The organism is Amycolatopsis sp. NPDC039088 (genome assembly GCF_055598845.1).
The window spans coordinates 37,683-89,550 of the sequence record NZ_JBVKAE010000037.1 but is presented as its reverse complement, the minus strand read 5'-3'; the positions used below and the strand labels follow the sequence as shown (position 1 = coordinate 89,550).

Annotated in this window: 57 protein-coding genes; 30 read left to right on the top strand and 27 right to left on the bottom strand. The window is 69.6% G+C overall.

Annotated elements, in window-relative coordinates; genetic code table 11:
• Window positions 1-20 precede the first annotated feature (20 nt).
• The gene (locus ACZ7KI_RS35205) at window positions 21-1,277 is read right to left on the bottom strand and encodes an HNH endonuclease signature motif containing protein (protein WP_470277336.1); all 1,257 of its coding nucleotides are present in this window, start codon (window positions 1,275-1,277) and stop codon (window positions 21-23) included.
• A 555-nt stretch (window positions 1,278-1,832) separates the two neighbouring features.
• On the opposite strand from ACZ7KI_RS35205, the gene ACZ7KI_RS35200 reads away from it, so the two are divergent.
• The 8 genes from ACZ7KI_RS35200 to ACZ7KI_RS35165 all read left to right on the top strand — a co-directional run bounded on the left by ACZ7KI_RS35200 (window position 1,833) and on the right by ACZ7KI_RS35165 (window position 9,546).
• Window positions 1,833-3,848 (top strand): neutral/alkaline ceramidase, encoded by a 2,016-nt coding sequence (locus ACZ7KI_RS35200; protein WP_470277335.1) that lies wholly within the window; start codon window positions 1,833-1,835, stop codon window positions 3,846-3,848.
• 17 nt (window positions 3,849-3,865) lie between these two features.
• Window positions 3,866-4,825, top strand: a complete 960-nt coding sequence (locus ACZ7KI_RS35195) for a sphingomyelin phosphodiesterase (RefSeq protein WP_470277334.1) — start codon at window positions 3,866-3,868, stop codon at window positions 4,823-4,825.
• 34 nt (window positions 4,826-4,859) lie between these two features.
• Window positions 4,860-6,164: an MFS transporter gene (locus tag ACZ7KI_RS35190; RefSeq protein ID WP_470277333.1), complete on the top strand. Its 1,305-nt coding sequence runs from the start codon at window positions 4,860-4,862 to the stop codon at window positions 6,162-6,164.
• Window positions 6,161-7,561, top strand: coding sequence for a pyridoxal phosphate-dependent decarboxylase family protein (locus ACZ7KI_RS35185; protein WP_470277332.1), 1,401 nt, complete (start codon window positions 6,161-6,163; stop codon window positions 7,559-7,561). Before ACZ7KI_RS35190 ends, ACZ7KI_RS35185 begins: the two co-directional genes overlap by 4 nt.
• A 75-nt stretch (window positions 7,562-7,636) precedes the next feature.
• Window positions 7,637-8,068, top strand: coding sequence for an SRPBCC domain-containing protein (locus tag ACZ7KI_RS35180; protein ID WP_470277331.1), 432 nt, complete (start codon window positions 7,637-7,639; stop codon window positions 8,066-8,068).
• Window positions 8,058-8,393 (top strand): ArsR/SmtB family transcription factor, encoded by a 336-nt coding sequence (locus ACZ7KI_RS35175; protein WP_470277330.1) that lies wholly within the window; start codon window positions 8,058-8,060, stop codon window positions 8,391-8,393. The genes ACZ7KI_RS35180 and ACZ7KI_RS35175 overlap by 11 nt, the downstream gene beginning before the upstream one ends.
• On the top strand, window positions 8,390-8,851 hold the full coding sequence (locus tag ACZ7KI_RS35170; RefSeq protein WP_470277329.1) for an SRPBCC family protein: 462 nt from the start codon (window positions 8,390-8,392) through the stop codon (window positions 8,849-8,851). Before ACZ7KI_RS35175 ends, ACZ7KI_RS35170 begins: the two co-directional genes overlap by 4 nt.
• The gene (locus ACZ7KI_RS35165; protein WP_470277328.1) at window positions 8,848-9,546 is read left to right on the top strand and encodes a DUF899 domain-containing protein; all 699 of its coding nucleotides are present in this window, start codon (window positions 8,848-8,850) and stop codon (window positions 9,544-9,546) included. The genes ACZ7KI_RS35170 and ACZ7KI_RS35165 overlap by 4 nt, the downstream gene beginning before the upstream one ends.
• A 4-nt stretch (window positions 9,547-9,550) precedes the next feature.
• Here the strand turns inward: ACZ7KI_RS35165 and ACZ7KI_RS35160 are convergent, their stop codons facing one another.
• The 14 genes from ACZ7KI_RS35160 to ACZ7KI_RS35095 all read right to left on the bottom strand — a co-directional run bounded on the left by ACZ7KI_RS35160 (window position 9,551) and on the right by ACZ7KI_RS35095 (window position 26,302).
• A complete protein-coding gene (locus ACZ7KI_RS35160) occupies window positions 9,551-10,024 on the bottom strand; it encodes an SRPBCC family protein (RefSeq protein ID WP_470277327.1) in 474 nt (157 codons plus the stop codon).
• Window positions 10,024-11,601: an aldehyde dehydrogenase family protein gene (locus tag ACZ7KI_RS35155; RefSeq protein WP_470277326.1), complete on the bottom strand. Its 1,578-nt coding sequence runs from the start codon at window positions 11,599-11,601 to the stop codon at window positions 10,024-10,026. Before ACZ7KI_RS35155 ends, ACZ7KI_RS35160 begins: the two co-directional genes overlap by 1 nt.
• Entirely contained in the window at window positions 11,598-12,980 is a 1,383-nt protein-coding gene (locus tag ACZ7KI_RS35150; RefSeq protein WP_470277325.1) for an FAD/NAD(P)-binding protein, read from the bottom strand. Before ACZ7KI_RS35150 ends, ACZ7KI_RS35155 begins: the two co-directional genes overlap by 4 nt.
• Window positions 12,977-14,263, bottom strand: coding sequence for a sulfate adenylyltransferase subunit 1 (locus ACZ7KI_RS35145; protein WP_470277324.1), 1,287 nt, complete (start codon window positions 14,261-14,263; stop codon window positions 12,977-12,979). Before ACZ7KI_RS35145 ends, ACZ7KI_RS35150 begins: the two co-directional genes overlap by 4 nt.
• Window positions 14,263-15,177, bottom strand: a complete 915-nt coding sequence (gene cysD / locus ACZ7KI_RS35140; RefSeq protein ID WP_470277323.1) for a sulfate adenylyltransferase subunit CysD — start codon at window positions 15,175-15,177, stop codon at window positions 14,263-14,265. The genes ACZ7KI_RS35145 and cysD overlap by 1 nt, the downstream gene beginning before the upstream one ends.
• Window positions 15,174-15,722, bottom strand: coding sequence for an adenylyl-sulfate kinase (gene cysC / locus ACZ7KI_RS35135; RefSeq protein WP_470277322.1), 549 nt, complete (start codon window positions 15,720-15,722; stop codon window positions 15,174-15,176). Before cysC ends, cysD begins: the two co-directional genes overlap by 4 nt.
• Before the next feature lie 28 nt (window positions 15,723-15,750).
• A complete protein-coding gene (locus tag ACZ7KI_RS35130; protein ID WP_470277321.1) occupies window positions 15,751-16,896 on the bottom strand; it encodes an acyl-CoA dehydrogenase family protein in 1,146 nt (381 codons plus the stop codon).
• A 15-nt stretch (window positions 16,897-16,911) separates the two neighbouring features.
• Window positions 16,912-18,561: an AMP-binding protein gene (locus ACZ7KI_RS35125; RefSeq protein ID WP_470277320.1), complete on the bottom strand. Its 1,650-nt coding sequence runs from the start codon at window positions 18,559-18,561 to the stop codon at window positions 16,912-16,914.
• A gap of 15 nt (window positions 18,562-18,576) precedes the next feature.
• Window positions 18,577-19,335, bottom strand: coding sequence for an SDR family oxidoreductase (locus ACZ7KI_RS35120; RefSeq protein ID WP_410582726.1), 759 nt, complete (start codon window positions 19,333-19,335; stop codon window positions 18,577-18,579).
• Complete coding sequence (locus ACZ7KI_RS35115) at window positions 19,335-20,252, bottom strand: hypothetical protein (protein ID WP_470277319.1); 918 nt, start codon at window positions 20,250-20,252, stop codon at window positions 19,335-19,337. Before ACZ7KI_RS35115 ends, ACZ7KI_RS35120 begins: the two co-directional genes overlap by 1 nt.
• Window positions 20,249-21,157, bottom strand: a complete 909-nt coding sequence (locus ACZ7KI_RS35110; protein WP_470277318.1) for a family 3 encapsulin nanocompartment shell protein — start codon at window positions 21,155-21,157, stop codon at window positions 20,249-20,251. Before ACZ7KI_RS35110 ends, ACZ7KI_RS35115 begins: the two co-directional genes overlap by 4 nt.
• 42 nt (window positions 21,158-21,199) lie before the next feature.
• Window positions 21,200-21,988, bottom strand: a complete 789-nt coding sequence (locus ACZ7KI_RS35105; RefSeq protein WP_470277317.1) for a 2-amino-3,7-dideoxy-D-threo-hept-6-ulosonate synthase — start codon at window positions 21,986-21,988, stop codon at window positions 21,200-21,202.
• A gap of 17 nt (window positions 21,989-22,005) precedes the next feature.
• Window positions 22,006-23,259: an aspartate kinase gene (locus tag ACZ7KI_RS35100; protein WP_470277316.1), complete on the bottom strand. Its 1,254-nt coding sequence runs from the start codon at window positions 23,257-23,259 to the stop codon at window positions 22,006-22,008.
• Window positions 23,260-23,509: 250 nt separating this feature from the next.
• Window positions 23,510-26,302 (bottom strand): LuxR C-terminal-related transcriptional regulator, encoded by a 2,793-nt coding sequence (locus ACZ7KI_RS35095; protein WP_470277315.1) that lies wholly within the window; start codon window positions 26,300-26,302, stop codon window positions 23,510-23,512.
• A gap of 402 nt (window positions 26,303-26,704) precedes the next feature.
• Between ACZ7KI_RS35095 and ACZ7KI_RS35090 the strand changes: the two genes are divergently transcribed.
• The 4 genes from ACZ7KI_RS35090 (at window position 26,705) to ACZ7KI_RS35075 (ending at window position 31,076) form a co-directional block, all read left to right on the top strand.
• Entirely contained in the window at window positions 26,705-28,495 is a 1,791-nt protein-coding gene (locus ACZ7KI_RS35090; protein WP_470277314.1) for an MFS transporter, read from the top strand.
• 3 nt (window positions 28,496-28,498) lie between these two features.
• Window positions 28,499-29,242, top strand: a complete 744-nt coding sequence (locus ACZ7KI_RS35085; protein ID WP_470277313.1) for a 3'(2'),5'-bisphosphate nucleotidase CysQ — start codon at window positions 28,499-28,501, stop codon at window positions 29,240-29,242.
• Between the two features lie 15 nt (window positions 29,243-29,257).
• The gene (locus ACZ7KI_RS35080) at window positions 29,258-30,679 is read left to right on the top strand and encodes an AMP-binding protein (protein WP_470277312.1); all 1,422 of its coding nucleotides are present in this window, start codon (window positions 29,258-29,260) and stop codon (window positions 30,677-30,679) included.
• Window positions 30,680-30,779: 100 nt separating this feature from the next.
• Entirely contained in the window at window positions 30,780-31,076 is a 297-nt protein-coding gene (locus ACZ7KI_RS35075; protein ID WP_470277311.1) for a hypothetical protein, read from the top strand.
• Window positions 31,077-31,143: 67 nt separating this feature from the next.
• Here ACZ7KI_RS35075 and ACZ7KI_RS35070 read toward each other — a convergent pair whose 3' ends face one another.
• Genes ACZ7KI_RS35070 through mrf form a run of 4 tightly spaced genes read right to left on the bottom strand, consistent with a single transcriptional unit; the run spans window position 31,144 to window position 33,924 of the window.
• The gene (locus ACZ7KI_RS35070) at window positions 31,144-32,247 is read right to left on the bottom strand and encodes a GTP-binding protein (protein ID WP_470277310.1); all 1,104 of its coding nucleotides are present in this window, start codon (window positions 32,245-32,247) and stop codon (window positions 31,144-31,146) included.
• The gene (rpmF, locus tag ACZ7KI_RS35065) at window positions 32,244-32,417 is read right to left on the bottom strand and encodes a 50S ribosomal protein L32 (protein WP_470277309.1); all 174 of its coding nucleotides are present in this window, start codon (window positions 32,415-32,417) and stop codon (window positions 32,244-32,246) included. The genes ACZ7KI_RS35070 and rpmF overlap by 4 nt, the downstream gene beginning before the upstream one ends.
• The gene (locus ACZ7KI_RS35060) at window positions 32,417-32,674 is read right to left on the bottom strand and encodes a type B 50S ribosomal protein L31 (RefSeq protein ID WP_020635049.1); all 258 of its coding nucleotides are present in this window, start codon (window positions 32,672-32,674) and stop codon (window positions 32,417-32,419) included. The genes rpmF and ACZ7KI_RS35060 overlap by 1 nt, the downstream gene beginning before the upstream one ends.
• Entirely contained in the window at window positions 32,671-33,924 is a 1,254-nt protein-coding gene (gene mrf, locus ACZ7KI_RS35055; RefSeq protein ID WP_470277308.1) for a ribosome hibernation factor-recruiting GTPase MRF, read from the bottom strand. The genes ACZ7KI_RS35060 and mrf overlap by 4 nt, the downstream gene beginning before the upstream one ends.
• Window positions 33,925-34,008: 84 nt before the next feature.
• Between mrf and rpmB the strand changes: the two genes are divergently transcribed.
• The 6 genes from rpmB (at window position 34,009) to cobA (ending at window position 36,707) form a co-directional block, all read left to right on the top strand.
• Entirely contained in the window at window positions 34,009-34,245 is a 237-nt protein-coding gene (gene rpmB, locus ACZ7KI_RS35050; RefSeq protein WP_005149951.1) for a 50S ribosomal protein L28, read from the top strand.
• Window positions 34,245-34,412 carry a 50S ribosomal protein L33 gene (gene rpmG / locus ACZ7KI_RS35045; RefSeq protein WP_005149953.1) on the top strand — a complete coding sequence of 56 codons (168 nt, stop codon included), beginning with the start codon at window positions 34,245-34,247 and terminating at the stop codon, window positions 34,410-34,412. Before rpmB ends, rpmG begins: the two co-directional genes overlap by 1 nt.
• Window positions 34,412-34,717, top strand: coding sequence for a 30S ribosomal protein S14 (rpsN, locus tag ACZ7KI_RS35040; RefSeq protein WP_470277307.1), 306 nt, complete (start codon window positions 34,412-34,414; stop codon window positions 34,715-34,717). Before rpmG ends, rpsN begins: the two co-directional genes overlap by 1 nt.
• Before the next feature lie 5 nt (window positions 34,718-34,722).
• A complete protein-coding gene (rpsR, locus tag ACZ7KI_RS35035; RefSeq protein WP_465501758.1) occupies window positions 34,723-34,962 on the top strand; it encodes a 30S ribosomal protein S18 in 240 nt (79 codons plus the stop codon).
• 65 nt (window positions 34,963-35,027) lie between these two features.
• Entirely contained in the window at window positions 35,028-35,435 is a 408-nt protein-coding gene (locus ACZ7KI_RS35030; protein ID WP_470277306.1) for an ankyrin repeat domain-containing protein, read from the top strand.
• A 54-nt stretch (window positions 35,436-35,489) separates the two neighbouring features.
• Complete coding sequence (cobA, locus tag ACZ7KI_RS35025) at window positions 35,490-36,707, top strand: uroporphyrinogen-III C-methyltransferase (RefSeq protein ID WP_470277305.1); 1,218 nt, start codon at window positions 35,490-35,492, stop codon at window positions 36,705-36,707.
• Here the strand turns inward: cobA and ACZ7KI_RS35020 are convergent.
• Entirely contained in the window at window positions 36,695-37,255 is a 561-nt protein-coding gene (locus ACZ7KI_RS35020; protein ID WP_470277304.1) for a GNAT family N-acetyltransferase, read from the bottom strand. The two genes, cobA and ACZ7KI_RS35020, sit on opposite strands and share 13 nt — an antisense overlap.
• Complete coding sequence (locus ACZ7KI_RS35015) at window positions 37,245-38,132, bottom strand: alpha/beta fold hydrolase (RefSeq protein ID WP_470277340.1); 888 nt, start codon at window positions 38,130-38,132, stop codon at window positions 37,245-37,247. Before ACZ7KI_RS35015 ends, ACZ7KI_RS35020 begins: the two co-directional genes overlap by 11 nt.
• Window positions 38,133-38,261: 129 nt before the next feature.
• Between ACZ7KI_RS35015 and ACZ7KI_RS35010 the strand changes: the two genes are divergently transcribed.
• From ACZ7KI_RS35010 to ACZ7KI_RS35000, 3 genes are all read left to right on the top strand, one after another.
• The gene (locus ACZ7KI_RS35010) at window positions 38,262-39,104 is read left to right on the top strand and encodes a crotonase/enoyl-CoA hydratase family protein (protein ID WP_470277303.1); all 843 of its coding nucleotides are present in this window, start codon (window positions 38,262-38,264) and stop codon (window positions 39,102-39,104) included.
• Between the two features lie 39 nt (window positions 39,105-39,143).
• Window positions 39,144-40,847 carry an AMP-binding protein gene (locus ACZ7KI_RS35005; RefSeq protein WP_470277302.1) on the top strand — a complete coding sequence of 568 codons (1,704 nt, stop codon included), beginning with the start codon at window positions 39,144-39,146 and terminating at the stop codon, window positions 40,845-40,847.
• 176 nt (window positions 40,848-41,023) lie between these two features.
• The gene (locus ACZ7KI_RS35000) at window positions 41,024-41,782 is read left to right on the top strand and encodes a D-Ala-D-Ala carboxypeptidase family metallohydrolase (protein WP_470277301.1); all 759 of its coding nucleotides are present in this window, start codon (window positions 41,024-41,026) and stop codon (window positions 41,780-41,782) included.
• A gap of 4 nt (window positions 41,783-41,786) precedes the next feature.
• Here the strand turns inward: ACZ7KI_RS35000 and ACZ7KI_RS34995 are convergent, their stop codons facing one another.
• From ACZ7KI_RS34995 to ACZ7KI_RS34980, 4 genes are read right to left on the bottom strand one after another with little or no spacing between them, the layout of a single operon-like run.
• Window positions 41,787-42,419, bottom strand: coding sequence for an NUDIX hydrolase (locus ACZ7KI_RS34995; protein WP_470277300.1), 633 nt, complete (start codon window positions 42,417-42,419; stop codon window positions 41,787-41,789).
• Window positions 42,416-43,609 (bottom strand): adenylosuccinate synthetase, encoded by a 1,194-nt coding sequence (locus tag ACZ7KI_RS34990; protein WP_470277299.1) that lies wholly within the window; start codon window positions 43,607-43,609, stop codon window positions 42,416-42,418. Before ACZ7KI_RS34990 ends, ACZ7KI_RS34995 begins: the two co-directional genes overlap by 4 nt.
• Window positions 43,606-44,580, bottom strand: a complete 975-nt coding sequence (locus ACZ7KI_RS34985; protein ID WP_470277298.1) for a hypothetical protein — start codon at window positions 44,578-44,580, stop codon at window positions 43,606-43,608. Before ACZ7KI_RS34985 ends, ACZ7KI_RS34990 begins: the two co-directional genes overlap by 4 nt.
• 2 nt (window positions 44,581-44,582) lie before the next feature.
• On the bottom strand, window positions 44,583-45,569 hold the full coding sequence (locus ACZ7KI_RS34980; RefSeq protein WP_470277297.1) for an adenylate cyclase: 987 nt from the start codon (window positions 45,567-45,569) through the stop codon (window positions 44,583-44,585).
• 173 nt (window positions 45,570-45,742) lie between these two features.
• Here ACZ7KI_RS34980 and ACZ7KI_RS34975 point away from each other — a divergent pair, with 173 nt between their 5' ends.
• Together ACZ7KI_RS34975 and ACZ7KI_RS34970 are read left to right on the top strand one after the other, a co-directional pair.
• Window positions 45,743-46,642: a hypothetical protein gene (locus tag ACZ7KI_RS34975; RefSeq protein ID WP_470277296.1), complete on the top strand. Its 900-nt coding sequence runs from the start codon at window positions 45,743-45,745 to the stop codon at window positions 46,640-46,642.
• A gap of 195 nt (window positions 46,643-46,837) precedes the next feature.
• Window positions 46,838-47,098 (top strand): hypothetical protein, encoded by a 261-nt coding sequence (locus ACZ7KI_RS34970; protein ID WP_470277295.1) that lies wholly within the window; start codon window positions 46,838-46,840, stop codon window positions 47,096-47,098.
• Window positions 47,099-47,111: 13 nt separating this feature from the next.
• On the opposite strand, the gene ACZ7KI_RS34965 is transcribed toward ACZ7KI_RS34970, so the two are convergent.
• Entirely contained in the window at window positions 47,112-47,495 is a 384-nt protein-coding gene (locus ACZ7KI_RS34965; RefSeq protein ID WP_470277294.1) for a hypothetical protein, read from the bottom strand.
• Between the two features lie 23 nt (window positions 47,496-47,518).
• Complete coding sequence (locus tag ACZ7KI_RS34960; protein WP_470277293.1) at window positions 47,519-47,884, bottom strand: hypothetical protein; 366 nt, start codon at window positions 47,882-47,884, stop codon at window positions 47,519-47,521.
• A 34-nt stretch (window positions 47,885-47,918) separates the two neighbouring features.
• Here ACZ7KI_RS34960 and ACZ7KI_RS34955 point away from each other — a divergent pair, with 34 nt between their 5' ends.
• From ACZ7KI_RS34955 to ACZ7KI_RS34925, 7 genes are all read left to right on the top strand, one after another.
• The gene (locus ACZ7KI_RS34955) at window positions 47,919-48,101 is read left to right on the top strand and encodes a hypothetical protein (RefSeq protein WP_470277292.1); all 183 of its coding nucleotides are present in this window, start codon (window positions 47,919-47,921) and stop codon (window positions 48,099-48,101) included.
• Window positions 48,102-48,341: 240 nt separating this feature from the next.
• Entirely contained in the window at window positions 48,342-48,575 is a 234-nt protein-coding gene (locus ACZ7KI_RS34950) for a hypothetical protein (RefSeq protein WP_465501773.1), read from the top strand.
• A 37-nt stretch (window positions 48,576-48,612) separates the two neighbouring features.
• Entirely contained in the window at window positions 48,613-49,215 is a 603-nt protein-coding gene (locus tag ACZ7KI_RS34945; RefSeq protein ID WP_470277291.1) for a cardiolipin synthase ClsA, read from the top strand.
• Window positions 49,216-49,304: 89 nt separating this feature from the next.
• Window positions 49,305-49,688: a glycine cleavage system protein GcvH gene (gene gcvH / locus ACZ7KI_RS34940; RefSeq protein ID WP_061989543.1), complete on the top strand. Its 384-nt coding sequence runs from the start codon at window positions 49,305-49,307 to the stop codon at window positions 49,686-49,688.
• A gap of 125 nt (window positions 49,689-49,813) precedes the next feature.
• Window positions 49,814-50,281 (top strand): glycogen accumulation regulator GarA, encoded by a 468-nt coding sequence (gene garA / locus ACZ7KI_RS34935; protein ID WP_037305121.1) that lies wholly within the window; start codon window positions 49,814-49,816, stop codon window positions 50,279-50,281.
• Window positions 50,278-51,039 (top strand): transcriptional regulator FtsR, encoded by a 762-nt coding sequence (gene ftsR, locus ACZ7KI_RS34930; protein ID WP_465501775.1) that lies wholly within the window; start codon window positions 50,278-50,280, stop codon window positions 51,037-51,039. Before garA ends, ftsR begins: the two co-directional genes overlap by 4 nt.
• Before the next feature lie 219 nt (window positions 51,040-51,258).
• Window positions 51,259-51,732, top strand: coding sequence for a bifunctional nuclease family protein (locus tag ACZ7KI_RS34925; protein ID WP_005150031.1), 474 nt, complete (start codon window positions 51,259-51,261; stop codon window positions 51,730-51,732).
• The last annotated feature ends 136 nt before the right edge of the window (window positions 51,733-51,868 follow it).

The following is a 51,868-nucleotide window of genomic DNA, read 5'->3' as shown; positions in this document are numbered from 1 at the left end:
CTTGCGTTCGGTGCGTCGGTCTATGTCCTGAGGTGCATGGTGTTGCGCCTTGGAGTTCCGGTGGGGTCGAGATAAGCAGGCGGGGTGAACTCGGGTAGTCCGTCTTGGGCGATTTGGACTTTCCATTCGCTGTGGTGGATCAGCCGGTGATGCCTGGTGCAGAGCAGCACGAGATTGTCGATCTTCGTTTCGCCGTGGTGGCGCCAGAAGACGATGTGGTGTGCGGTGCAGCGGGGTACGGGCATGTCACAGCCTGGGAAGGCGCAGCCTCCGTCGCGGATGGTGAGTGCGTACTTCTGGGCGAGGGAGACGGTGCGTTTGGATCGGCCGATGTCCAGCGGTTCACCCGCGGTGCCCAGAACTCCGGGCCGGACGCGGGCGTCGCAGGCGAGGATGCGGGCGTCGGTGGCGCTGATCGGCCCGACGAGATCCAGATGCGCTTCGCCGATGTCCCGCATGAGGTCGTCGTAGGACATCGTGACCAGGATGTGGGTGGCCTCGCCCGCCTGGCCGGGCAGATTCCGGCTGGTGGTCTTCAACCGCACGTAGTCGGTGAAGGCGTCGCCATAGCGTTCGTCGTGAGTACGGGAGTCCCGGACCCCGTCGATAGCCTTGTGCGGTTTCGCCATCGGATCGAGGTCGGACTTCAACCGCGCATACGTTTCCAGGTCGAGCCTGGCCTTCAGCCCGAGGGTGCCGTCACGGTGCTTCACGAACCGTAACTCCGGCCGGGTGTCTTTCGGGTCCTCACTCCGCGGCTCTTTCCCGTCGGGGTCGAGCTTGTCCAAGAGCCGTCGCCCGGCTCGGGCGATCTGCCGTGGCCCGGCGCGGCGGGCCAGATCGACGAGGATCTTCTCCCCGCCCCGCACGTCCTCCTCCGAAACCGTGGACGGGATCCGGGCCAGGGTGCGGATGATCGCGTCGATCTGGCCGCCGCCGATCGCACCCTCCGCCGCAGCCTTAGCGGTCAACGGCGCCAACGGCGGCTCAGGATCTCCGCCGATAGCAGGACCCGGATGCAGGGCCAGAACCCGGTCCGCGCGGACTCCGGCTTCCTTGTCCGTGACCTGAAAGTCTTCGAAGATCATCGCAGCCAGTGTCGAATGACCGGAGCATCCACGGACACCGCGGGAATTGATTTCCGCCAGGATCGCGTACTGCTCCGCCTCCAACTGCCGCTTCAGAACCTCGATTTCCTGCTTCCGGGCATGCAGCGTCGCCGTATCGACACGCCACCACTCGGAGCGCACCGCCTGAGGACTGTTTTCGCTGGCCACAACCCCAACGATACCGAAGATCGAACAGGTGTGCTAGCCCGATTTGCGTAGCGGTCACGTCTGGCTCATTTCACCCGATAGGGAACAACGGACCGTCAAACAACTGCGCTGAGCAACATACTTAAAGGACGCGTAGGCGCCTTCGCTGCGAAGCTTTCCGAAGGGTGCGCTGAGACGGTCGTGAGTGGTAATGACGGTTCTAGCCGTCTGTGCTGTTTCAGGACCTCACGGACAGATGCGTTTCAGGAATTGTCGGACGGTTTGGTGTCGTCGATCAGGGTGGCTGAAAGATGTGGTGTGCGCTTGGTGGCCGGGTCGCATACCGATAGAAGGTGTCCCGGGAAACCCCGTGCTCGCGGCTGAACCTCGCCACGTTGATCTTCCCGCCCGCAGCGACCCGGGCAACCGTGGCGACGAGCTCGGGATCCATCGAAAACCCTGCTCTGCTCCGCTCGCGAGACCGGACCTTTCGTGGGTTGCGACGGTGAGGTCCATCACGTAGCGTCCCGCCCACAAACGTGAAGTCAGTTCATGTTCGTGGCCGGGAGGTGCTACATGGCGGTGAGCCGGAGGCGGGTTCTTGCGGGCGCGGCGGCGTTGCCGGTCGCGGCGGGCGTGCTCGGCGCGCGGCAAGCGCAAGCGGCGCCGGCACCGGGTTTCCGCGTCGGCGTCGGCATCTCCGACGTCACCGGCCCGGCCGCCGAGAACGGCATGATGGGCTACTCGATGCCGCAGCAGCAGACCGCCGGCATCCACCTCCGGACCCGGGCGCGCGCCTTCGTGGTCGACGACGGCGCCAAGCGGATCGTGTTCGTGACCGCCGATCTCGGCGCGCTGTTCCAGTCCGTACACCAGGGCGTGCTGCGCAAGCTCCAGTCCGCGTACGGCGACCTCTACACCGAGCAGAACGTGCTGCTCAACGCCACGCACACCCACTCCGCCTGTGGCGGCGATTCCCATTACGCCGCTTACGATCTGGCGATCCTCGGCTTCCAGCAGGAGGTCTACGACGCCGTCGTCGACGGGATCTTCGAGGCGATCGGCCGGGCACACGCGAACCTCGCGCCCGGGTCGATCCGGCTCGGCCGCGCCGAGCTGACCAAGGCGAGCGTCAACCGCTCCCGTAAGGCCTTCGACCTGAACCCGAAGGCGGACAAGGACCACTTCCCGCAGGCGATCGACCCGGCCGTCACGGTGCTGCGGTTCAGCCAGGGCGGCGTCGACGTCGGCGCGATCAGCTGGTTCGCCACGCACGGTACCTCGATGAGCAACGGCAACCACCTGATCAGCGGCGACAACAAGGGTTACGCCGCCTACGAATGGGAGCACGACCACGCCGGGGTGCGGTACCTCGACGGGAATCCCCGGTTCGTCGCCGCGTTCCCGCAGACCAACACCGGCGACATGAGTCCGAACCTGAACCTCGAACCCGGCACGCCGGAGACGGAGTTCGAGAACACCCGCACCATCGGCGGTCTCCAGTTCCGCGCGGCGAAGAGTGCCTTCGACGCGGCCGCCGAAGCCGTGACCGGTGGCGTCGACCACCGGATGTGCTACGTGGACATGTCCGACGTCGCGGTCGACGCGAAGTACACCCCGAACGGGCGGCCGCAGCACACCTGCACGGCCGCGATCGGGGTGTCGATGCTCGCGGGCAGCCGTGAGGACGGCCCCGGGCTGCCGCTTCCGGAAGGGGTGAAGAACCCGTTCATCGACTGGCTCGGCGGCATCGACGCGCCGATCCCGCAGGCACTCGCCGACGCGCAGGCGCCGAAGGTGGTCGCCGTCCCGTTCGGTGCGATGAAGCCGTATCCGTGGGCGCCCGAGGTCCTGCCGCTGCAGCTCGTCCGGATCGGGCAGCTGCACCTCGTGGCCGTGCCCGCCGAGCTGACCATCGTGTCCGGGCTGCGCCTGCGCCGGACCGTCGCCGCGGAACTCGGTGTCCCGTTGGAGAACGTGCTCGTCCAGGGTTACGCCAACGCCTACAGCCAGTACGTCACCACGCCGGAGGAGTACGACTCGCAGCAGTACGAGGGCGCGTCGACCCTGTTCGGCCGGTACACACTTCCGGCGTACCAGCAGGAGTTCGCCAAGCTCGCGGCCGCGATGAAGGCCGGAACGACGGTGCCGCACGGGCCGACGCCCCGGGACCTGCGCGGGAAGCTGATCAACTTCCAGCCCGGGGTCGTCTTCGACAGCGCGCCCGCGTTCAAGAACTTCGGGGACGTCCTGGTCGACGCGAAGAGCACCTACGCGCGCGGCGAGCAGGTCGCCGTCGAGTTCGTCACCGGGCATCCGAAGAACGACCTGCGCCGCGGCGGCACGTTCCTGGAGATCCAGCGGCTGGTCGACGGCAAGTGGATCCGGCACGCCGACGACGGCGACTGGGACACGAAGTATCACTGGGCGCGGACGTTCGTCGCCGAATCGAAAGCCGTCGTCCACTGGAAGATCCCCCCGAACACCCCGATCGGCAAGTACCGGGTGGTCCACTTCGGCAACTGGAAGAACGGCTGGAACGGGGCGATCTCCGCGTTCAGCGGGACTTCGCGGACATTCGTCGTCTCCTGACACCGAAAGGGTCTTCTGTGCGGAAACTCGCCGTACTCGCCATTGCCGCCGCCCTGTTCGCCGGAACCGCCGCCCCCGCTCAAGCCGCGGTTTCGGTGAAGGTCATGGCGTTCAACATCTGGCAGCTCCCGTGGATCGCCAGCCCGGACACCTCGGACAAACAGGTGAGGGCCCGTGCCGCCGAGGCCGTCATCCGCGCGAACGACGCCGACGTCGTCGTCCTCGACGAGGCGTTCAGCGCCCAGGCGGAGGAGATGCGGACCCGGCTGAAGGACGTTTGGCCGTATCAGACCCCGCTCGTCGGCCAGTACTGCACAACGTCGCCGGGCTGGACCACGGTGAACGGGAATTGCTCGAATTCCCCCATCGTGGTGAACGGTGGGGTGACCGTGCTGAGCAAGGCGCCGGTGACCGAGAAGCACCAGCTGGTCTTCGGCAATTCCTACTCCGGCACGGCGGATTACCTGTCCAACAAGGGCGCCGCGCTCGCCCGGCTGGTCGTGAACGGGAAGCCGCTCTGGATCGCGGGCACCCATATGCAGGCCGACGAGGGACCGGCGACGCTGCCCAAGGCGCACGAGGTCCGGATGGCGCAGCTCGGCGAGATCCGGGAGCTGGTCACGAAATACGCACCCGCGACCGAGCCGGTCGTCATCGCGGGCGACCTGAACATCGAGTACTGGGCTGGACAAACCCGCAAGGACTCACTCGGCCGGACCCAGATCCAGCAGGGTGAGGCCTTCCTCGACGGTGTCCTCCGTACGACGGGCGAAGGCGCGTACACGTTTGACGCGGCGACGAATCCGAACGCCGCGAAGTCCGTTCCGGTGACCTACCGCGACTCGCTCGACTACGTCGGAGCCGTGCGCGCGGGCGGCCGTCCACTCGCCGCTGTCGGCCCGGTACAGCTCGTGCATTACGACGGTGGCACGATTCCCTCCGACCACTACTCGGTGGTGGCCAAGATCCAATACTGAGGCCTTCATCGGGAGAATCGCCTCGAGGAGGATCATGGCATCGCTGCCAGCACGGACGAGGTATCGCTACTCGCTCGGCTCGTTCGTCACCGGCGCCTTCGGCACGGTTCCCGGCCTGCTCCTCCTGAAGTACCTCACCGACACGATGGGCGTCGCGGCGGGCGTGGCCGGCCTGATCGTGTTCGTTCCCAAAGCGTGGGACGTGCTCTTCAACCCGATCGCGGGAAGGCTGTCGGACGCGGACATGGTCCGCACCGGCAGCCGCCGCCGGTTCCTGCTCTACGGCGGCATAGGCGTCGCGATTCTTTTCGCGGCACTGTTCGCGCACCCGGGCTTCGGTGGTCCGGTGCCCGACGCGATCTACGTCATCGTCGTGTTCCTGTTGTGCGCCACCGCGTACGCGTTCTTCCAGGTGCCGTTCAACGCGCTGCCCGCCGAGCTGACCGACTCGGCCGAGGAACGCACGAAGCTGACCAGTGTCCGGATCGGCTTCCTCGCGGTCGCCATCCTGGTCTCCGGCGGTGGCGCGCCGGCGGTGACCGACCTCGTCGGTGGTATCGCCGGTTACCGTGTCATGGGCCTGTTCATCGCCGTGATCATCCTGGTCGCGACGCTCGGCGTGTACTTCGGCCTGAAGGACGCGCCCGTCGGCGCGCTGCGGCCGAACACGGTGAGCCCGCGCGAACTGCTCCGGACGCTGGCGCGGTGGCGGCCGTTCCGCTGGCTGCTCGGGGTCTACTTCATCCAGGCGCTCGGTATCGGCACGGTGCTGGCCGCGATCCCGTTCTTCGCCGAGCGGATCCTCGGCAGCTCCGGCTACTCGACGGTCCTGTTCGTCGGTTTCGTCGGACCGGCGCTGCTGACCATGCCGCTGTGGCCGAAACTCGGGGCGAGCCTGGGGAAGCTGGCCGGTTTCCGGATCGCCACCGCCGCTTTCGGCGTCGGGCTGCTGGGCCTGCTCGGCGCCCAGGCGCTCCCGTTCGCGGTCACGATGGTGTTCGTCGCCTTCTGCGGTGTCGGGTACGCGGGGATCTCGGTGTTCCCGCTGGCGATCCTGCCGGATCTGATCAGCGACGAGGAAGAGCGGACCGGCGAGACCAGGGCGGGGATCGCGGCGGGGGTCTGGACGGCGTCGGAGACGCTCGGGCTGGCGCTCGGCCCCGGCCTGTGGGGACTCGTGCTGCAGTTCGGCGGTTACCAGTCCAGTCTCGACGCCAAGGCCGCGCAACCGGACAGCGCGCTCACGGCGATCCTGCTCGGCGCGTCGATCCTGCCGGCCGTGCTGATCGTGCTGGGCATCCCGTTGCTGCGGAAGTCGGTGCTGGAGCGCCGGTCGTGACCGCCGAAGACATCCTCCGGGAGCTGCGGGAACTGCGCGCGGGAGACCTGCCGACGCACGGCGGCCGGACGCTCGCCTACGTCTACGACAGCGGTCTGTCCGAAGTGGACGAACTCGGTGCCGCGGCGCACGCGCTGGCGTCGTCGGCCAACGGTCTCGACCCGACCGCGTTCCCCAGCCTGCTGCGGATGGAGAACGACCTCGTCGGCACCGCCGCGCGGCTGCTGGGCGGTACGGCGGCGACGGTCGGCTCGGTGACCTCGGGTGGCACGGAATCGTGCATGCTCGCGGTACTGGCCGCGCGAGATGCCCGTCCGGAAGTGACGTCGCCGAGCATCGTGCTGCCGACGACGGCGCACGCCGCGTTCCACAAGGCGGCGCATTTCTTCGGTGTCCGCGCGGTTTCGGTGCCGGTCGACCCGGTGACCTTCCGTGCCGTCCCTGAAGCGATGGCCGCCGCCGTCGACGACACGACGGTGCTCGTCGTGGCGAGCGCTCCGTCGTACGCCCACGGCGTCCTCGACCCCATCCCGGAGATCGCGGCGCTGCTCGACGGCGTCCGGTTCCATGTGGACGCCTGCATCGGTGGCTGGGTGCTGCCGTACCTGGATCTCGGTCCGTTCGGCTTCGACGTTCCCGGTGTCACCAGTGTCTCGGTGGACCTGCACAAGTACGCCTACTGCCCCAAAGGTGTGTCGGTTCTCTTGCACGCCAACGCCGAACTACGTCGGCCGCAGTTCTTCGCGAGCGCAGACTGGCCCGGTTACACGATGCTCAACACCACGCTGCAGAGCACGCGCTCCGGTGGCCCGCTCGCCGCGGCGTGGGCGGTCGTCCGTCATATCGGCGACGACGGCTACGGGAAACTGGCAACGGCCGCGCGCGAAGCGGCCGTGGAGATCCGTGCCGGAATCGAGGCGCTGGACGGGCTGCGCGTCCTGGGCGATCCGGTGTCGACGCTGCTCGCGTTCTCCGTCGAGGAAGACGCCGGATTCGACCTGTTCACGGTCGCGGACGAGATGCGTGAGCGCGGCTGGTACGTCCAGCCGCAGTTCGCGCACGACTCGTCGCCCGCGAACCTGCACCTGACCGTGACAGCGGCGAACCGGGCCGGTGAACGGGAGTTTCTCGAAAGTCTCGCCGCTTCGGTCGAGGCCGCCCGCGAGTCCGGTCTGGTGGTCGTCGACCCGCAGGTGGCCGGGTTCGTCGCCGCGCTGGATCCCGCGACGCTGACTTCGGAGCAGTTCGCCGGGCTCCTGGCGGCCGCGGGCCTCGGCGAGGGTGCCGGGTTGCCTACGCGGATGGCGGAGATCAACGCGCTGCTGGCCGCCGCGCCCGGCCCGTTGCGGGAGCGGCTGCTGCTGGAGTTCCTCGGCGGGCTGTACACCGCTTCCTGAATCGGCCTTGACGCAATCAAACGGTTGCTATACAAAGTTATAGCAACCGTTTGATTGCTACTTGAGGAGGCCGTCGTGGGATTCCCCGACCGCATCGAACGCACCGTCGAGATCGCCCATCCGCCCGCGAAGGTCTGGGCCGCGCTGACCACGGCCGAGGGGCTGGGCACCTGGTTCGGGAACCAGGCGACCATCGACCTGCGCCCCGGCGGCGACGCCGAGATGAAATGGGACAACGGGCACAAGGCGAACATGCGCGTGGAGCGCATCGAGGAGCCGGAGATCTTCGGTTTCACCTGGCAGATCTACGGCCTGCCCGACGACGATCCCCGCCGCACCTACGTCGAGTTCACCCTCGAGCCGGTCGGCGCGGGTACCCGGCTCACGGTCGTCGAGAGCGGCTTTTCCCAGCTTCCGGACGAAACCCACCGCACCGCGTTCGAAGGGAACACGAAGGGGTGGGCGGCCGAGTTGGGCGAACTGATCGAATACCTCGATGCCGCCTGACATCGAAGCGATCGCCGAACAGGTCTTCGTCGCACTCGCCGACCCGAGCAGACGGAGCATCCTCGCCACCCTCGCCTCGGGCGGCCCGGCCACGGCGACCGACCTGGCCGAGCGCCTGCCCATCACGCGACAGGCCATCGCCAAGCATCTCGCGCTGCTCACCGACGCCGGTCTGGTGACCCCGGAGCAGGGGGAACGTCGCCGCGTGCGGTACCGGCTGCGCTCGGCCCCGATGCAGGTCGCCCAGCAGTTCCTGGCGGCGCTGGCCCGTGACTGGGACGGCCCGCTCGCAGCCTTGAAAGACCATCTGGAGGATTCATCATGAGCTTCACCACGAGTTTCACCGTCGACCAGACGTCGCAGCAGGTCTTCGACGCCTTCAACGACGTCCGCGGCTGGTGGTCGGAAGAGATCGACGGCGGCACGGTGCACGTCGGCGACGAGTTCGAGTACCACTACGAAGAGCTCCACCGCTGCCGGATGCGGATCACGGAGTCCGAGCCCGGACGCAAGGTCTCGTGGCTGGTCCTCGAAAACCACTTCGACTTCACGCAGGACAAAACCGAATGGGTCGGCACCACGGTCACGTTCGAGATCAGCGAGAAGGACGGTAAGACCGAAGCGCGCTTCACCCATCACGGGCTGGTCCCGGAATACGAATGCTTCGAGGTGTGTCACAAGGCGTGGACGTTCTACGTCGGCACCAGCCTCCGCGCGCTGATCACCACCGGCGAGGGGCAGCCGAACCGGCAGAGCGAGCTGCCCGCGGAGCTGGCGCGATGAAGACGGTCACCCCGGCGGAATGGGAAGAAGCGCGCCTTCGCTTGCTGGTGAAGGAAAAGGAGCTGACCCGGGCCCGCGACGCGCTCGCCGCCGAGCGACGGCGGATGCCGTGGCTCGCGGTCGAGAAGCCGTACGAATTCGAGGGGCCGTCGGGGAAGGCGAGCCTGCTCGACCTGTTCGAGGGACGACGTCAGCTGATCGTCTACCGGGCGTTCTTCGATCCCGGCGTGGAAGGCTTTCCCGACCACGCCTGCAAAGGCTGCTCGCTGGTGGCCGACCAGGTCGCGCACGTCGCCCACCTGAACGCCCGCGACACCACACTGGCCTTCGCCTCGCGCGGATCGCAAGCGGACATCGCGCGGATGAAGGCGCGGATGGGCTGGACGATGCCGTGGTACACGATGACCAGTGACTTCGACGTCGATTTCGGCGTCGACGAATGGCACGGCACCAACGCGTTCATCCGCGAGGGTGACCAGGTGTTCCGGACGTACTTCGTCAACAACCGCGGCGACGAGGCGATGGGCAGCACGTGGAGCTACCTCGACATCACCGCGCTGGGACGCCAGGAGGAGTGGGAGGACTCGCCGGAAGGCTATCCGCAGACCCCGCCGTACGCGTGGTGGAACTGGCACGACGCTTACGAAGGTGCCGCGCCTCCCGGTGGTGACGCCTGCTGCTCGCCCCGCGATTAGAGGACTAATCGCGAGCCCCTGAGGCCGTCAAGGCCGGATCGTGGAGCGCGCGTCCGCCGTCGAGGATCTCCACTGGTCCGGCGAGTCCGGTCACCACCTCGACGGCGGCCCGCAGGAGGACGCGGCCGGCCATCGGGTCGATCGCCCCCGCCAGGTGGGGGACGCTGGTCCGGAACGTCACCCGGTAGGTCACGGTGCTGCCGCCCGGCGCGTCGCCGAACTCCCACGAACCGCCGAACGAGACGAAGTCGCCGTCGGTCTGCTCGAACCGGAGCCGGAGCGGTCCGGCCTCGGTCGCCTGGGTCCACCGGGCGACGCCGTCGCGGAAGGCGAGGGTGTACCGGTGGACGCCGGGCCCGGCCGCTTCGACGGCGATGATGTCGCCCGCGGCCTCAGGGAACCGTTCCTGCTCGCGCACGAGCGCGAAGACCTCCGCCGCGGGACGGCCGGTGGACAGGGTGAGCGCGTATTCGGTCATCACGAGCCTCCGGTGACGATGTTGACGCCTTGCAGATGCGTCGTCCGCAGCATCAGGTAGTTGGCCTCGCCGAACGCGCCGCCGGTCAGGCCGGTGCCACCGTGGGTGGGCAGGAACGGCCGGAACGCCGAATGCGAGTCGTTGACATTGACGACGCCGCAGTTCGTGACCTCGGCGGCGATCTTCCGCACGACCCGCTCGTCCCGAGCCCAGAAGGAATTCCGCAGACCGTAGGCGTTCTCGCCGACGAACCGGAGCACGTCGTCCAGCATCGTCTCGTCGTCGACGGCTTCCGGGACCACCACCGGCACCAGCGGCGAAAAGGTCTCCTCGCGCACGGCCCGGGTCTCCCGTGCGGACCGGAGCCCGTTCACGCGGAGCACCGCCGGTTCGACGAACAGCCCGGTGTCGGACGGCGTGCCGTCGACTTCGAGCCGCCGTCCGCCGTGCAGAAGCTGCGCGCCCTTGTCGAGGGCGTCGGCGATGTCGGCGAAATGGGTTTCGGCCATCAGCACCGGGGTGAGCACGGTTTCCGGGTCGTCGGGGTAGCCGGGTTTGGTCTTCGCGGCGGCCTCGGTGAGGCGTTCGAGCAGTTCGTCCGCGATGGCGGGATGGGCGACGACCTGGTTGGGGATGTTGCAGATCTGCCCGGACTGGCGGAAGTTCTCGGTGATGGCCGCGACCGCGCCGTCGAGATCGGCGTCGCGCCAGACCACACAGCAGTCGTTGCCCGCCAGCTCGAGGATCGGCTTCTTGCCCGCCGTGACGGCGGCGCGTTCGAACTCGAGCCCCTTCGCGCTGCCACCGACATAGACGATGTCGTCGACACACGGGCTGGTCAGCCACAGGTCGGTCATCGGCGGTCCACAAAGGACGTTGAGCACGCCGGGCGGCGCGCCCGCCTCTTCGAGGACGGGAACGACCACTTCGCGCAAGGTGTGCGTGGTCGCCAGCGGAACCCCGCGCGGGGCGCGCACCACGACCGCGTTGCCCGCGAGCAGCGCCGTGACCCCGAAAAGCGCGTTGGGGGTCGACGCGTTCTGCGGCGGGTTCACGCAGACGACCCCGTCCGGTGCCCGGCGGACGGTCGCCAGCCGGTTCTCCGTCTGCCGGGTGGACTCCATCTGCCCGGCACACCAGTCCAGCGTCTCCGGACTGAAGTCGGCGCGCCAGTATTCGTCGAGCGTCGGGCCGGCCAGTGCCCGCGGTTGTCCCTCGGCGACGAGCAGGTCCACGAGGTCGTCTCGCCGCTCACGCAGCCGTTCGCCGATCCGGACGCCCAGCGCGACCCGGTCCCGCAGGGGGACACGGGCCCATTCCGGCGCCGCCCGTGCCGCCGCTTCCACGGCCTGCCGCGCCATCGCCTCGTCGGCCACCGCGCAGCCACCCGCGACCTCCGGACCCGCCGAACGCGGATCCACGAGGCCCGCGTCGAGGTCGCGTTTGAGCGCCAGCGCGCCGAAAGTGTCCTCCAGTACCGCCCGGGCGGTGACGGTGTGCACGTAACGGCCCTCGGGATGGTCGACGTCCTTGCCGTCGATGTAGGCCGGATACATCAGGAGCTCGTCTGCGGTCATCGCCGCGTCACCTCTTCCTCGCGGGCCCCGGCCGTGGCCGCGGCGATGGCCGCCGCCTGGCTCCGGATCTCGGGTACCGCGGTGCTTTCGAACTCTTCGCCCCGGCGGAGCGCGCCGAGGGTGTAGATACGCCGTTCGTCGCCGTGCCGTCCGAGTACGCGGCCGTCCCGGCCGGTGGCCATGCCGAGTCCGATCGGATCGGGCTTGGCCGTGCCTTCGGTGAACAGGCGCCGCAGCAAGGGATCGGGGTCGTCGCGGACCTCCTGCCGGAACCCGGTGGCGTTGACCAGCCATCCGACCGGGAGCTGACGGCTGCCGGACGGGGTGGCCAGGCCGACGTCGAAGCCCGTCGCGGTCGGCCGCACCCGCTCGACCCGGCCGCGGTGCAGCCGGAGCCGTCCGGATCGCAGCAGTTCGCGGATCCGGTGGTGGGTCGCCGGGGCGGCACGATGCCGGTGCACGTCCCAGAACCGGTTGACGCGGTCCAGGAAGCGGCGCCGTTCACCGGGGTCCAGCTGCCGCCACAGCCGCGCGGTGTGCGGCCGCATCCGGTCGACGAACTCGCGCCAGTGCTCCGGTTCCCGCGCCAGGCACCGGCGCGCGTAGCCGAGCAGATCCCGCAGGGAGTCCAGTTGTCCCGGTGGTTCCGGCACGGACGCGGCTTCCGACGCGCGGCCGGATCGGTGCGGCCTCGGCAGCAGCCCGTGCCTAGACACGGCGTGCACCACCGTCTCCGGATGCGCGCGGGTCACCGAAACGGCGATGTCCATCATGGACAGACCGGTGCCGAGGACCAGCACCGGCGAACCGTCCGTCGCCGCCTGTGGTCCCGCGCCCCACCAAGGATCGGCCACGTAGCGATCCGACCCGCCGGGCAGCAGGCCCGCCAGCGGATCGCCGTGCCCGGCGCCGGGAGCCAGCACGACGGTGTCCGCCCGGACCGGGCGGGGCCCGTCCAGTTCGACGGTCACCCCGCCCTCGTCCGTCGTCAGGCCGACGGCGGTCGCGGTGACCCGCTCGACCGTCGCCACCCCGGCCGCCCGCCGTTCTTCGGCCACCAGCGTCTCGGTCAGGTAGCGGCCGTAGTCGCCACGAGGCAGGAACGTGCCGTCTCCGGCGTCCCAGCCCCGCGCCCGGCTCCAGCGGACGAAATGCCCGGGGTCGTCGTCGAGCGCGCTCATCTTCCCCGCCGGGGTGTTGAGCAGGTGCTCGGGATCGGTGGTCCGGTAGGCCACGCCGGGGCCGAACTCGCCGCCGCGGTCGACGAGCACGAGCCGCAGCCGTCGCCGGTGTTCGACGGCCGTGCGGAGCAGGTGCGTGGCGGCCAGCGCGCCGCTGGCGCCGACCCCGATCACGGCGACCTGCGCGGGCTCAGTCATCCGCGTTCCGCCCCTCCGGTGGTCACCGCGGCCAGGGTGTCGCCGAGCATCCCGGCGGCCAGGGTGTCGCCGTCCTTCGGGTCGATCAGCAGGAAGGAACCGGTGGCCGCGCAGTCGACGTACTCGTCCGAGGGAAGCGAATCGGCCACCCGCAACCGGACCTGGCCCATGTCGTTGAGCGTCAGCTCGCCTGGACCGTCCACAAGGGACAACTCCTGCTCGTCGAACCGGGAGACCAGATCGGGCACGACGCAGGACGTGGTCCGCGTGCCGTGCTTGAGCAGCGCACGCGCGCCCGGTCGCAACGGGGTTCCGGCCAGCCAGCAGAGCGTCGCGTCGAGCTCCTGGCGCACCTCGGGACGGCGGGCCGCCGCCGCGATGAGGTCGCCCCTGGAGATGTCGAGTTCGTCGGCCAGCACCAGGGTCACCGGACTCCCCGCGGCCGCCTCGTCGACCTGCCCGTCCGCGGTGTCGACGGTGGTCACGGTGGTGGTCGTCCCTTCGGGCAGGACGACCACCTCGTCACCGGGCCGGACCACGCCCGCCGCGACCTGACCCGCGTAACCGCGGTAGCCCTGGTCGCCGTCGCGCAGCACGTACTGCACGGGCATCCGGAAGCCGACGTCGCAGCCGCGCTGGTCGGGCGTGATCTCTTCGAGGTGCGCCAGCAGCGTGGGCCCGTCGTACCACGGCGTCCGGTCCGACGCGGTCACGACGTTGTCCCCGGCGAGCGCGGAGATGGGGATCGTGGTGACCTGTTCTTCGGTGTAGCCCAGGGAAAGCGCGTGTGCGACGAACTCGGCCCGGATCGACTCGTGGACACTCTCGTCGAAGTCGACGAGGTCCAGTTTGTTGACCGCGAGCGTGATTCCCGGAACGCCGAGCATGGCCATCACCGCCAGATGCCGCCGGGTCTGCGGCAAAACACCCATCCGCGCGTCGGTGAGCAGCACCGCGTGGTCCGCGGTCGACGCGCCGGTGACCGTGTTCCGCAGGTACTGCACGTGCCCCGGGGTGTCGGCGAGCACGAAGGTCCGCCCGGCGGTGGCGAAATAGCGGTAGGCGACGTCGATGGTGATGCCCTGCTCGCGTTCCGCGCGCAGACCGTCGACCAGCAGGGACAGATCGGGGTCGGTCAGGCCGCGTTCCTCGCTGCTGCGCAGCACCGCGTCCAGTTGGTCGCTGAGCACGGACTTGGTGTCGTAGAGCAGCCTGCCGACGAGGGTCGACTTCCCGTCGTCCACGCTGCCCGCGGTCACCAGTCGCAAGAGGTCGGTCGTCATCAGAAGTAGCCCTCCCGTTTGCGGTCTTCCATGGCCGCCTCGGAGATGCGGTCGTCCGCACGGCTGGCGCCGCGTTCGGTGAGCCTGCTGGCCTTGATCTCGTCGATGATCCCGGCGACCGTGTCGGCCTCCGATTCGACCGCTCCGGTGCAGGAGCCGTCACCGACGGTCCGGTAGCGCACCAGCCGTTCGACCAGTTCCTCGTCGTCGGCGGGGCCGCCCCACGGTCCGGGCGTGAGCCACATGCCGTCGCGCCGGTGCACCTGGCGGCGGTGGGCGAAGTACAGCTCGGGCAACTCGATGTCACGGTGCTCGATGTAGCGCCAGACGTCCAGTTCGGTCCAGTTGGAGATGGGGAAGACCCGGACGTGCTCACCGGCCTTGTGCCTGCCGTTGTAGAGGTTCCACAGCTCGACCCGCTGACGCTTGGGATCCCAGCGGCCGAAGGAATCGCGGATGCTGAAGACCCGTTCCTTCGCGCGGGACTTCTCCTCGTCGCGGCGCCCGCCGCCGATCACCGCGTCGAAACGCTGATCGGCGATGGTGTCCAGGAGCGGCACGGTCTGCAGCGGATTGCGCAGCCCGTCCGGGCGTTCCTGGACGGCGTCGCGGTCGATCCAGTCCTGGACGGCCGCCACGTGCAGGCGCAGACCGAACCGTTCGACCAGTTCGTCGCGAAAGGACAGTACCTCCGGGAAATTGTGCCCGGTGTCGACGTGGACGAGGGTGAACGGCGGGGTGATCGGCGCGAAGGCGCGGATCGCGAGGTGGACCAGCACCGTGGAGTCCTTGCCGCCGGAGAACAGCAGGGCGGGCCGGTCGAATTCGCCCGCGACCTCGCGCAGGACGTGGATGGCCTCGGCCTCCAGCGCGGAGATCCCGGCCGTGACCCGGTCAGTGGCGGGCGCGCTCATCGGACGATCGCCTCCTGTCGCTCTCGTTCGCAGCGGTCCAAGGCCCGCTCGATCATCTGAAGGCCCTCTTCGACGTCGCAGTCGGACGTGTCGACCCGGACCTCCGGGCTCGCCGGTGCCTCGTAGATGTCGCTGAAGCCGGTGAGCCCGGCGACTTCGCCGCGTTCCGCCTTGGCGTACAAGCCCTTCACGTCGCGCTGGACGCAGATGTCGATGGGGGCGTGCACATGGACCTCGACGAAGTTCAGGCCCTGTTCCTCGTGTTCCGCCCGGACCTCGGCGCGGGCGGTGCGGAACGGCGCGATCACCGAGACCACGACGAGCACGTCGTGCGCCGCGAGCATCGAGGCGATCTTGCCGATCCGGCGGATGTTCTCGATCCGGTCCTCCCGGTCGAAACCGAGTTCGGGGAACAGCTCACGCCGGATGACGTCGCCGTCGAGATGTTCGACCTCGCGGTGCCCGCGATGGCGCTCCGCGAGCTTCTTGCCCAGTGTCGACTTGCCGGAACTGGGTAGTCCGGTCAACCACAGCGTGGTGGTCATGGGACTCCTTCCTTCTGGTGTGCGGTCGTCAGGGCGCGTACTCGCGGCCCAGCAACTGCCGGGCGACCACGAGTTTGGTGGCGTTTTCGGTGCCGTCGGCGATTTCCTGCCCGACGGCGTCGCGCAGACGGCGTCCGGCCGGGTTGCGCTCGTCCCAGCCGCGGTGGCCGAAGGTGAGCAACGCCTGATGGGCGGCTTCGACACCGACCCTGGGCGCCCACCACTTGGCCATATTGGCTTCGGTGCGGTGGTCCAACCCGGCGTCCTTGCGCCACAAGGCCTCGTAGGCGAGCAGCCGGGCGGCGTGGACGCGGGTGGCGTGCTCCACCAACGGGAACGCCACGCCCTGGTGCTTGCCGATGGGAACGCCGAACGTGGTGCGTTCGCGAGCGAAGGCCAGCGCGTCGGTCAGCGCGGCGTCCGCCGACGCGACGGCGAGGATCGCGATGAGCGCCCGGGAATGGTCGAAACCGCGCATGACACCGACGAATCCTTCGCCGATCTCGCCGACGACGTCGTCCCGGCTCGCGGGGTAGCGGTCGAATTCGATCGTCGCCCGTCCGCCGGCGCGGGCACCGAGGTCGGTCAGGGCCTCCCGCCGGACCCGGGGGTGGTCGAGCCCGACGTAGAAGGCGGTGACCCCGCGGGCCCCGTCGTCGCTCGTCCTGGCGAAGACCAGGCCGTGTGTCGCGTGCGCGCCCAGCATGATCGACGTCTTCGTGCCGGTGAGCGTCCAGCCGTCGCCGTCGGGTTCGGCCCGCAGCCCGATCGCCGCGGCGTCCGTGCCGTGCTCGGGTTCGGTGAGCACCAGCGCGACGACCGACTCGCCGGACGCGACCGGGGGCAGCCACTTCGCCTTCTGCCCGGCGGTGCCGTTGCGGTCGATGATGCCGCCGATCAAGGCCGCGTTGAGCACCGGATAGCAAGCCGTCGCTTCGGCCTTGGCCAGTTCCTCCACGGCGACGCCTGCTTCGACGGCGCCGAGTCCGCGTCCGCCGTACTCCTCCGGGACGCAGAGCCCGGTCAGTCCCGCGCGGCCGAGTTCGCCGAAGAAACCCGGCGGGAAGGTCCGTTCGCGGTCGTTGCGGGCGGCGCCGGGGGCGATGTGCTGTGCGGCGAAGGTCCGCACCTTCTCGGCCAGCGCTTGTTGTCCGTCGGTGAATGCGAAATCCATGTCGTCCTCTCCGGTTCAGCCGGCCAGTCGCTCGCGCAGCTTGAACTTCTGGACCTTTCCGCTGGGTGTCTTCGGCAGGGCCTCGGCCTCTTCGAGACGCTCGGGCCAGTACTGCTTGGCCATGCCGAGGCCGTCGAGGTGATCGCGCAGTTCGGGCAGCCGCGGCATGCCGTCCGACGGCACGATCACCGCGCACGCCCGTTCGCCCAGCCGGTCGTCGGGGTAGCCGACGACGGCGACGTCCTTGATGGACGGATGCCGCAGCAGTGCCGCTTCCACCTCGACCACCGGAACCTTCTCACCACCGCGGGAGATGACGTCCTTCTCCCGCCCGGCGATGCGGATCCCGCCGTGGCCGTCGTCGCGGGCGAGGTCACCGGTGTCGAACCAGCCGTCGGCGGTGAGGTTCTCGGCGTAGACCTCGGGACGGCGGAAGTAACCGAGGCACTGGGTCGCGCCGCGTACCTGCAGGTGCCCGGTCTCGCCGGGGGCGACCTCGGAACCTTCGTCGTCGACGATGCGGATCTCCATCCCCGGTACGGGGGAGCCGTCGCTTTCGGCGGCACGCAAAGGCGGGTCTTCCGGCCGGGTGATGGTGGGCGCGCCGTTCTCGGTCATGCCCCACAACGCGTACAGCCGGCAGCCCAGTACGTCGCGAGCCTGCTCCACGAGCACCGGCGGGATCGGCGCGCTGCCGGTGGCGAAGGTCCGCAGCGCGGACAGATCGCGCCGCCGGGCCTGCTGCCGGTCGATCAGGTCGACGAGGAACGGGGGAGCGCCCATGAAGAAGGTGACCTTCTCCTCCTCCAGCGTCCGAAGCATCTCTTCGGCGTCCCAGTTGTCGATCTGCACCCCGGTCGCGCCCAGCAGCAGTGGCATGGTGAAGTTCCACGTCCACCCCGCGTTGTGCGTGGTGGGGGAGCCCATCGCGGTGACCTCGCCGCCGCCGAGGCCCAAGGCGTCGATCTGCATCCGGTTGGTGGCGTGCACCGTGTTGTGGCTGTGCAGCACGCCTTTCGGCTCGCCGGTGGTGCCGGAGGTGAACATCAGGTAGGCGATGTCGTCCGGCCCGGCGCCGCGGCCGGTGATGTCGCCGGTGATCGCGCCTTCGGTACCGGGTTCGCCCAGCAGCGCGGTGTCGAAGTCCAGCGCGCCTTCGAGCCCGGCGGAATCCGCGGGTTCGCCGGTGGCGCCGACGAGGACGCGGTGCTTGAGGGTCGGCGTGGTCTCGGCGACCTCCGCGCTCAGCTTCGCGTGCGAGAAGTTCCGGTGCCGCACCGGTCCGATGTAGACCGGGCTCTCGGTCAGGCCGGTCATGAACGACAGTTCGCGACGGCGCATGATCGGCAGGACCGGACCCGCGACGGCGCCGATCCTGGCGCACGCCAAGGTGGTCGCGACCAGTTGCCAGGAGTTCGGCAACTGCAGGGTGACGACGTCACCGTGTTCGACGCCCAGCCCCGCGAGGCCGGCCGCGATCCGCTCGACCCGGCGTTCGAGTTCGGCGTAGGTCAGGGTTTCCGTCGCGCTGCCGTCGGTGTGCCGGATGACGATCGCGCGGCGATCGGGATGCTCGCGGGCCGCGCGGCGCAGGTCGTCGACGAGGGTCTCCTCGGCGCGCCACCAGCCTTGGGCGAGGTAGTGCTTCGCGAGTGCTTCGGACATGATTCCTTCCTCCGGTCAGACGACCGCGCGGGTGTTGCCGCCGTCGGCGAGCAGGAGCGTGCCGGTGACGAACGACGCCTGCCTGCTGGCCAGGAACGCCGCCAGCGCACCGAAATCACCGGGATCGCCGACCTTGCGCACCGGCACCTCGGCGGCCGCGGCGCTCGGATCGGCACCGGACGGGCCGCGCAATGCCGGGGTGTCGTGATAGCCGGGGGCCAGTACGTTCACCGTGACCCCGCTGTCGCCGAACGCGTGCACCAGATTCCGTGCGTAGCCCAGCAGACCGAGCCGGGCGATCCCGGACAGCGCGTTGTGCGGCATCGGCTGCCGGACCGATTCCGAGGTGATCATCAGCACCCGGCCCCAGCCACCGCGTTTGAGATGCGGGGTGGCCGCGTTGACCAGCGTGACGTGCGGGATGAACGCCGTGTCGAACGCCTGCCGGAAGTCTTCCACGCCGAAGCCTTCGACCGGGCCCTGATTCACGCCGCCGGTGTGGCCGACCACGATGTCGATGCCGCCGAATTCGATCGCGGCGTCGGCGACCCAGCGCTCGACCGCGGCGACGTCGGCCATGTCCGCGACCTGGCTGTGCACCCGGCCACCGCCGATCGCCTCGAGCTTTCCGTGCGCGTCGGCGAGCCTGTCGGCGTCGCGGGCGCAGATCGAGACGTTCGCGCCTTCGGCGGCGAGCGCCTCGGCGACGCCGAAGCCCAGCCCGCTGCTCGCGCAGGCGACCAGCGCGGACTTGCCGTCCAGTCCGAGTTCCATCAGTGCTCCTCTCCGGCGCGGACGCCGTAGCCGTAGCGGAGCAGTTGCGGCCCCGCGGCGACCGTGGTCAGCGCCTTCGGTTTCCAGTCCAGTTCGGTCCGCCACCGGCGGTCGGCCCGGATGGGCACCCGGCCGTGGCGGAACCGGTCGGGATTGCCGGTGACGGTGTGGTTGACGCCCAGTTCGACGGTGCCGTCCGGGGCCACCGGGTTCATCCCGGCGATCCCGGCGAACAGCATCACGTCGCCGATGACGTCACGGGGGCTCTCGGCGAAGTCCTCGTGGCGGATCCGGAGGTACCGTTCCCGTCCGGCGACCGCGAGCAGGTCGGACGCCGCGTTGACCGCGGTCCAGTAGCCGGTGCTGCGCGCGGCGCTCATCCTGGTGACGTAGTCCTTGTCCTTGCGGTAGGAGAACGCCGTCGCGCGGGCGTCCCGGACGACGTGCAGCACCCGGACGTCGAGGTCGTGCCTGCCCAGCAGCGCCGCGGCCTCCGCCGGGTACTTCGAACCGTCGACGACGACGTCGGCGTCCGCCGCTTCCGCCGTGGCGCGGTAGAGGCCGGCGGTCAGCCCGGTCAGCCAGGCCACGTCCGGCGGGATCGGCCGGACGCCGAGCGATTCGGCCAGCCGCGCCGGCGTGTGCCGGGCCCGGAAACGGGCCGACTGGACGGCGTCGGCGGCGGCCGCGGCGTGCCGGTCGGCGACGACGCCGGTCGTCAGCACCTGTGACCACAGTGGACAGTCGGTGACCGGGGCGCCGCAGCCGCAACTGGAATTCGTCCCGGTGCCGAGCACCCCGTTGCGCCACAGGTAGTACAGCTCACCGGCGTGCACTGTGCGGTGTGCCTCGCCGAGGACGTTGCCGATCATGGTGCTGCCGCAGCGCAGCATCCCGGTGATGTAGAGCACCTTCATGTCCCGGCGCCTTCCTGGGAAAGCAGGACCAGATGCTGCGGGAGATGCACGGCGAGCCCCATCCGGCTGCTGGCCTCGATCAGGTCGCCGCCGTCGGCCGCCGCGCCGCGCCGCAGGGTCAGGGTGGACACCTCGGGATCGAGGAAGGTGGTGGCGGCCCGGAAATCACCGAGCAGCACCTGGTTCCTCGCGATCATCCTGGTCCGAGAGATGCGGATCCCGGCTTCGGCGAGTTTGCCGAGCAGCCCCGATTCCACGGCCTGCCAGTACACCGCGTTGTGCGCCACGATGCCGTCGCACGATCCGCCGGTCTCCTCGACCATCGCGGCCGCGTGGGTGAGCATGTCCACCGGTTCCCGCTCGGTCCGGAGCGTCCGCGAACCGGGGAGGCCGACCAGTCCGGAGACCAGACCGTCGTCACTGCCGTGCAACAGCACCTGGTTTTCGGTGGTGCCGAAGCGAACCAGCAGCCGGTAGTCGATGAAGGAGGCGAGCAGCCGCGGATGATCCAGCAGCCCCGGCGGAACCGGCAGCCCGACCCCGATGTCGGTCAGTTCCGCCTCACCGAGTTTCGGTTCGAACTGCGCTTCCGGCGAGGTCGCGAACGTCGTGCCCGAGACCTCCCGCCGGTTCTGCTCCGGCCGCGGTTCGTGGATGTAGTGCGCGTTGCCGTCGCGAATCGTCGCCATCTTCATCAGCTGCCGCACGGTGTAGCGGGGCCGGTCGGCGAAGAGCGGGAACGCCGTCGGCAGGTAGGCGCGGAAGGTGACGGTGACGTCGTCGCTACCGGAGCCGAGCGTGGCCGCCTGCGCGAATTCCGAACCCGGCGTGCTTTCCGTCATCGCGGGATCGGCGAGCAGCTGCCGCTTCTGCTTCGTCGGGGACGTGGTCTGTGCTGTGGTCATCACTGCCTTTCTCGGCCGTCAGGCCGGGCTTTGGATAGGGGGTCAGGCCGCGACGGCGACCCGGCCGTGCACGACGTCGCCGAGCTGGCGGGCGAGCCTGCCGGGATGCGGGTCCTCGAAGATGTTGCGGCCGATGGCGACACCGGACGCGCCCGCGCGCATGGCGGACGCCACCCGGCGCAGGAGCAGCTTCTTCTCCGGTACCGGCGGGCCGCCCGCGACGACGACCGGGATCGGGCACGCCCGCACCACGTCCGCCATCGCCTGCGCGGAACCCGGATGGCTGACCTTGACCAGATCCGCGCCGAGGTCGGCGGCCAGCGTGGCCGAATGGGTGACCAGTTCGGGATCGCTGGCGTCGCTGATCCGCGGTCCGCGGGCGTACATCATGGCCAGCAAGGGGATGCCCCAGCGGTCGGTGTGCTCGGCGACGCGGGCGAGGTCGGCGACCTGGGACGCTTCCTCCTTGGAGCCCATGTTCACGTGGACGCTCACCGCGTCCGCGCCCAGCCGCAGCGCGGCTTCGACGCTGGTGACCAGGTACTTCGCGTCCGGGTCGGGGGCGTGCGCCGTACTGGCGCTCAGATGCACGATCAGCGAGGTGCTGGCGAAGCGCGCCGGGTCGAGATGCCGGGCGGTTCCCTTGTGCAGCACGATCGCGTCGACGTCGGCGTCGGTGAGTTCACCGACCAGCTTGTCGAGCGAGTCGTCGGGGGTGACCGGCCCGTTGGCCACGGAATGGTCCAGCGGGACGATCATCAGCCGTCCGTCGCGGTTGTCGTCCATCCGGTCCAGGCGCAGCCGCGCGCCGAAGGATTGGGGCTGACTCACCGGAACTCCTTTCTTGCTCAAGCCGGGATGACCGGCGTGGTGGTGTCCGCTTCGTCGAGGCCGAAGCACTCGTAGAGCACGGTCACCGCTTCGTGGACGCGGTCGCGGGGGACCAGGAACGTGGTGCGGGCCTGTGCGCAGGACACGCATTCCGCCGCGATGTCGGCGGCGGCCAGCGCGGACAGTCCCAGCGCGGTGAGCCCCGGCCTGCTGAGCAACCCGGTGCCCACGGCCGAAACCCGGCCCAGCTCCCGCCGGACCACCACCGAACAGTCGAGCGCTTCCCGTACGGCTTCCACCGCCGCGTCCCGCAGGACGTCGGACACGCAGAACTCCATCCGCAGCGGGGCGTCCGGTGGTGAGGACCAGACGACCGAATCGACCGGGATCTCCACCCGCGACAACGCGTCGAGGATCTGGGCGCTACCGCGCACCCGGTCGCATTCCGCGTCGATCGCCACGACCGAGACCCGTTCGTCGTGGGTCACGGCGATGACGCCTGCCCGTCCTTCCAGGACTTCCGCGTCGAGCATCGATGCTCCTTTTCCGATGATGGTGCTGCCTTGGCCACGGCCGGTCGCGTCGCGGACGACGATGTCGATCCCGTGTGCGGCGGCGAGTTCCACCGAGCGCGGATGCAGCACCCGCGCCCCGGAGAACGCCATCTCCGTCATGACCGGCGCGGGCAGGCTGCGCAGCAGTCCCGCTTCCGGCACCACCCGGGGATCGGCCCGGCGCACGCCTTCGACGTCGGTGTAGATCTCGCAGACCGGCGCCCGGAGCGCGACGGCGAGGGCCACGGCGGAGGTGTCGGAACCACCGCGGCCGAGGGTGACGACCGCACCGGCGGGATCCAGGGCCTGGAAACCCGCCACGATCACCACCTGTCCGCGGGCGAGCCGTTCGTGGAGGCGGTCCGCCTCGATCGAGGCGATCACTCCCGCGCCCGGCCTGCCGACCGCCCGGAGACCGGCGTCCGGCCCGGACAGCGACACCGCGGGAATCCGCAGGTCTCCCAAGGCGATGGCGAGCAGTGCCGCCGACGCCAGCTCGCCGGTGGCCAGCAGCTTGTCCAGTTCCCGTGGATCCGGGGTGTTGCTGGCTTCGACGGCCGAGCGGACCAGATCGTCGGTCGTGTCGCCCCGTGCGGACACGACGACGACCAAGGGCATGCCTTCGCGGTGGGTCCGCGCGATCCGGTGGGCGACGGAGGCGACCTTGGCCGCGTCGGCCAGAGACGAGCCTCCGTACTTCTGGATCCTGATGTCCATTTCGCTCCGTCCCCAGGAATCCTTTTCTCCGGTCGGGAATTGGGTGCCCACCGCGGTGGGCACTCCCACTCGCGTAAATCCGTGAACCTCGGGAGCGAGGCCGCCGGGCGCGGACCCCGGCAAACGGAGTCCCAGTCACTGAAACAGGGGAGTGCGGATGGCGTAGCCCCCGGTTTCCACAGAAAAAGGCCGCTTCTCCTGCGTTATCGGCAAGAGAAGCGGCCTTAGGCTGACGATCTCGTCGGTGGGGTCAGTCCGGCGCGAGCCGCCCCTGTTCGTAGGCGATCACCCGGAGCGCGAGTTCCACGCGATTCGTCACCTGGAGTTTGGTGAAGGTGTTCCGGACGTGGGTGTCGACCGTGTGCCGGGAGAGGGTCAGCTCCGCGGCCACGGCCTTGTTGGTCAAGCCCTGCGCGACCAGCCGGGCGACGCGCGTTTCCGTCTCGGTCAGGTTGGACCACCGGGCCGGGGACACCGGCGGGATCATCTCGGTAGTGACGGCGACCGGGGTTTCGGCCGCGGCCTGCTCGCGGTGGCCGTCGCTCCACGACCGGTGGATGCGCGTGGCCTCGTCGGTCAGGCCTCTCGCCCGCTCGTGATCACCGAGTCCCCTCGCCAGTTCCCCGGCGTCCCGCAGCGCGAGGACCCGCGCCGGGCGCCTGCCGCTGATCCGGTGCAGCTCGGCCGCGGAGGTCAGCGCACCGAGGTCACCCTCGTTGAGGCCCGCGGCGTGCGCCGCGGCGGCCGCGGTGGAGGTCACCCCGGGATTGCGGGCGGCCAGGTCCCGCGCGGTACGGACGATCTCGTCCGCGCGCGGACGGTCGCCGCGGCGAAGGGCCAGTTTCACCAGGACCGGCGCGATCAGCGGGCCACCGGTCGCGGTGAAGGCGACCGGATCGGTCGCCGCGTGCAGCCCGTTCGCGACCTCGGCGGCCTCGTCCTCCCGCCCGGCCGCCCAGAGCCAGAGCGCTCGCCGCCAGGTCAGATGGGCCACCTGCGCCCTCGCGCCGCCCTCGGCGAGCGTTTCCGCCTCACGCAGGTTCGCGTCGGCCTCTTCCAGCCGGCCGAGGCTGACGCGGACCTCGCCGAGAAGGCACAGCAGCCTGCTGAGCAGCGCGCCCGCGGGCTGCTCACGAGCCGCGCGGACACCGGCTTCGGCGTCGGTCTCGGCTTCGGAGAACGCGCCCCGCGCGGCCCACATCCTCGCCCAGTGGTGATGCCAGGTCGGGGTGGACCACGAGGTGCCGAGGTGCCGGGCCTCGCGGCGCGCCAGGGTCAGGGTCGACGCCACTTCGTCGAAGCGGTCGAGCGCCATCAGCGGACGGCACAGCCACAACCTCGGATGCCGTTGCTGGGCGCGCGGGCCGATCCGGTCCGCCGCGCTGACGGCGGCGCGGGTCAGCGTCAGCGACCGGTCGAACTCGCCGCGCCTCAACGCCGTCAGGCCTTTCGCCGCCGAGCCGAGCATGATCGCCTCGCCGAGGCCGAGCGCGCTGCCCGCGGCGAGACTGTCGTCGGCCGCGCGCTCGGCCAGCGCGATGTCGTCGTCCGAGCGCGCGAGGCTGTAGGCCTGCACCGCGCGCAGTTCGGTGCGGTGTACCGGGGTGAGATCAGGCCTGGCCAGCGCGAGCCGGGTGTACTCCGCCACCGCGTTGTCGCCGCCCCAATCGTGCGCGGGTTCGGCCAGTTCGGCGAGGGTGCGCACCATGGTGGTCGCGGTGTCCGCGTCGGCGGCGCGGTGCACCGCCCGCTCGGCGAGTTCCCAGGCCAGCCTGCCGTCGCCGGTGACACTGAGCAGCCGCACCGCCTCGACGGTCAGGGATTCCGCCATCGGGTGGGCGTCGCCGAGCAGATGCAGGAGGCGCAGCACCAGACGGGCGGCGACCTTCGGTTTCCGCTCCGCGTTCCGGCGGACCTCCTCCCACAGCAGGTCGATCGACTCGCCGAGGCTGCCGCGTCCGCTGCGCACGAGGTGGTCCAGCACCTCGTCGGGTTCCCTGCCCTCCGCGCGGACCACCGTGGCGGCCTCCCGGTGCAGCGCCATCCGGACCGGTTCGTCGAGTCCGGCGTACAGCGCCTTCCGGACGAGTTCACTGCGGAAGCGCAGCCCCGCCGGTTCCGGGGAGAGCACGCCCGCTTCGATCGCCTCGGTCACCGGGCCGACGAGTTCGGTCGGGGGCCGTCCGGTGAGCCCGGCGACCTCGTGCACGGTGAACGTCCTGCCCAGTACGGCACCGGTCTCCAGCAAGGTCACGACCGGCTCGGACAGATCGGAAAGCCGGGCTCGCATCTTCTGCGCGACCCCGTCGGGCATCGGCAGCAGTTCGGCGTCGGGCAGGAGTTTCGCCTGCCTGTCACGCACTTCGACCTGACCCGCGCTCAGCAGCCAGCGAACCAGTTCCTCGGTGAGCATCGGGTCACCGCCGCCGCCCGCGGCGACCTCCAGTACGTCCTCGTCCGGGACGGCACCCAAAATGGCTTCACAGAGCCGTTTCAGTTCGGCGGCGGTGAGTCTGCCGATCGTGACACGCCGGGCGCCCTCGGCCGCGAGCGCGTCGACGACGCCGCGAACCGAGGTCGAGGCCAGCGACGGCCGCGAAACCAGCAGCCACAGCACGGGGGAGGAGGCGAGCGCGGGCACCAGAACCCGCAGCGACAACGCGGTGAGTTCGTCCGCGTGGTGGAAATCGTCGAGACAGAGCACCAAAGGACGTTCCGCCGAGAGCCGGATCAGCCGCTCCCGCAACCGGTCCAGCGAGGCCAGCCGGTTGCCGTCGAGATTCCCGAGATCCGCGGTCGCCTGCCGGGTCCACTCGCTGCCGCTCAACGTCGCGACCAGCGTCGACAGCGAGGCGGCGCGATCGGCGCGGGTGGCCCGGCCGTGCGCGACGGTGATCCCGCGGCACCGGGACGCGTTGATCGCGTACTCGGTGATCGCGCCCTTGCCCATGACCCCCGAACGTTCGGCGATCACCACCGCGCCGCGGCCGGATCCCACCGTGGCCAGCGCGTCGTCGACACAGGCGACGGCCTCGGTGCTCATGAATTGCGAAGTACAACGCTCAGCCGATCGGCACCCTTGATCGGGCACGGTCAACTCCCTCCAGCGTCCGGCGACAAGACGACCGCTCCGGCCCCCATGCCTTTCCTCGAACAGTTCGCCTGATCGTCAGCTCCCCAGTGAACCGCGCTCCGTTCGCCGGTGCGAATACCCGGCGGCCGTAATCGGACTACTACGCTATTCGAGTGAAAAGGATTATTCGCCCCAATGGTACGACGAAAGCGCACTCATCCGCCGTGCACAGGAGAGATGCGGTCTTAACGGGCGAGAGTGAGCCGCTCCGAGACGGGGACGCGTCGCCGATCCGGTGAATGAGCTTCGGCTCGTCGGGTACTAGTGGATCAACTGCCAGCACGATCCGATCCGAATCCGCTGGAGGATGGAGTGAAGAAAATCTGGATCTGGGCCCTGTTCGCCGGCGCGTTCGCGGTGTCCTGCACCGAATTCGTCGTCGTCGGACTGCTTCCCCAGATCGCGACCGATCTCGAGGTGTCCGAGGCGGTGGCGGGGCAATTGGTCACGCTGAACGCCGTGGCCTTCGCGGTGGGAGCACCCGTACTGGCCGCCGCTTTCCATCGGGTGGACCGGAGAAAAGTTCTCTTCGGCAGTCTGGTCGTCTTCGCGCTCGGTCACGCCACCGCCGGACTGGCGCCCAACTATCCCGTTCTGCTCGGGTCACGGCTGCTCTCCGGCGGAATGATGGGTCTTTATCTGGCGACCGCGATCGGAACGGCCGCCCGGTTGACCGAACCGGCGAAACGCGCGTCGACGATGGCGCTGATCGTCGCCGGCGTCAGTACCGCGACCGCGCTCGGTGTCCCGGTCAGCACCCTGATGGGGCAGCACCTCGGCTGGCGCGCCCCGATGCTGGTCATCGGCGGGATGGCCTTGGCCGCACTGGCCTTCATCGCCGCCGTCGTCCCGAAGACCGGCGCCGACGACGGCCCGCCGCTCGGCGAGCGTGTCCGCGCGCTGGGTGCCAAGCCGGTGGTCGTCGGGCTGAGCGCGATCGTGCTGTTCTGGGGCGCTTCCTTCACCGTCTACACGTATTTGGTGCCACTGCTCGAACAGCGCTCCGGGGTGCACGGCACGCTGGTGATCGTCGTGCTGTTCATCGCGGGACTGTGCGCCGTGCTGGGCAACATCATCGGCGGCAAGGGCGCCGACAAGAACTCCCGGCTCACGTTGCTGCTGACCGCGGGGATCACGGCGGGCTCGCTGCTGCTGGTGCTGCCGCTGTCCACCGGCCCGGTGCAGGCGATCATCCTGGTCACCGTCTGGCAGCTGGCCGCCTGGTCGTTCGTGCCCACCGTCCAGGCCGCGTTGTTCCAGGCCGCGGGCAAGGGCGGTGAACTGGCCGTTTCGTTCGCGGTCTCGGCGTTCAACGTCGGTATCGTCGCGGGCGCCGGCTTCGGCGGGATCGCGCTGGCCCGCGCCGGGCTGCCCGGAGTCGCGATCCTCGGCGCGGCCTTGGGTGTGGTGGCGCTGATCCTGGTGATCTTGCTCGTCCGCTTCGTCGGCAAGGCCGAATCCGGATCCGAGCCGGTCCGGCACGAATTCGACGCCGTGCTGTTCGATCTCGACGGCACCCTCATCGATTCGACCGCCGCGGTCCGCCGTGCGTGGCGGCGGTGGGCGGAAGAAGTCGGTGTGGACCCGGAGCGGCTCGCCGGGACGGCAGGCAAACCCGCGAAGGACATCGTCGCCGCTTTGCTGCCACCGGACCGGTTCGACGAGGGCCTGGACCGCTACGCGCACATCGCCACGCACGACCTCGAAGGCGTGGTCATCCTGCCCGGCGCCCGGGAAGCGACCGAGGCGACCGGGGAACGCAAGGCCATCGTGACCTCCTGCACCCGCGACGTCACCGATGCCCGCACCGCGGCCGCGGGGCTGCCCTCGACCGACGTCCTGGTCACCGCCGACGACGTCGAACGGGGCAAACCGGAACCGGCGCCGTACCTCCTCGGTGCCGAACTTCTGGGCGTGGACCCGCAACGCTGCCTCGCCGTCGAAGACACGGCGTCCGGCCTCGCTTCGGGAACCGCCGCGGGCTGCGTGACCCTCGGTATCGGTGACGCCGACCGGCTCGACGCCGACATCGTCGTCCCCGACCTGTCCCACGTCCGCTTCGAGGTGGTGGGGGACAAGGTCGCCCTCACCGTGGGGAGCTGACCTGTGGACGACCACGCGCTGGCCAGGCGGCTCGCCACGGCCGCGGGCGAGCTCCTGCTCGGACTTCGCGACGACCACCCGGACCTGACCGGTGCGGAGCTGGGCAAGGAGGGCGACCGGCAAGCGAACACCTTGCTGCTCAAGGCTCTCGCCGAACACCGGCCGGACGACGCCGTCCGTTCCGAGGAAAGCGAGGACCGGGTCGCGACACCGGGACGGGGCCGGTTGTGGATCATCGATCCGCTGGACGGCACTCGTGAGTACCGCGACCGTGACCGGAAGGATTGGGCCGTGCACGTGGCTTTGGCCGAAGACGGATGCCTCGTCGCCGGTGCGGTCGCGGTCCCGGCGGCCGGTCGTACGTTCGCCACCGACCGGCCGGAACCGCTCGCCCCGGCCGGTTCGCCTCCTCGCCCGCGAGTGGCCGTCAGCCGCGGTCACCGCCCGCCGCTCGTCGATGCCTTGGCGGACAAGATGGCCATCGACGTGATCCCCATGGGCTCGGCGGGAGTGAAGGCGGTCGCCGTCCTCACCGGCGCCGCGGACGCGTATCTCCACGCGGGTGGTCAGTTCGAATGGGACAGTGCCGCACCGGTCGCGGTCCTCGACGCCGCGGGCGCGCACACCTCGCGGATCGACGGAAGCTCGCTGAGATACGGCAATGCCACGCCGGAGTTGCCGGATCTGCTGATCTGCCGTCCGGAGCTCAAGGAGGTACTGCTCGCCGGGGTGGCGGCTGTTTCGTGAGCTAGGGTCCGGCTGGTGGAGAGTCTGTTTCTGACCCGGGTGCTGGACGTGCTGCGTTCCGGTGGCGACGAGGCGCTGTTCGTCCAGGACGGGCGCGTGACCAGCTATGGGCAGGCGCTCGATCTGGTACGCCGGTTGTCCGCGGGACTGCCCGAGGGCGGGGTGGTCGCCATCGACGCCGGCAACCGGCCGGAAACCGTTCTCCTGCAGATCGCCGCGCAGCTGCGGGGCGCGACCGTGCTGCTCGTCGCCGCTTCGGCGAGCTTGCCGGATCGCCTCGCCGCGGTCGAGGCGGCCGGCGTCACGACCCTGGTGACCGAGGAGCCGTCGGGCTGGCCCTCGGGCGACGCGAGGGTGATCAGGCTCGACGAACTGGTGGACCGCGACGGTACCGATCCGGCTCGGCTGCCGGGCTCGGTCACCGTCATCTTTCCCACCGGAGGTACCACCGGTACGCCGAAACTCATCCGGCACAGCGGGATCTACGACGGGATGGCCCATATCTTCGCGCCGGATCCGGCGAGGCCGGGACGCACCCTGCTGATCGCGCCGATGACGCATATGACCGGGAACGCCACCGTCCTGGGTGCGATCCTGCGGCGGGAAAGCGTGGTGCTGCTGCGAGGATTCGACGCGGGCGCCGTACTGGACGCGATCGCGGAACACCGGATCACCACGTTGTCCCTCACTCCCGCGCGGCTGGCCGCGGTGCTCGACCATCCGGCCATGACCTCGACCGACGTCAGCGGTGTGCGGCAGCTTTCGCTGGGCGCCGCACCGCTTTCGCCAGGGCGGCTGGCCCAGGCGCTCGACGCGTTCGGACCCGTGGTCGGGCAGGGCTACGGGCTCACCGAAGCACCCATGATCGCGAGCATTTCGGCGGCGGAGCTCGACGGACGGCCGGAGCGGCTCGAGTCCGTCGGCCGGATCGTGCCGGGGATGGAGGCCAGGCTCGACGACGGCGAGGTACTGGTGCGCGGACTGTCCATGATGGACGGTTACCACGGTTCGGCGCCGATCGGCGACGGCTGGCTGCGGACCGGCGATCTCGGGCGGTTCGACGACGAGGGGTACCTCTACCTGCTGGACCGGGCCAACGACGTCATCATCACCGGCGAGCACGGCACGAAGGTGTACTCGACCGTGGTGGAGAACGCGCTCGCACGGAATCCGCTGATTCGTTCCGTCGCCGTGTTCGGTGTCCCGGACGAAGGCGGTGAGGGTGAGCGGGTCCACGCCGTGGTCGTGCCGGTCACTTCAGGAGCACTGACAGCTGGCGAAGTCCGGGCGCACGCCAGGGAGTTCTTCGGCCGCGAACATTTCGTACCGTCCGATGTGGACTTCGCCGACGCGCTGCCGCTGACCGCGATCGGGAAGGTCGACAAGCGGGTGCTGCGGGCGCCGTTCTGGACCGGGCACGGGCGCCACATCGCCTGAGCACGGTGCGGCCACTCGGTCGGGTGAGAGCGCTGCTGGGTGGCGAATCCGGTGCTACGGTCCGCCTGATCAGGCAAGATCGCTCAGAAAGGACCCGGTGATGACCGCCGCGCACACCGAACACGCCGGCCATACGCACGCCCACGGTGAAGGGTGCGGCCACGTCGCCGTACCCCACGGCGAGCACGTCGACTACGTGCACGACGGGCATCTGCACCGGCCCCACGACGGGCACTACGACGAGTGCGAGACCGGCGACCACGTCCCGCATCAGGGGCACGACCACGCCCACGGCGAGGGGTGCGGCCATGTCGCGGTGCCGCACGGCGACCACGTCGACTACCTGCACGACGGCCACCGCCACGCCGTGCACGGGGACCACTACGACGACCACTGACACACGCGCGTGTCATAAGGGGTCCCCATAGGACGTTTTTCGTCCTATGGGGACCTCCCATGACACTTCAGTGGACGTGCACCGCTTCCCACTCCGGAAACGGATCCACCCACGCCAAGGCGTCCACACTGGACAAACAGCCCTCGAGTGCGTCCAGCAGAGCGACCTTCTCCAGCCCCACCCCGATGAACACGAGTTCCTGCCGCGGCGCGTCCTCGACACCCTGCGGCTCGAACCGGGCGACCGATCCGGCCTGCGACCACAGCCCGGTCACCCCCGGCCGCGACGCCAGCGAGAAGAACCCCTTCGACCGCAGGACCGTCCCGTACTCGCCGGAATCGAGCCGCTCGACGAAGTCCCACAATCGTTCCGGGTCGAACGCCCGCCCGGCGCGGAAGACCACGCTGGAGATCCCGTACTCCTCGGTCTCCGGGACGTGGTCGCCGTTGAGCTCGGCCACCCAGCCGGGTGCTTCCTGCGCCCGCTCGACGTCGTAACGCCCGGTACCGAGCAGCCGGTCGAGCGGGACCCGGCCGTGGGTCGAGACGACGACCTCGGCGGCCGGGTTGAGCCGCCGCAGCACCGCCGTCAGCCGTTCGACGGACGCCGCCGGGACGAGATCCGCCTTGTTCAGCAGGAGGACGTCGGCGAATTCGATCTGGTCCATCAGCAGGTCGCTGACCGTCCGCTCGTCGCCCTCGTACTGGTCCAGTTCGCGTTCGGTCAGCGCGTCGCCCGAAGCCAGTTCCCGTTCGAAGTTCACCGCGTCGACCACGGTCACCATCGTGTCGAGGCGCGCGGAGTCCAGCAGGGTGGCGCCGTCCTCACGGGCGAACGAGAACGTCGCCGCCACGGGCATCGGCTCCGAGATCCCGCTCGATTCGATGAGCAGGTAGTCGAACCGGCCGTCCGCGCAGAGCCGCGAGACCTCTTCCAGCAGGTCGTCGCGCAGGGTGCAGCAGATGCATCCGTTGGTCATTTCGACGAGCCGTTCCTCGGTGCGGGAAAGGCTGTTGCCGTCCCGCACCAGCGCGGCGTCGATGTTGACCTCGCTCATGTCGTTCACGATCACCGCGACCCGCAGCCCTTTGCGGTTGGCGAGGACGTGGTTGAGCACGGTCGTCTTTCCCGCGCCGAGGAACCCGGACAGCACCGTGACCGGCGTCGTCACTCTCCACCCTCATGGCCGTGTTCATTAAAGAAGTGTTTCATGAGCTTGCGGGGCACCAGTTTCGTCTCGCCGTTCACCTTGATCGGCACCAGGTCCGGTACGGCGGCCTTCCACTGTGAGCGCCGGGACCGGGTGTTGCTGCGCGACATCTTCCGCTTCGGGACCGCCATTACTTCGAACCTCCACGGCGGCCGTAGCGGCGGTGGAACTTCTCGACCTGTCCCGCGCTGTCCATGATCCGCTGGTTACCGGTCCAGAACGGGTGCGACCACGAGCTGATCTCGACGTTCACCACCGGATAGGTGTTGCCGTCACTCCACTCGATGGTCTGCTCGGAGGTGGCGGTGGAGCGCGTCAGGAAGGCGTCCCCGGTGGAGAGGTCCTTGAACACCACCGGGTGGTAGTCGGGGTGGATACCTGGTTTCACTGCGTTTCGTCCTTTCGGTTCGACACGTTCACGTCGTGCTTCTCGGGGTCGATTTCCGTGTCTTCACACGGTTCTTCATGCCACTCGCCGAACGGGTCCGGGTAGCGGAGCCATTCCTGCTCCCCGGCGGCCAGTTCCTCATCGGTCAGCAGGGCCCCGTGCAAGGCTGCTTCGACCTCGTCGGGGGTGGCCTGATCGGTGACGACGACGAGTTCCTGCGCGCGGTCGCCGAACAGCGGGTCCCAGCGCAGGGAGGCGAGCGTGCGGCGTTCGGGGGAGACGTCGGCCCAGTCCGGCCCGTCGGCGGCGGCGAGCCACGGCCCGGCGTGCCCGATACCGAGCCCGCCGCCCGCGGACTCGATCCACAGCGCCATATCCGGCTGGCTCGCCACCCAGAGCCGTCCCCGGCTCCGGACGACGCCGTCGAGCAGGACGTCGATCGCGTCGTGGAGCCGCTCCGGGTGGAACGGGCGCTGGGCGGTGAAGGTGAGCAGCCCGATCCCGCAGTCGGTGTGGACCGGCGGCTCGCCGTTCAGCAGCGCTCCGTGCATGTCGGTGACCTCGCCGCGCCGGGCTCCGGCGGGGACGGCGTCGAGCAAGGTCTTCCCGTCCACCGCGGACAGTTCGATCCGGGGGATCGACGGCGCGACCCGGTCGAGTACGGCCGAGGCCTTCGCCGCGGACCAGGCGTCGGTCGCCGCCCCGGCGAGGACGAGCAGGTCGGCGAACTCGACCTGAGCGAGCGCGACCTGGGCGACGGTGCGTTCGTCCTCGGGGCTGGCCTGCAGATTCCGTTCGGCCAGGGTGTCGTCGCCGGTGCAGTCGGCCAGCCACGCGGCGCAGTCGACGACGGCGAGCACGGCCTTCAGGTCGACGTCCTCGATCACCGGCCGGTCGCCGACGAGGACGTTCCGCAGCGCCCAGCTGACCGGTTCGGGCTCCATGGCCTCGTCGAGCCGGACCACGATGCGCCGCACCTGCGGCATGTCCGCGAGCTTGCGCAGCAGCGGCAATAGATCTTCGCGCAGCGTGCACGACACGCAGCCGTGCGCCAGTTCGAGGATCGTCTCCTGAGCGCGATCAGCCAGCCAGATCCGCCGCTTGACCACGCCGGAGTGAATCTGCCTCAGGTCGTGATGCACGACGGCGGTGCCGGGCTCGGCAAGGCGCAGCCGCTCGGCGAGGTCGGCGTTGGGTCCCGGTGCGAGGCCACTGATCAGGACGAGGGGCACGCGGGGGTTGTCGGTCACTGAAGCTCCGGGGCGTCGAGGGCGTTCGGGTTCGGCTGTGTAGAGTAAATGAAAACGACAACCGATATCAACTCGGGAGGGTGTATGTCCGCCGTGTGCCAGGTCACCGGCCGCAAACCGGGCTACGGGAAGCAGGTGTCGCATTCGCATCGCCGCACGTCCCGGCGCTGGGAACCGAATCTGCAGGCCAAGCGGTACTTCGTGCCGAGCGAAGGGCGCTGGGTCCGGCTGCGGGTCTCGGTGAAGGGCATGAAGACCATCGACAAGCGGGGGATCGAGGCCGTGGTGGCCGAACTCCGCGCGAAAGGGGTGAAGCTCTGATGGCCAAGAGCACCGACATCCGGCCGATCATCAAGCTCCGCTCGACCGCGGGCACCGGCTACACCTACGTCACGAAGAAGAACCGCCGGAACGACCCGGACCGCATGGTGCTGCGCAAATACGACCCGGTCGCGCGCAAGCACGTCGAGTTCAAGGAGGAGCGCTGATGGCCAAGAAGTCGAAGATCGCCAAGAACGAACAGCGCAAGGTGATCGCCGCCCGCTACGTCGAACGGCGGCGTGAGCTGAAGGCCACCATCGCCTCGCCGTCCGCTTCGCCGGAGGAGAAGGCCGCCGCGGTGTCCGCGCTGCAGGCGATGCCGCGCGACGCCAGCGCGACCCGGATCCGCAATCGCGACACCGCCGACGGCCGCCCGCGCGGCTACCTGCGGAAATTCGGGCTTTCCCGGGTCCGGATGCGGCAGATGGCGCACAGCGGCGAACTGCCCGGCGTCACGAAGTCGAGCTGGTGAAGGCGATGGCACGACCGACCCGGGACCGCCCCCTCAAGCGCAAGACGAACCTGCTGCACGCCAACAAGATCACCGAGGTCGACTGGAAGGACGTCGACCTGCTGCGGAAGTTCATCTCCGACCGGGGCAAGATCCGTGCCCGCCGGGTCACCGGATTGACACCCCGGCAGCAGAAACAGGTCGCGACGGCGATCAAGAACGCCCGTGAGATGGCGTTGCTTCCCTACCCCAACGCGGGCCGCTGAGGCCTGAGGTCCGGGCGGTGTTCACGCGCCGTCCGGACCGCGGCCCCTGTGGGAGAATCGGCGCCATGACGGAGAACCCCGGGCAGGCCGAGGAATTCGATCCCGAACTGCTGGCGCTGTGGGCGAAGGTGTTCGGCTTCGCCCGATCGGGGGCGACAGCGGATCTCGCCGCGTACGTCGACGCGGGCGTTTCGGCGAATCTGACCAACGACCGGGGTGACACGCTGGTCATGCTCGCCGCCTACCACGGTCACGCGGAGACCGTCGCGGCGCTGATCGAGCGCGGCGCCGATCCGAACCGGGAGAACGACCGCGGCCAGAGCCCGCTCGCCGGCGCGGTCTTCAAGAACGAACCCGAGGTCGTGAAAGCGCTCCTCGCGGGTGGTGCGGACCCGGCGGCGGGGGAGCCGTCCGCGATCGACGCGGCCAGGATGTTCGGCAACACCGAGCTGCTCGAGCTGCTCCAGGGCTGAGGCGGTTCTCACTCGGATCGCGGTCCGGGCCACTGAATCCTTACACTGCCCCGCATGGATGACCCGCATTACCTCTCCGGCCTCGACCTGGCCGGCCGTCGTGTCGTGATGATCGGTGGCGGGACGGTCGCCCAGCGCCGCCTGCCGCGGTTGATCGGCGCCGGCGCGCGGGTCGAACTGGTTTCGCCGCATACGACGCCGTCGGTGAGCGCCATGGCCGACGCGGGGGAGATCGTCTGGCACGAGCGCCGCTACACCGAAGGCGACCTCACCGACGCCTGGTACGCGCTGGCGTGCACGAACGACCCCGAGGTCAACGCCGCCGTCTGCGCCGAGGCCGAGCGCGCGCGCGTGTTCTGCGTCCGCGCCGACGACGGAGACCTCGGCAGCGCGGTCACCCCGGCCTCGGGCAGGCACGGCGGACTGCTGGTCGGCGTCCTTTCCGGCGGCGAGCCGCTGCGGTCGGCCACCGTCCGGGACAGCATCCTCGACGGCCTCCGCGACGGCACCGTCGCCGACGGCCGCGTGCCGGAGGCCCACGGCGATCTTCCCGGCGTCGCGCTGGTGGGCGGTGGCCCCGGCGACCCGGAACTGATCACCGTCCGCGGCCGTCGTCTCCTCGCCAGGGCCGACGTCGTCGTCGCCGACCGGCTCGCCCCGCGCGAACTGCTCGACGAGCTCTCGCCCGAGGTCGAGATCGTCGACGCCGCGAAGATCCCGTACGGCCGCGCCGCCAGCCAGGACGTGATCAACTCCACGCTGATCGACCGGGCCAAGGCCGGCAAGTTCGTCGTGCGGCTCAAGGGCGGCGACCCGTACCTGTTCGGCCGCGGTTTCGAAGAGGTCCTCGCCTGCGCCGAAGCGGGCATCCCGGTGACGATGGTCCCCGGTATCACGAGCGCGTTCTCCGTGCCCGCCGCCGCGGACGTCCCGGTGACCCACCGCGGGGTAGCCCACGAGGTCGTGGTGGTGTCCGGTCACGTCGCGCCGGACGACGAGAAGTCGCTGGTGGACTGGGATCTGCTGGCGAAGATGCGCGGCACGATCGTGCTGATGATGGGTGTCGAACGCCTTCCGCTGTTCACGAAGGCGCTCTTGGAGGGGCGGCCAGGCGACACGCCGGTCGCGATCGTCGAAGACGGCACGATGCGCACGCAGCGGGTTCTTCGATCCACTTTGGACAGTGTGGTCGAGGACGCGGCGGCGGCCGGGGTTCGGCCGCCCGCGGTGATCGTCTTCGGCCCGGTCGCGGGGCTGGCTCAGCTCTCCTGATCCCAGTCGGAGATGTAGAACCAGTCGGCCCCGTCGTCGCCTGGGGTGTCGAAGTCGCTCGCCCGGATCAGACCGGCCCGGACGGCGACCCGCTGTGACGCGATGTTCTCCGGCCGGACGCGGGCGATGACGAGGTCGTCCGGCCGGTGGGTGCGCGCCCAGTCCACCGCGGCGGTGGCGGCCTCGCTGGCATATCCCGCACCCCAGGAGGCCGGGAAGAACCGGTAGAAGAGGTTCAGGACCGCGTGCCGCCGGAAGCCGACGATCTTCACGCCGCAGAACCCCATCGGCTCCGGCGAATCCCGCCGCCGGACCGTCCAGTACCCGAAGCCGTACCGGTCCCACTGGTGCGACCAGCGGAGCAGCAGCAGTTCCGCGTCCTTACGGGTCTCCACCATGTCCGAGGGGTTGTGCGCGCAGGCCTCGGGGTCGGTGTGGAGGGCGTAGATCACGTCGAGGTCTTCGGGCACGGGACGGCGCAGGAACAGCCGTTCGGTCCGCAGTTCCTCCGCACCCGCGTCCCGGGTTGGCGCCGGTTCAGCGGTCATGGCAGCGCGCCGAGAACTCGGCGATGGCCTCGGTCAGGCGGCTCGGATCGAACCGCAGTTCGACCGGGCTCCTCGCCTGGACGAACTCGGCGGCCGGCATGTCCGCGGCCAGCGTGTCGGCGTCGCCGAAGGGGTGGATCGGGTCGCGTTCGTGCCCGATGACCAGCGCCGGGGTCTCGATCTTCCGCCGGATCGACTTGGGCGGCGCGATCCGGCCGAAGAGCACGCCGTGCAGGAGCGCGGCCATCGACGCGGGCTGCTGCGACAGCGTGTCGGTGACCACGTCGACCCACTGGTTGCCGTGCGGGACGAGCTTCGCGGCCAGCGCCACCCCCTGCACGGTCACCGGCAGGAACCGGGCCGCCATGAGCAGTGGCGTGAACGTGATCAGCCCGGCGACGATCGCGTTGTCCAGCACGGGCATCTCGACGATCAGGCCGAGCGCGCGTTCGGGCGCGGCGACACCCACTTCGAGCGCGACGTTGGCGCCCAGCGACGTCCCGCCGACGACCGCGGAGTCGATCTCCAGATGGTCGAGCAGCGCGACGGTCTGCTCCGCGAACGCGGGCATCGAGTACAGCCATGAGTCGGTCGGGCGGTCCGAATCGCCGTGACCGAGCAGGTCGAGGGTCACGGTCCGGAAGCCGGCGCGCGCCAGCCTGCGGGCGAGTGGGGCGTGCATCCGCCTGGTCAGCATGATGCCGTGGGTGAGCACGACCACCCGGTCGCCGGAGCCGAACTCGGTGTAGGCGAGCCGGTGGCCTTCATGGGTGAAGGACCCCGACAGCTCGATGGGCCGGGAAGAGCGTTCCCGCTCCCGTCCGGGGATCAGTGCGGGCAGGTCGGCGACCGCGGTGGCGCTGCTGGCCGGGCTCATCTCCCACCGTCCTTCGTCGATCATCGTGTACTCGCCGGTAGTACTCGGTAGTACCAGGAAAGCATCTCGGGCCCCCTTGGGCACAGTGGCCGTTGGCAGCCTGTCAATGTCATGAGTCAAGATGACCCCATGACCGCTACGACTGACAGTCTTCCCGATCTCGTTTCGCTCAAGGTGGAGATCGACGGGCACGTCGCCGAAGTAACCTTGCTCGGCCCGTCCAAGGGCAACGCGATGGGGCCCGACTTCTGGCGCGAACTGCCGATCGTCTTCCGTGCGCTCGACGCGGACCCGCAGGTCAGGGCGGTCGTGCTGACCGGCAGCGGCAAGCACTTCTCCTACGGGCTCGACCTGCCGGCGATGATGCCCAGCTGGGGCGAAATGCTCGGCGGCGACGCGCTCGCGGGCCCGCGGACGAAGTTCCTCGACGAGGTCAAGACCCTCCAGGCGAGCGTGTCCTCGATCGCGGAATGCCGCAAACCGGTTATCGCGGCCGTTTCCGGCTGGTGCATCGGCGGCGGTGTCGACGTGATCGCGGCCGCCGACGTCCGGCTGGCGAGCGCGGACGCGAAGTTCAGCGTGCGCGAGGTCAAGGTCGCGATCGTCGCCGACCTCGGCAGCCTGCAGCGGCTCGCGCCGATCATCGGCGAGGGGCGCCTGCGCGAACTGGCTTTGACCGGCAAGGACGTCGACGCCGCCCGTGCGGAGAAGATCGGCCTGGTGAACGACGTCTACGCGGACCAGGAGACGCTGCTGGCCGAAGCGCGCAAGATGGCGCAGGAGATCGCCGCCAACCCGCCGCTGGTCGTACAGGGCACCAAGAACGTCCTTTCGGCCAACACCGAACGCCAGGTCGCCGAAGGCCTCCGTTACGTCTCGGCCTGGAACGCGGCGTTCCTGCCCAGCAAGGACCTCGGCGAGGCCGTGCAGGCCTTCCTCGAGCGGCGCGCGCCGGAGTTCAAGGGAGAGTAGAAAGAACCCGCGGCCACCCGGCGGACCAGGAGGACGAACGTGAGCGCTTCGGAGGCACACCGCACGTTCCGCGAGGCGCGGGACTACCTGCAGACCCATCGCGAGGACTACGAAACCGCGTATCGCGAGTTCACCTGGCCCCGGCCCGCCGAGTTCAACTGGGCGCTGGACTGGTTCGACGTCATCGCGGCCGACCCGGCCAATCAGGATCGGTACGCGCTGTGGATCGTCGAAGAGGACGGCGCCGAGAATCGCTGGACCTACCCGGAGATGGCCCGCCGGTCGAATCAGGTCGCGAACTGGCTGCGCTCACTCGGCGTCCGCCGGGGCGACCGCTTGATCCTCATGCTGGGCAACCAGGGCGAGCTGTGGCAGACGATCCTGGCCGCGATCAAACTGGGCGCGGTCATCATCCCGGCCTCGACCCTGCTCGGCCCGGCGGACCTCACCGACCGGGTCGAGCGGGGCGCGGCGAAACACGTGGTGATCCGCTCCGCCGACGCGTACAAGTTCGAGAACGTCGACGGCGGCTACACCCGGATCGCCGTCGGCCAGCAGGTCGAAGGCTGGCAGTCCTTCGTGGACGCCTACGACCAGCCCGACGAGTTCACCCCGGACGGGCCGACCGCGGCGGACGACCCGCTCCTGCTCTACTTCACCTCGGGCACGACCGCGAAGCCGAAACTGGTGCAGCACACGCAGGTCTCGTACCCGATCGGCCATCTGTCCACAATGTACTGGATCGGGCTCGAACCGGGCGACGTCCACCTCAACATCTCCTCGCCGGGCTGGGCGAAACACGCGTGGAGCAACGTCTTCGCGCCGTGGAACGCCGAAGCGACGGTGTTCCTCTACAACTACGCGCGCTTTGACGCGGTTTCCCTGATGGCGCAGATGCAGCGCTGCGGCATCACCAGTTTCTGCGCCCCGCCGACGGTGTGGCGGATGCTGATCCAGGCGGACCTGTCCGTGCTGAAGACCCCGCCGAGCAAGGTGGTCGGCGCGGGCGAACCGCTCAATCCCGAGGTGATCGACCAGGTCGAGAAGGCTTGGGGTGTCACGATTCGCGACGGTTTCGGCCAGACGGAGAGCAGCGTCCAGATCGCCAACACCCCCGGACAGGAGGTCGTGCCGGGGTCGATGGGCCGGCCGCTGCCCGGGTTCACGGTCGCGCTCGTCGACCCGGTCACCGGTGAGCGCGCGCAAGAGGGCGAGATCTGTCTCGACCTGGACGAGCGCCCGGTCGGGCTGATGACCGGATACGCGGACGACGAGGAACGCTCCGCCGCGGCCTTCGCGAACGGCTTCTACCACACCGGCGACGTCGGATCGATCGACGAACGCGGCTACATCACCTACGTGGGCCGGACCGACGACGTCTTCAAGGCGTCGGACTACCGGATCTCGCCGTTCGAACTGGAAAGTGTCCTGCTGGAACACGCGGCCGTCGCCGAGGCGGCCGTGGTCCCGGCGCCCGACCCGATCCGGCTCGCGGTGCCGAAGGCGTACGTCGTCCTCGCCGACGGGCATGAGCCGACCGCCGGGACCGCGGTGTCCATCCTGGCCTTCTGCCGCGAGCATTTGGCGCCGTACAAGCGGATCCGGCGGCTGGAGTTCGCGGAGCTGCCGAAGACGATCTCCGGCAAGATCCGCCGCGTCGAACTGCGGGGCCGCGAGACCGAAACCGGCGAGCGGCCGGCGGGGGAGTTCCGCGAAGAGGACTTTCCGCAGCTGAAGAGCTGACCGCCTCCGGTGCGCCCGGCACGCATTTAGTCCTCTATTTGCGTGCCGGGGCCCGTGTGGGTCGAACGACCCACAGTGTGACAGCTGAAGACGCGTTAGCCTCCCGGGTAGTGAATCGTTGACATCCCGTGGGGGTCACGGGACTCACCTTCCCTGCCTTGAAAGGTGTTCCTGTCATGCGCATTCGTCTTCTCCTGCCGATGCTCGCCCTCGTGGCCGGGCTCGGCACCGCGGTGGCCGCTCCGGCCGCCGCCGATCCGGGCCCGGTGACGGCGGGCGACGTCGCCGCCGCCGACGCCTGTTACACCTGGGGACGCACCCTGTCCGAGGGCGCGTCCGGCGACGACGTCCGGCAGCTGCAGATCCGGGTCGCCGGATACCCCGGCTACGGCGGCGTGCTGGCCCTCGACGGCCAGTTCGGCGCGGGTACCAAGGCCGCCGTGACCCGGTTCCAGCAGGCGTACGGGCTGGGCGCGGACGGCATCGCCGGATCGGCCACGTTCGCGAAGATCTACGAGTTGCAGGACAACGACTGCACGCCGGTCAACTTCACCTACGCGGAACTGAACCGGTGCAACTCGGACTGGTCGGGCGGCAACGTCCCGGCCGCGACGGCGAAGGCTAACGCGCTGGTGTCGATGTGGAAGCTGCAGGCGATGCGGCACGCCGTGGGTGACCGGCCGATCGACGTCAACGGCGGCTTCCGCAGCGTGGCCTGCAACAACGCGGTCGGCGGGGCGACGAACAGCCGCCACCTCTACGGGGACGCGGTCGACCTGGGCGCGGGTTCGCAGGGCTTCTGCGGCCTGGCGAAGCAGGCCCGCAACCACGGGTTCAGTGAGATCCTCGGACCGGGCTACCCCGGCCACGACGATCACACGCATGTGGCGCACCGCTCCAGCCGGTTCTGGTCGGCGTCCTCCTGCGGGATCTGATCCGTCACTCCCAACGCCACAGCGAAGGCGGCCGTCCTCCTTTCGGGAGGGCGGCCGCGTGCTCGGTGGTCCTGCGCAACCCGGGGACCCGCTCCATGATCCGGCCCAGATTGGCCGGATAGGGGCGGTCCCCGGTCAGCGCTTCGGTCGCGTCGAGCGCTTGCGCCGTGGTGAAGGTCGGTCCCAGCAGCCCGGCGGTGAAAGCGACGTCCCGCCACAGCCGGTCGGCCAGCAGCGGGCGGCAGTCCGCGACGATCCGGTCGTGGTCGAACGCCAGTGGCGGTACCGCGTCCAGCGGAGTCCACACCACGTTCCCGTGCTCGCCGAGCGCGGGAACGGTGGTGGCCCACAGCGCGATGGAGAGAGTCGGGCCGCGCGGGTCTCGATTCGGCTCGTCGAAGGTGACGAGCTGACCCGTCGCCGAGAGCGCGTCCGGCGGCAGCCCGAGTTTCGTGACCGCCGCCCGGCCCGCTGCGTCCCTCAGCCGTTCCCCGAGCCCGAGCAGCACCCCGGGCAAGGCGAGTTCCCCTTCGAATGGCTCCGCGGCACGCGGTGCGATTCCCAGCAGGACGGTCCGCGCGCCGGGGTCGAACCGCACCACCAGCACGTCGACGGACACCGGAGTCGAGTCGATCACGCGTAGATTGTCGACCTTGCCTCCGTGACCCGGTAACCGGCCCTGTCCGGGCCGTACCCGGTGACGGCGACCGGCAGCCGCGCGCCGAACCAGGCCAGTGGATCCGGCAGGTCGACGGCGGGGGAGCCGGGGCCGTCCACGACCTTCAGCCCCGCCGCGTCGAGATGGGTCACCGCGAACGCGTCCACGCCTTCGCAGGCCGCGATCGCGTAGTCCAGCAGCGCCGCGTCGAGATGCCCCGCCCGCCACGCGCCCTGGTACTCGCCGATGTCGTTGTGCGCCTCGGGAAAACGGGCGAGCACGGAAGCGGATTCGGTGGGAAGCGGCCCCGCGCCGTGCCGGGTGAGATACGTCCGCGTCACGCCCAGTACGGTGTGCCGACGCCCGCCCAGCAGTGCGCGGGCGTTGTGCGGGGTGGTCGTGGACCACGTCGTATGCGGATGGAATCCGTGGTGCTGATCGAGGAGAACCCCCTGCGCTCCCTCGAAGACCACGCGGCCGCTGTCGGCGAGCCGTCCCGTTTCGTCGCCTTCGGTGATCCGCACCGCGTCCGCGAAATCGCGGTACAGCGCCACCAATTCCCCCACCCCGTGCGGCGGGGTGGCGAGCGGCGCGTAGAACCGCGCGAGCGCGTCGAGCTTGCGCCGCAGCACCGCCGGCCGTGTGCAGTCGGCGACCGTGGGTGCTTCGCCCGGTGTCCCGATCACCTCCTGGTTCTCCACCCGGTCACCCGGGGCGGCCTCGGACAGCAGCGAGTACCAGACGGTCTCGCCGATGCCTTTTCCACACGAGCCATGCCGTTTCGCGCCACGGGCGTCCTCCCGCGCCCGATTGGCGTGAATGTGGAACGGGGTGGTCAGCAGCGCTCGTCCGTCGACGCTCAGCATCGACAGCGGATCCGCGACGCCGACGGTTTCGAGCTGCCGGGCTTCGGCGGCCAGCGCGAACGGTTCGACCAGGACGAATCGCGACAGATGGGTGGGCACGTCCGCGAAGGTGCCCGCCCCGAATTGGCTGAACGTGTGGTGCCGTCCGTTCTCGACGACGTTGTGCGCGGCTTGCGCGCCGCCGTTGAACCGGACGACGGCGGTGGTGGGCCGGTCGGCGCAGAGCGCGTCGACCACGGCTCCCTTGCCTTCGTCGCCGAAACCGAGCCCGACCACCACCACGTGCCCGTCCAGGAGGCTCATCGCAGCACCACGTGGTCCGGACCGCCGGGTTCGGGCACCGCCGAGGTGACGACCGTCCGGCTTCCGAGCTTCGCCAGCGCCTTGCCGACCGCCGCGCTTTCGGCGGCCGAACCGATGTCCGCGAGATCGGCGAGCGCCCGGTCGACGTCGACGACCTGTTCCTCCACCCCGATCGTGGCCGCGATCAGCTCGCACACCGCGCCGGGGTCGTCGAGTTTGAGGAAGTTCTGGCCGAGCAGACCGCTCCAGTGCTCGCCGATCTCGGGGTCGTTGTAGTACGAAGACTGGTTCGGCAGCACGAAGTAGACGTGCCACTTGCGGGCGAGCTCCCGGTACACCGACGCGGGATCGATGTCCTCCCGCACATCGTCACCGATCACCCGGCGGAGGTGGCGTGCTTCCAGCGCCGGCTTGTTCAGCTCGTCGCCGATGAGGAACAGGTAACCCTTGCGGCCGCGTTTCCGCCAAGCGTCGGTGACCACGTGCCGAGCCATGAAATACGCGGCCAGTTCGTAGGATTCGCTCTTCTGCCCGCCGCCACCGCCTTCGAGGAAGATCGTGCGCAGCTGCTCGTCCATCCGGTTGTCCGATTCGAACTGCCCGACCTGCAACGGCACCCGGTCGCTGTCCGCGTCGCCGATCGCGCCGAACAGGACCTGCGGATCGGCCAGATAGCCGCGGCGCTTCAGCAAGCCGTGCAGTTTGCCGAGCTTGCCCTGCATGACCCGCGGTACCCGGCGCATCGAGCCGGTGACGTCGAACAGCACCGCGATCGGCGTCGAATCGGCGTGCTCGGCCGAATCCCGGCATTCCCGGACGGCGTTCAGCGGATCGAGCGCGGGCGCGACCTTCCACTCTTTCGCGGGCTTGGAGCGGAGATCGGCGGTGTAGCCGAAATCGTCCTCGCCCTTGGCCGCGCGGAAGGTTTTCGCGGCGGCGTAGGCGTTGTCGTCCCAGTGTCCGTGTCCCATGGTCAGGCTCCTGTCTCGGGGATGGTGAAGGGTCGGAAGGTGCGGGGGCCGTACAGCTCGCCGATCAGGTCGTCGTATTCGTCGAGCAGATCGACGGCGTCGGGCCGTTGGCCCGGGGCTTCTTGGGTGCACCACGTGGCGAACTCACGTTGGCGGGTTTCTCCGGGCGCCAGCAGGGAAAGCATCAGCTGGTGGAGCATGTGGACGTCGGTGGCCGAGGTCATCGGCAGTCCTTTGTGGACTTCGGGTGGATAGTCGACGGAGTTGTCCGCCGCGAGCGGGAGCGCACCGTCTTCGACGGCGAAGGACCAGCCGATCAGGACGATGCCGTGCCGTCCGGGATGGACCAGCACGTTGTCCGCGGTCAGATGGCCATGGACGACGCCCGCCCGGTGTGCTCCCGCGACGGCGCGCAGGAGACGCCGGTGCATCCAGGCGTAATCGCGGCCGTCGAGACCGTCCGGAAAGGCTTTCCCGACGTCGGCGAGCGTGATGAACCCGTCGACGAGTGGCTCGAGGACACTGAACGCCCGCTCGCCCCGCCCCACCGAGCCTGAGGTGTCCAGCAGCCGCGGGTAGTAAGGGCGCAGCCAGCGGTGACGCTCGGTGAAGGCGTCGAGCGTGCGCAACGCCGCCCACTCGGCGTGGATCAGCGGGTTCAGCGCCGGGTCGCGGACGAGTTTGACCAGATGAGGTCCGGGGGTGCGGTACGTCGTCGCGACACTGCCCACCGCGTGCGGGCGGGTGAGGTGGTAGGCCGACGTCGCCGTGGTGACCGTCTGGCCGCGGCCGCGTTTCCAGTCGTCGTAAAGGCGATTGAGGGTCGCGGCCGCCTTGTGGGCGCGTGGTTCGCCGGGATTCCGGTCGGGGTGCAGCGCGGCGGCCAGCGCTCGGTAGTGACGGTGAGCGAGCCGCGGGTCGGTGTCGAACAGAGCCGCCGCTTCGGCCGCGTTCTCGATCGCCATCACGGCTTCGTCCCTGGTGAGCATAGTTTGAGTCTAGACGACTCTTACTCGGTGTGACAAGGGGCTGGGAGAAGATCTTGTCGGCATAAATCCTGTGCCCGGCCGTGCTGGCCGATGCCTACCCTGGAGCGACCATGCGGGGGTGATCGGTGATATCCCAGGAGCAGTCACGCGGCAGCGAGGAGCGAACCTGGGCCGTGGCGGTCCTGGTCGTGCTCGGAGTCGTTCTGGGGTTCCTCGCGGCGTTCGCCGGTCGATGGGCCATCGAGGGGCTGGGCGGGACCCACGCCGTGCGCGCGGTGGTCAGCGAGTCGGACTTCACGATCACCGAAGGACAGAACGGTCCGCGCACCACCTACGAGGTCCGGGCGATCACCGAAGACCGTCGCGTGATCGAACTGCCGGTGAACGGGGAATTCCACCGTGGGGAGCCCGTGGTCGCCCGGCTTTCCTCGCTGACGGACCGGGTGCTGTCCGTGCGCGGCGCGACCGCCGAGGTGGAGGCCCATCACACCTGGGAGAAGACCGTCGCGATGTCACTGGGCGGCCTGCTCTTCGCGTTCGGTGTCGTGGTCGCGTGGCGGCTACGCCGGCCGCTGTCGTCGCCCCTGGGGACGCACAGAGCGATTCCGTCGCTCCTGGCCGGTGTCAGCTTGGCCGCGTTCGTCGTGCTGACGCCGGTCGGGTTCGGCAAGACGGCGTATCACGCGACGGGACGTCCGGTCCTGGAACTGTGGAAGTACGGTCGTGAGGCCGGGGATCCGCCGGCGGTCGGACGAGGGGGGACCGTCGTGGCCGGGGGACTGTCTCTCCGCGTGACCGGGATCGCGGCGGAGCCGCCGGAAGGCGCCGCCGCGTGGCTGAGCGACTTCCGGGTCCTCGCGCTTCGGGTCGAGGCGACCGGACTGGGTGACACCTCGCTGCGGCTGTCCGCCGACGAGCACGGCGAGCCGCGGCGGGTCGAAGGCTGCGCGGGCGCTCCGGGCGCTTTCGACGGCACCAGGGGGCTGGTCTGTTTCGTGGTCCCGCCCGGCTATCGGCCTGGCTACCTCCTCGTCGGGGAACGCGACCATGAAGCGTGGTTGACCCTCCAGTGATTCGAGGAAGGGAAATTCGTGCCGGGCAAGCCACAGAATTCCAGGGTTCTTTTCCGGGCATTGTTGGCCGGTGTCCCGTACGTCTTCCTGCTGTGTGTCGTCTGGGGACACTTCGGTGCCTACGTGCGTGAATTGAATACCGGCGAGGAAGTCACGGTCACCGGGATTTCGGGATGCGCCGAAGGGGGAGCGCCGATGAGCGGTCTGATTCCCTTCTGTTCGGGAGAGTGGCGGTTCGACGACGGGCGCACCGGTCGCGGAAATATCGAGGGTGACAAGGCTGCCGCGGGTGACAGGATCTTCGCCGGCGACGGATTCGTCTACCGGTCGAAGTCCTCGCTGATCTGGTCCTTGTCGGTGGTCGGCCTGTTCGGTGTGGTGTTGCTGGGCATGGCGGTCGGCCTTGGCGTCCTGTACCGGCTGGACGCGGTCCGGCGGCGGCGTCGGCGGAACTGACGTCGCCGGGCGCTCAGAGCCGGGTCGCTTCGATCTGCCGCTCGTCCTCGGTCGAGCAACTCGTCACCGGATCGTTCGGCCCGCTCCCGCACGTCCACGCGCCGATCACCACCGGGCCGGGCCCCTGCGGCGAGTTGGCTTCGGCGGGCGTCAACTTGGCGAAGTAGTCCGTGAGCACCTGTGTCGCTTCGGCGCATTCGGTCTTCCCGCGGGCGACGACCTTGTTCTTCGCGCCCTGGAATCCGGTGATCTCACCGCAGGGAGTTCCGGTGAGTGCCTGGTCGGCGGCGGGAGCGGGGGAGGACGACGCCGGCGCGGCCGAGGGTGCCGGGTCGGCCCCGCAGCCGCTCAGCAGGACGACGGCGACCGCTGCGGGGAGTATGGAGAGGCTCTTCATGGGCCCTTCTTTTCGGGGACGGTTCATTCGACGGGGACAACGGCGGCGAACACGTTCTGCTCGCCCTTGCTGCAACTGGTGCCGCCTTGCGCGGCGGGTGCGCCGGAAACGCACAACCAGCCGTCGACGGTCTCGCTGACCGGTTCGTCCGAGCCGGCGGACTGGCGTCCGGCGATCCTCTTGTGGAACGAGCCGACGATCCCGGTCGCGTCCGCGCACGAGACCCCCGGCCCGTTGAGCACCTGCAGGGTCAGCCCGCTCGCCGCGGTGACCGTGCCGCACGAACCCTGTACCGGTTCAGCGGGTTTCGGCTTGGGGGCGGGATTCGGGGCAGCCGGCGATGCCGGCGCGGTCTGCGAAGGGATCGGCGGCACCGAAGCGCTGGACATGCTCGAAGGCGACGTAGTGGCCGGGGGAGCCGGCGTGGAGGTGACGGGCGGTGGCGGGCCTTCGCCCGAACAGGCGGCGAGGATTCCGGCGGCGACGCAGACCGCGATCAGTCGCCGCCACGATCCCGTGGTCGTCGAGACGGGCAAGGCGATCCTTTCGTCGGCCGGTCGTGGCCGGCCCATTCTGACCCGGCCGGACCCGATGTCGTGGCATTGAGCCACGTTCGATGCGCGGCAGGTTATCGCGCCCTCGGCGCGGCGGTACGCGAGGACCGCCAAATAACTGTCCACTGTGGACAATTAACATGCCGTTCACGGCGCGACAACACACCGCTGTCGTCGCGAATCGATCGGACGAATCCGGGGCAGGGCCGTTAACGCCGGCCCCTGTTCTGCCGAAAAGACAAGTGAGCGCTCCGGCGTGTCCCAGTCCCCGTCACCCGAAACCGTGAGAGCGATGAAGACCGACGAACAGAACGATCCCGCGTCATTCGAGGCCACCGCACCGGCGAGCGCGGAGCTGCCGCCCACGGCACCGTGCACCGTCGTCTGGTGCGGCGGCCGCCCGTACGTCCTGGAGAGTTCCGCCGGGCACACCCGCTGGATGGGTACCGACCACCGGGGCAGGCCCGTGGCGCTGACCAGCGCGGACCTGCAACGCCGCGGCTGGAGCCACACCCGGGCCAGCTGACGCCGGAGGACCTGCCGTCGCTGGATAGGCTGCGCTGGTGAGTACGCCCCCCGAACCGAGCGTGACCAGCGAAGAGCCCTCTTTGCTGCGGCAGGCCCTGAACGTTCCCAACATGCTTTCGATACTCCGGCTCGCCGGGGTGCCGGTCTTCCTGTGGCTGCTCCTCGGCCCGAAGGAGGACGGCTGGGCGCTCGCGCTGCTCGTGTTCAGCGCGCTCACCGACTGGCTCGACGGCAAACTCGCCCGCTGGCTCAACCAGATGTCGCGGCTCGGGCAGCTGCTCGACCCCGCCGCCGACCGGCTCTACATCCTCGCGACGCTCGTCGCCTTCCTGATCCGCGACATCGTCCCGTGGTGGCTGGTGGTCCCGCTGGTCGTCCGCGAGGCCGTACTGGGCGTCTGCGTGCTGCTCCTGCGCCACCGCGGATTCGCCCCGCCGGAGGTCACCTACATCGGCAAGGGCGCCACCTTCGTGCTGATGTACGCCTTCCCGTTCCTGCTGCTCACCCAGGGTGGATCCGACATCGCCGCGATCGCCCGCCCGATCGGGTACGCGTTCACGGCCTGGGGTGCCGTGCTGTACGTCTATTCGGGCGTGTTGTACGTCGTACAGACGGTGCGGGCGCTGCGGTCGGCCTAGCTTCCGGGAGGCGCCGGGCGCGTGGCCCGGCGGGATGCGAAACTTCGCGCGTCGGTTTCGAGTGAGGGCACCCAGAAAGGGGAGCGGCGTTGTCCACTCCAGAAGAACTGCGCTACACCGAGGAGCACGAGTGGGTCTCCGTGCGCGACGGAGGGCTCGTGCGCGTGGGCATCACGGAGTACGCGCAGGACCAGCTCGGTGACGTGGTGTTCGTCGAGCTGCCAGAGGTCGGCAAGCAGGTCGGCGCGGGTGACGCGTTCGGCGAGGTCGAATCGACCAAGAGCGTTTCGGAGCTGTTCGCCCCGCTCGACGGCGAGGTGGTCGCGGTCAACGACGCGGTGACCGAGTCGCCCGAGCTGATCAACAGCGACCCCTACGGCGAGGGCTGGCTGATCGAGCTTCGCCTCGACGACGCGAGCACGGTGGATTCCCTGCTCGAGGCCGAGGCCTACCAGGCGCTGATCAAGGAATAGCCGCAGGCCGCGGCCGTCCGCTCCGAGTAGGGGGAGCCGCGGACCGGAGATTCGATCAGGCACGGTACGTTTGTCCTCTACACGTTCTTGAGTAGTGGCAACACACATGCGTTAGGAGAGCTCAGGTGAGCACGAACGACGGGCCCGGCGTTCCCCCGGAGCAGTCTCCGGAGCGGACTTCTGTCTTCCGGGCCGACTTCCTGGCCGACGTCGAAGGCACTGAGGCTCCTCCGGCTGCCGAGGCCCCTGTCCAGGGTGTGGACGCGCTGCCCGCGGGTTCCGCCCTGCTGGTCGTCAAGCGGGGCCCGAACGCGGGTTCGCGCTTCCTGCTGGACCGCGACACCACCAGTGCGGGACGGCATCCGGACAGCGACATCTTCCTCGACGACGTCACGGTCTCCCGGCGGCACGCGGAGTTCCGCCGTGAGGGTGGCGAGTTCGTCGTCATCGACGTCGGCAGCCTCAACGGCACCTACGTCAACCGCGAGCCGGTCGACCAGGCCGTCCTCGCCGGTGGCGACGAGGTTCAGATCGGCAAGTTCCGCCTGGTCTTCCTGACCGGCCCGGGTCACGGGGGCCAGGGGGCACAGTGACGGCGGCCGGGCGGCCTGATCGGGATGCGTCGCAGCGCGATGGGTTGAGCATCGGGGCCGTGCTGGCACAGCTGCGCGGCGACTTCCCCGATGTCACCATCTCCAAGATCCGGTTCCTCGAGGCGGAGGGTCTGGTCCAGCCGGGCCGGACCCCGTCCGGGTACCGGCAGTTCGCTCCGGCGGACGTGGAGCGGTTGCGGTTCGTCCTGTCCGCCCAGCGGGATCACTACCTTCCGCTGAAGGTCATCAAGGAACAGCTGGACGCGGCGGATCAGGGCGCCGCGCCGTCGGCGGTGGGGCCCAAACCGCCGCGGAAACTCGTTTCGCTCGAAGCCCCGGGGGAGAACGGCGGACTGCCGTCCCCCGGGGATTTCGAGAGCGACCGCGAGCTGAGGCTGACCGAGGAAGATCTACTCCGCCAGGCCGGCATCGACGCCGCCACCCTGGCTGAGCTGCGGCAATACGGTCTAGTCCGCCCGGGAGCTGCGGGGTTCTTCGACCCCGACGCGGTCCTCGTGGCGAAGACCGTGAAGGCGATGACCGAATTCGGTATCGAGCCGAGACATCTGCGTGCCTTCCGGGCCGCGGCCGACCGCGAAGTCGGTCTGCTGGAGCAGATCGTGACCCCGGTGTATCGGCACCGTGACGAGGACGCGCAAGCGAGGGGTGACGAGGTCGTCCGCGAGCTCGCCGCGCTGACCGTGGCGTTACATACGCTCTTGGTGAAGGCCGGAATACGGGCCGTCACGGGCGGCTGAACGGCTCCCGGGGAGCCGGAACCGTTGTGAGGTCACTTGTCAATGACTGAATGTTCGGCACCCTATGCCGTACCGTGAGAGTTGGGTTTGCCGCGAGCGAACCGAGAATGTCTGGACAGCGAGCACAGCGCTCGGAAGACGGGTAGCGTCGGGATCGCCGTCGCTTGGTCGTCGAGACAAGCGTTGCAGCCCGTGCGCACGAGAGGGAGGCGAAGCCCGATGAGCGAGATGCGCGTCGTCGGCGTGCGGGTGGAGTTACCCGCGAATCAGCCGATCTTGTTGCTGCGGGAAACCGAAGGCGAGCGCTACCTGCCGATCTGGATCGGCTCGGTCGAGGCCACCGCCATCGCCTTGGAGCAGCAGGGAGTCCGCCCGGCCCGTCCGCTCACCCATGACCTGCTCAAGGAGGTCATCGGAGCGTTGGGCCGAGAGCTGGAGCAGGTCGTCATCACCGACCTGAAGGAAGGCACGTTCTTCGCGGAACTGGTCTTCGACGGGGATATCCGGGTTTCGGCGCGGCCGAGCGATTCGGTCGCGCTGGCGCTGCGGGTGGGGGTCCCGATCCACGCCGTGGACGCGGTGCTGGAGGAAGCGGGCCTCATCATCCCCGACGAGCAGGAGGACGAGGTCGAGAAGTTCCGCGAGTTCCTCGACTCCGTCTCGCCGGAAGACTTCCGCGGCGCGGATACCTGATCGGCTCGTGAGTGGTGGGGGGGGGTTTCCCCCCCCCCCCCCCCCCCCCCCCCCCCCCCCCTCTCCCCCCCCCCCCCACCCCCCCCCCCCCCCCCCCCCCCCTCCCCCCCCCCCCCCCCCCCCCCCCCCCCCCTCC

What these genes read in the sequence shown, in the direction of transcription:
- cysC (WP_470277322.1), bottom strand. Translation starts at nt 15,722, where the DNA reads ATGACCACCACGCTGTGGTTGACCGGACTACCCAGTTCCGGCAAGTCG.
- rpmF (WP_470277309.1), bottom strand. Translation starts at nt 32,417, where the DNA reads ATGGCGGTCCCGAAGCGGAAGATGTCGCGCAGCAACACCCGGTCCCGG.
- ACZ7KI_RS35030 (WP_470277306.1), top strand. Translation starts at nt 35,028, where the DNA reads ATGACGGAGAACCCCGGGCAGGCCGAGGAATTCGATCCCGAACTGCTG.
- cysD (WP_470277323.1), bottom strand. Translation starts at nt 15,177, where the DNA reads ATGAGCGCGCCCGCCACTGACCGGGTCACGGCCGGGATCTCCGCGCTG.
- ACZ7KI_RS35155 (WP_470277326.1), bottom strand. Translation starts at nt 11,601, where the DNA reads ATGACCGCAGACGAGCTCCTGATGTATCCGGCCTACATCGACGGCAAG.
- ACZ7KI_RS35110 (WP_470277318.1), bottom strand. Translation starts at nt 21,157, where the DNA reads ATGACCACAGCACAGACCACGTCCCCGACGAAGCAGAAGCGGCAGCTG.
- rpmB (WP_005149951.1), top strand. Translation starts at nt 34,009, where the DNA reads ATGTCCGCCGTGTGCCAGGTCACCGGCCGCAAACCGGGCTACGGGAAG.
- ACZ7KI_RS35145 (WP_470277324.1), bottom strand. Translation starts at nt 14,263, where the DNA reads ATGACGACCGACCTCTTGCGACTGGTGACCGCGGGCAGCGTGGACGAC.
- rpsR (WP_465501758.1), top strand. Translation starts at nt 34,723, where the DNA reads ATGGCACGACCGACCCGGGACCGCCCCCTCAAGCGCAAGACGAACCTG.
- ACZ7KI_RS35150 (WP_470277325.1), bottom strand. Translation starts at nt 12,980, where the DNA reads ATGACTGAGCCCGCGCAGGTCGCCGTGATCGGGGTCGGCGCCAGCGGC.
- ACZ7KI_RS34985 (WP_470277298.1), bottom strand. Translation starts at nt 44,580, where the DNA reads ATGGGACACGGACACTGGGACGACAACGCCTACGCCGCCGCGAAAACC.
- ACZ7KI_RS35020 (WP_470277304.1), bottom strand. Translation starts at nt 37,255, where the DNA reads ATGACCGCTGAACCGGCGCCAACCCGGGACGCGGGTGCGGAGGAACTG.
- ACZ7KI_RS35160 (WP_470277327.1), bottom strand. Translation starts at nt 10,024, where the DNA reads ATGACCGAATACGCGCTCACCCTGTCCACCGGCCGTCCCGCGGCGGAG.
- ACZ7KI_RS34990 (WP_470277299.1), bottom strand. Translation starts at nt 43,609, where the DNA reads ATGAGCCTCCTGGACGGGCACGTGGTGGTGGTCGGGCTCGGTTTCGGC.
- ACZ7KI_RS35170 (WP_470277329.1), top strand. Translation starts at nt 8,390, where the DNA reads ATGAGCTTCACCACGAGTTTCACCGTCGACCAGACGTCGCAGCAGGTC.
- ACZ7KI_RS35115 (WP_470277319.1), bottom strand. Translation starts at nt 20,252, where the DNA reads ATGAAGGTGCTCTACATCACCGGGATGCTGCGCTGCGGCAGCACCATG.
- rpsN (WP_470277307.1), top strand. Translation starts at nt 34,412, where the DNA reads ATGGCCAAGAAGTCGAAGATCGCCAAGAACGAACAGCGCAAGGTGATC.
- ACZ7KI_RS35010 (WP_470277303.1), top strand. Translation starts at nt 38,262, where the DNA reads ATGACCGCTACGACTGACAGTCTTCCCGATCTCGTTTCGCTCAAGGTG.
- ACZ7KI_RS34960 (WP_470277293.1), bottom strand. Translation starts at nt 47,884, where the DNA reads ATGTCCAGCGCTTCGGTGCCGCCGATCCCTTCGCAGACCGCGCCGGCA.
- ACZ7KI_RS34970 (WP_470277295.1), top strand. Translation starts at nt 46,838, where the DNA reads ATGAGCGGTCTGATTCCCTTCTGTTCGGGAGAGTGGCGGTTCGACGAC.
- ACZ7KI_RS34980 (WP_470277297.1), bottom strand. Translation starts at nt 45,569, where the DNA reads ATGCTCACCAGGGACGAAGCCGTGATGGCGATCGAGAACGCGGCCGAA.
- ACZ7KI_RS35015 (WP_470277340.1), bottom strand. Translation starts at nt 38,132, where the DNA reads ATGAGCCCGGCCAGCAGCGCCACCGCGGTCGCCGACCTGCCCGCACTG.
- rpmG (WP_005149953.1), top strand. Translation starts at nt 34,245, where the DNA reads ATGGCCAAGAGCACCGACATCCGGCCGATCATCAAGCTCCGCTCGACC.
- ACZ7KI_RS35125 (WP_470277320.1), bottom strand. Translation starts at nt 18,561, where the DNA reads ATGTCCGAAGCACTCGCGAAGCACTACCTCGCCCAAGGCTGGTGGCGC.
- cobA (WP_470277305.1), top strand. Translation starts at nt 35,490, where the DNA reads ATGGATGACCCGCATTACCTCTCCGGCCTCGACCTGGCCGGCCGTCGT.
- ACZ7KI_RS34925 (WP_005150031.1), top strand. Translation starts at nt 51,259, where the DNA reads ATGAGCGAGATGCGCGTCGTCGGCGTGCGGGTGGAGTTACCCGCGAAT.
- ACZ7KI_RS35095 (WP_470277315.1), bottom strand. Translation starts at nt 26,302, where the DNA reads ATGAGCACCGAGGCCGTCGCCTGTGTCGACGACGCGCTGGCCACGGTG.
- ACZ7KI_RS35000 (WP_470277301.1), top strand. Translation starts at nt 41,024, where the DNA reads ATGCGCATTCGTCTTCTCCTGCCGATGCTCGCCCTCGTGGCCGGGCTC.
- ACZ7KI_RS35190 (WP_470277333.1), top strand. Translation starts at nt 4,860, where the DNA reads ATGGCATCGCTGCCAGCACGGACGAGGTATCGCTACTCGCTCGGCTCG.
- ACZ7KI_RS35200 (WP_470277335.1), top strand. Translation starts at nt 1,833, where the DNA reads ATGGCGGTGAGCCGGAGGCGGGTTCTTGCGGGCGCGGCGGCGTTGCCG.
- ACZ7KI_RS35165 (WP_470277328.1), top strand. Translation starts at nt 8,848, where the DNA reads ATGAAGACGGTCACCCCGGCGGAATGGGAAGAAGCGCGCCTTCGCTTG.
- ACZ7KI_RS35120 (WP_410582726.1), bottom strand. Translation starts at nt 19,335, where the DNA reads ATGGAACTCGGACTGGACGGCAAGTCCGCGCTGGTCGCCTGCGCGAGC.
- ACZ7KI_RS34965 (WP_470277294.1), bottom strand. Translation starts at nt 47,495, where the DNA reads ATGAAGAGCCTCTCCATACTCCCCGCAGCGGTCGCCGTCGTCCTGCTG.
- ACZ7KI_RS35100 (WP_470277316.1), bottom strand. Translation starts at nt 23,259, where the DNA reads ATGGACATCAGGATCCAGAAGTACGGAGGCTCGTCTCTGGCCGACGCG.
- ACZ7KI_RS34950 (WP_465501773.1), top strand. Translation starts at nt 48,342, where the DNA reads ATGAAGACCGACGAACAGAACGATCCCGCGTCATTCGAGGCCACCGCA.
- ACZ7KI_RS35175 (WP_470277330.1), top strand. Translation starts at nt 8,058, where the DNA reads ATGCCGCCTGACATCGAAGCGATCGCCGAACAGGTCTTCGTCGCACTC.
- ACZ7KI_RS35130 (WP_470277321.1), bottom strand. Translation starts at nt 16,896, where the DNA reads ATGGATTTCGCATTCACCGACGGACAACAAGCGCTGGCCGAGAAGGTG.
- ACZ7KI_RS35075 (WP_470277311.1), top strand. Translation starts at nt 30,780, where the DNA reads ATGACCGCCGCGCACACCGAACACGCCGGCCATACGCACGCCCACGGT.